Source organism: Streptomyces sp. NPDC052064, from assembly GCF_055585925.1.
Window position 1 is genome coordinate 57,672 of the sequence record NZ_JBVJJE010000010.1, and the last position, 57,671, is coordinate 115,342.

General features: G+C 71.7%; 43 protein-coding genes (2 of these 43 cut by a window edge). 23 read left to right on the forward strand and 20 right to left on the reverse strand.

Annotated elements, in window-relative coordinates; genetic code table 11:
• Window positions 1-105, forward strand: partial view of a phosphotransferase gene (locus tag ACZ6TU_RS26335; protein WP_467676003.1) — the 3' portion only. It extends 846 nt beyond the left edge of the window; only the last 105 of its 951 coding nucleotides appear in the window; its start codon lies off the left edge, out of view; it ends in the stop codon at window positions 103-105.
• Window positions 106-125: 20 nt separating this feature from the next.
• Here ACZ6TU_RS26335 and ACZ6TU_RS26340 read toward each other — a convergent pair whose 3' ends face one another.
• Window positions 126-578, reverse strand: a complete 453-nt coding sequence (locus ACZ6TU_RS26340; protein ID WP_469551477.1) for an Lrp/AsnC family transcriptional regulator — start codon at window positions 576-578, stop codon at window positions 126-128.
• A 112-nt stretch (window positions 579-690) separates the two neighbouring features.
• Here ACZ6TU_RS26340 and ACZ6TU_RS26345 point away from each other — a divergent pair, with 112 nt between their 5' ends.
• Window positions 691-1,308 carry a LysE family translocator gene (locus ACZ6TU_RS26345; protein WP_469551481.1) on the forward strand — a complete coding sequence of 206 codons (618 nt, stop codon included), beginning with the start codon at window positions 691-693 and terminating at the stop codon, window positions 1,306-1,308.
• Window positions 1,309-1,555: 247 nt separating this feature from the next.
• Complete coding sequence (locus ACZ6TU_RS26350) at window positions 1,556-3,964, forward strand: SpoIIE family protein phosphatase (protein WP_469551484.1); 2,409 nt, start codon at window positions 1,556-1,558, stop codon at window positions 3,962-3,964.
• Window positions 3,965-3,971: 7 nt separating this feature from the next.
• Here ACZ6TU_RS26350 and ACZ6TU_RS26355 read toward each other — a convergent pair whose 3' ends face one another.
• Window positions 3,972-4,877 carry an SDR family oxidoreductase gene (locus tag ACZ6TU_RS26355; RefSeq protein WP_467676009.1) on the reverse strand — a complete coding sequence of 302 codons (906 nt, stop codon included), beginning with the start codon at window positions 4,875-4,877 and terminating at the stop codon, window positions 3,972-3,974.
• A 210-nt stretch (window positions 4,878-5,087) separates the two neighbouring features.
• Here ACZ6TU_RS26355 and ACZ6TU_RS26360 point away from each other — a divergent pair, with 210 nt between their 5' ends.
• Together ACZ6TU_RS26360 and ACZ6TU_RS26365 are read left to right on the forward strand one after the other, a co-directional pair.
• Window positions 5,088-6,383 (forward strand): ATP-grasp domain-containing protein, encoded by a 1,296-nt coding sequence (locus ACZ6TU_RS26360; protein WP_467676011.1) that lies wholly within the window; start codon window positions 5,088-5,090, stop codon window positions 6,381-6,383.
• 49 nt (window positions 6,384-6,432) lie between these two features.
• Window positions 6,433-8,475, forward strand: coding sequence for a CocE/NonD family hydrolase (locus tag ACZ6TU_RS26365; RefSeq protein ID WP_469551488.1), 2,043 nt, complete (start codon window positions 6,433-6,435; stop codon window positions 8,473-8,475).
• Window positions 8,476-8,588: 113 nt separating this feature from the next.
• Here ACZ6TU_RS26365 and ACZ6TU_RS26370 read toward each other — a convergent pair whose 3' ends face one another.
• Complete coding sequence (locus tag ACZ6TU_RS26370) at window positions 8,589-9,113, reverse strand: MarR family winged helix-turn-helix transcriptional regulator (protein WP_469551490.1); 525 nt, start codon at window positions 9,111-9,113, stop codon at window positions 8,589-8,591.
• On the opposite strand from ACZ6TU_RS26370, the gene ACZ6TU_RS26375 reads away from it, so the two are divergent.
• Window positions 9,112-9,843 (forward strand): SDR family oxidoreductase, encoded by a 732-nt coding sequence (locus ACZ6TU_RS26375; RefSeq protein WP_469551493.1) that lies wholly within the window; start codon window positions 9,112-9,114, stop codon window positions 9,841-9,843. The two genes, ACZ6TU_RS26370 and ACZ6TU_RS26375, sit on opposite strands and share 2 nt — an antisense overlap.
• A gap of 245 nt (window positions 9,844-10,088) precedes the next feature.
• Window positions 10,089-10,583 carry a cold-shock protein gene (locus ACZ6TU_RS26380; protein WP_469551495.1) on the forward strand — a complete coding sequence of 165 codons (495 nt, stop codon included), beginning with the start codon at window positions 10,089-10,091 and terminating at the stop codon, window positions 10,581-10,583.
• Between the two features lie 65 nt (window positions 10,584-10,648).
• On the opposite strand, the gene ACZ6TU_RS26385 is transcribed toward ACZ6TU_RS26380, so the two are convergent.
• On the reverse strand, window positions 10,649-11,404 hold the full coding sequence (locus ACZ6TU_RS26385) for a thioesterase II family protein (protein ID WP_467676021.1): 756 nt from the start codon (window positions 11,402-11,404) through the stop codon (window positions 10,649-10,651).
• A 218-nt stretch (window positions 11,405-11,622) separates the two neighbouring features.
• Here ACZ6TU_RS26385 and ACZ6TU_RS26390 point away from each other — a divergent pair, with 218 nt between their 5' ends.
• Window positions 11,623-12,066 (forward strand): DUF779 domain-containing protein, encoded by a 444-nt coding sequence (locus ACZ6TU_RS26390; RefSeq protein ID WP_467676023.1) that lies wholly within the window; start codon window positions 11,623-11,625, stop codon window positions 12,064-12,066.
• A gap of 63 nt (window positions 12,067-12,129) precedes the next feature.
• On the opposite strand, the gene ACZ6TU_RS26395 is transcribed toward ACZ6TU_RS26390, so the two are convergent.
• From ACZ6TU_RS26395 to ACZ6TU_RS26405, 3 genes are all read right to left on the reverse strand, one after another.
• On the reverse strand, window positions 12,130-12,762 hold the full coding sequence (locus tag ACZ6TU_RS26395; protein WP_467676025.1) for a chorismate mutase: 633 nt from the start codon (window positions 12,760-12,762) through the stop codon (window positions 12,130-12,132).
• A gap of 66 nt (window positions 12,763-12,828) precedes the next feature.
• Window positions 12,829-14,211 carry a M20 family metallopeptidase gene (locus ACZ6TU_RS26400; RefSeq protein ID WP_469551500.1) on the reverse strand — a complete coding sequence of 461 codons (1,383 nt, stop codon included), beginning with the start codon at window positions 14,209-14,211 and terminating at the stop codon, window positions 12,829-12,831.
• Entirely contained in the window at window positions 14,198-15,244 is a 1,047-nt protein-coding gene (locus ACZ6TU_RS26405) for an Lrp/AsnC family transcriptional regulator (protein WP_467676029.1), read from the reverse strand. Before ACZ6TU_RS26405 ends, ACZ6TU_RS26400 begins: the two co-directional genes overlap by 14 nt.
• 111 nt (window positions 15,245-15,355) lie before the next feature.
• On the opposite strand from ACZ6TU_RS26405, the gene ACZ6TU_RS26410 reads away from it, so the two are divergent.
• From ACZ6TU_RS26410 to ACZ6TU_RS26435, 6 genes are all read left to right on the forward strand, one after another.
• A complete protein-coding gene (locus ACZ6TU_RS26410) occupies window positions 15,356-16,930 on the forward strand; it encodes an AbgT family transporter (RefSeq protein WP_469551503.1) in 1,575 nt (524 codons plus the stop codon).
• Between the two features lie 38 nt (window positions 16,931-16,968).
• Window positions 16,969-18,123 (forward strand): M20 family metallopeptidase, encoded by a 1,155-nt coding sequence (locus ACZ6TU_RS26415; protein ID WP_467676033.1) that lies wholly within the window; start codon window positions 16,969-16,971, stop codon window positions 18,121-18,123.
• A gap of 317 nt (window positions 18,124-18,440) precedes the next feature.
• Entirely contained in the window at window positions 18,441-21,362 is a 2,922-nt protein-coding gene (locus ACZ6TU_RS26420) for a glycosyl hydrolase 115 family protein (protein ID WP_469551506.1), read from the forward strand.
• A 334-nt stretch (window positions 21,363-21,696) separates the two neighbouring features.
• A complete protein-coding gene (locus tag ACZ6TU_RS26425) occupies window positions 21,697-23,181 on the forward strand; it encodes a cytochrome P450 (RefSeq protein WP_467676036.1) in 1,485 nt (494 codons plus the stop codon).
• Window positions 23,165-24,172 carry a (-)-alpha-amorphene synthase gene (locus ACZ6TU_RS26430; protein ID WP_467676038.1) on the forward strand — a complete coding sequence of 336 codons (1,008 nt, stop codon included), beginning with the start codon at window positions 23,165-23,167 and terminating at the stop codon, window positions 24,170-24,172. The genes ACZ6TU_RS26425 and ACZ6TU_RS26430 overlap by 17 nt, the downstream gene beginning before the upstream one ends.
• Before the next feature lie 207 nt (window positions 24,173-24,379).
• Complete coding sequence (locus ACZ6TU_RS26435) at window positions 24,380-27,289, forward strand: ATP-binding protein (protein ID WP_469551511.1); 2,910 nt, start codon at window positions 24,380-24,382, stop codon at window positions 27,287-27,289.
• A 71-nt stretch (window positions 27,290-27,360) separates the two neighbouring features.
• Here the strand turns inward: ACZ6TU_RS26435 and ACZ6TU_RS26440 are convergent, their stop codons facing one another.
• Window positions 27,361-30,747: an NACHT domain-containing protein gene (locus tag ACZ6TU_RS26440; RefSeq protein ID WP_469551518.1), complete on the reverse strand. Its 3,387-nt coding sequence runs from the start codon at window positions 30,745-30,747 to the stop codon at window positions 27,361-27,363.
• 302 nt (window positions 30,748-31,049) lie between these two features.
• Here ACZ6TU_RS26440 and ACZ6TU_RS26445 point away from each other — a divergent pair, with 302 nt between their 5' ends.
• A complete protein-coding gene (locus ACZ6TU_RS26445) occupies window positions 31,050-33,038 on the forward strand; it encodes a GDSL-type esterase/lipase family protein (RefSeq protein ID WP_467676044.1) in 1,989 nt (662 codons plus the stop codon).
• 18 nt (window positions 33,039-33,056) lie between these two features.
• Here ACZ6TU_RS26445 and ACZ6TU_RS26450 read toward each other — a convergent pair whose 3' ends face one another.
• Window positions 33,057-34,538: an MFS transporter gene (locus tag ACZ6TU_RS26450; RefSeq protein WP_467676674.1), complete on the reverse strand. Its 1,482-nt coding sequence runs from the start codon at window positions 34,536-34,538 to the stop codon at window positions 33,057-33,059.
• Window positions 34,539-34,868: 330 nt separating this feature from the next.
• Between ACZ6TU_RS26450 and ACZ6TU_RS26455 the strand changes: the two genes are divergently transcribed.
• Window positions 34,869-35,120: a response regulator transcription factor gene (locus ACZ6TU_RS26455; protein ID WP_469551521.1), complete on the forward strand. Its 252-nt coding sequence runs from the start codon at window positions 34,869-34,871 to the stop codon at window positions 35,118-35,120.
• Window positions 35,121-35,185: 65 nt separating this feature from the next.
• Here the strand turns inward: ACZ6TU_RS26455 and ACZ6TU_RS26460 are convergent, their stop codons facing one another.
• From ACZ6TU_RS26460 to ACZ6TU_RS26490, 7 genes are all read right to left on the reverse strand, one after another.
• Window positions 35,186-36,586 (reverse strand): cytochrome P450, encoded by a 1,401-nt coding sequence (locus ACZ6TU_RS26460; RefSeq protein WP_469551524.1) that lies wholly within the window; start codon window positions 36,584-36,586, stop codon window positions 35,186-35,188.
• A 142-nt stretch (window positions 36,587-36,728) separates the two neighbouring features.
• Window positions 36,729-37,835 (reverse strand): FAD-dependent oxidoreductase, encoded by a 1,107-nt coding sequence (locus ACZ6TU_RS26465; protein WP_467676049.1) that lies wholly within the window; start codon window positions 37,833-37,835, stop codon window positions 36,729-36,731.
• Between the two features lie 169 nt (window positions 37,836-38,004).
• Complete coding sequence (locus ACZ6TU_RS26470; protein ID WP_467676051.1) at window positions 38,005-39,168, reverse strand: substrate-binding domain-containing protein; 1,164 nt, start codon at window positions 39,166-39,168, stop codon at window positions 38,005-38,007.
• A 48-nt stretch (window positions 39,169-39,216) separates the two neighbouring features.
• On the reverse strand, window positions 39,217-40,344 hold the full coding sequence (locus ACZ6TU_RS26475; protein ID WP_467676053.1) for an ABC transporter permease: 1,128 nt from the start codon (window positions 40,342-40,344) through the stop codon (window positions 39,217-39,219).
• Window positions 40,341-41,972, reverse strand: a complete 1,632-nt coding sequence (locus ACZ6TU_RS26480; protein WP_467676055.1) for a sugar ABC transporter ATP-binding protein — start codon at window positions 41,970-41,972, stop codon at window positions 40,341-40,343. Before ACZ6TU_RS26480 ends, ACZ6TU_RS26475 begins: the two co-directional genes overlap by 4 nt.
• Before the next feature lie 67 nt (window positions 41,973-42,039).
• Complete coding sequence (locus tag ACZ6TU_RS26485) at window positions 42,040-45,027, reverse strand: SpoIIE family protein phosphatase (protein ID WP_469551530.1); 2,988 nt, start codon at window positions 45,025-45,027, stop codon at window positions 42,040-42,042.
• A 145-nt stretch (window positions 45,028-45,172) separates the two neighbouring features.
• Complete coding sequence (locus ACZ6TU_RS26490; protein WP_469551532.1) at window positions 45,173-45,595, reverse strand: secondary thiamine-phosphate synthase enzyme YjbQ; 423 nt, start codon at window positions 45,593-45,595, stop codon at window positions 45,173-45,175.
• 122 nt (window positions 45,596-45,717) lie between these two features.
• Between ACZ6TU_RS26490 and ACZ6TU_RS26495 the strand changes: the two genes are divergently transcribed.
• The 5 genes from ACZ6TU_RS26495 to ACZ6TU_RS26515 all read left to right on the forward strand — a co-directional run bounded on the left by ACZ6TU_RS26495 (window position 45,718) and on the right by ACZ6TU_RS26515 (window position 49,774).
• Window positions 45,718-45,801, forward strand: a complete 84-nt coding sequence (locus tag ACZ6TU_RS26495; RefSeq protein ID WP_349817350.1) for a putative leader peptide — start codon at window positions 45,718-45,720, stop codon at window positions 45,799-45,801.
• Window positions 45,802-45,931: 130 nt separating this feature from the next.
• Entirely contained in the window at window positions 45,932-46,801 is an 870-nt protein-coding gene (locus tag ACZ6TU_RS26500; RefSeq protein WP_469551534.1) for an ABC transporter permease, read from the forward strand.
• Window positions 46,774-47,514 carry an ABC transporter ATP-binding protein gene (locus tag ACZ6TU_RS26505; protein WP_467676063.1) on the forward strand — a complete coding sequence of 247 codons (741 nt, stop codon included), beginning with the start codon at window positions 46,774-46,776 and terminating at the stop codon, window positions 47,512-47,514. Before ACZ6TU_RS26500 ends, ACZ6TU_RS26505 begins: the two co-directional genes overlap by 28 nt.
• 60 nt (window positions 47,515-47,574) lie before the next feature.
• On the forward strand, window positions 47,575-48,600 hold the full coding sequence (locus ACZ6TU_RS26510; protein WP_467676065.1) for an ABC transporter substrate-binding protein: 1,026 nt from the start codon (window positions 47,575-47,577) through the stop codon (window positions 48,598-48,600).
• Between the two features lie 58 nt (window positions 48,601-48,658).
• Window positions 48,659-49,774: an NAD(P)-binding domain-containing protein gene (locus ACZ6TU_RS26515; RefSeq protein WP_469551537.1), complete on the forward strand. Its 1,116-nt coding sequence runs from the start codon at window positions 48,659-48,661 to the stop codon at window positions 49,772-49,774.
• Window positions 49,775-49,892: 118 nt separating this feature from the next.
• Here the strand turns inward: ACZ6TU_RS26515 and mltG are convergent, their stop codons facing one another.
• A complete protein-coding gene (mltG, locus tag ACZ6TU_RS26520; protein ID WP_469551539.1) occupies window positions 49,893-50,738 on the reverse strand; it encodes an endolytic transglycosylase MltG in 846 nt (281 codons plus the stop codon).
• 43 nt (window positions 50,739-50,781) lie between these two features.
• Window positions 50,782-52,584: an ABC transporter ATP-binding protein gene (locus tag ACZ6TU_RS26525; RefSeq protein ID WP_469551542.1), complete on the reverse strand. Its 1,803-nt coding sequence runs from the start codon at window positions 52,582-52,584 to the stop codon at window positions 50,782-50,784.
• Window positions 52,585-52,683: 99 nt separating this feature from the next.
• Here ACZ6TU_RS26525 and ACZ6TU_RS26530 point away from each other — a divergent pair, with 99 nt between their 5' ends.
• Window positions 52,684-53,133, forward strand: a complete 450-nt coding sequence (locus tag ACZ6TU_RS26530; RefSeq protein WP_467676072.1) for a MarR family winged helix-turn-helix transcriptional regulator — start codon at window positions 52,684-52,686, stop codon at window positions 53,131-53,133.
• Window positions 53,134-53,208: 75 nt separating this feature from the next.
• On the opposite strand, the gene ACZ6TU_RS26535 is transcribed toward ACZ6TU_RS26530, so the two are convergent.
• Entirely contained in the window at window positions 53,209-54,615 is a 1,407-nt protein-coding gene (locus ACZ6TU_RS26535; protein WP_469551547.1) for a cation:dicarboxylate symporter family transporter, read from the reverse strand.
• A gap of 175 nt (window positions 54,616-54,790) precedes the next feature.
• The gene (locus ACZ6TU_RS26540) at window positions 54,791-56,401 is read right to left on the reverse strand and encodes a peptide-N4-asparagine amidase (protein ID WP_469551550.1); all 1,611 of its coding nucleotides are present in this window, start codon (window positions 56,399-56,401) and stop codon (window positions 54,791-54,793) included.
• Window positions 56,402-56,599: 198 nt separating this feature from the next.
• Between ACZ6TU_RS26540 and ACZ6TU_RS26545 the strand changes: the two genes are divergently transcribed.
• A protein-coding gene (locus ACZ6TU_RS26545) for an ABC transporter ATP-binding protein (protein WP_469551553.1) crosses the window boundary here: on the forward strand, window positions 56,600-57,671 show its 5' portion. Its footprint extends 797 nt past the window's final position; only the first 1,072 of its 1,869 coding nucleotides appear in the window; it begins with the start codon at window positions 56,600-56,602; its stop codon lies off the right edge, out of view.

The window sequence follows — 57,671 nt, forward strand, 5'->3', positions numbered from 1 at the left end:
GCGTGCCTCGCACTCGCCCCGCAACTGCCCATGCTCGTGGATGCGTTGAAACCGGCCGTGGAGCAGTGGCGGACGATGCCGTTGGCCGGTGGTCTGGGCGGCTGAGCGAGAGGCGGCGGCTCTGCTCACTCGGGCAGGGGCCGGTCGTCGACGACGTGTTTCATGACGAGGGTGGAGTTCAGGCGCTGGACGCCGGGCAGCCGGGCGAGCTGCTGGTCGTAGAGCCGCTGGAAGGCGGCCAGATCGGTGGTGGCGACGCGCAGGAGGTAGTCGGGGTCGCCGAACAGGCGCTGGGCCTGGAGCACATGCGGGACCTCGGCCACACCTTTCTCGAACGCGGAGACGGTGTCGGCGTCCTCCCAACGCAGGGTGACGAAGACGAGCGCCTCGAAATTGAGCCCCACGGCGGCCGGGTCCACGACCGCCCGGTAGCCGCGGATCGCGCCCTCGCGTTCGAGGTCGCGCAGGCGGCGGTGGCAGGGCGAGACGCTCAGTTTCACGCGGGCGGCCAGCTCGGTGACCGTGAGACGGCCGTCCAGCTGTAGCTCGGTAAGAATTTTCCGGTCCAGGGCATCCATGGAGAAGATTCTGCCCCAGATGGCACGATCAAGGAGTAAAGAAGGGAACACTTTCGGGCAGATCCGACCTAGCCTTCCTCTCGCGACAAGGCACGTGAGAGGGAAACGATCGATGGACACGACGACGCTGGCGGCATTCCTGACAGTGGATCTGCTGCTGGTGTTCACCCCCGGCGCGGACTGGGCCTATGCGATCACGGCGGGCGTCAAGGGCCGCTCGGTCGTCCCCGCGGTCGCCGGGCTGGTAGCCGGATACGCCGGATACACCCTGCTCGCGGTCGCGGGCCTGGTCGTGATCGTGGCGAACTCGGCGACCCTGCTCACCGCGCTGACCCTGGCCGGGGCCGGCTACCTGGTGTGGCTCGGCTGTGGCGTGCTGAGGCAGCCTGCCGTCCTGACGGCCACCGGGGACGAGGCGGACTCCTCCCGCTTGCGGATCATGCTCAGGGGAGCCGGGATCAGCGGCCTGAACCCGAAGGCGCTGCTGCTGTACTTCTCGCTGTTCCCGCAGTTCATCGACCCCGCGGGCGGCTGGCCGGTCGCCACGCAGACCGGCCTGCTCGGCACGCTGCACATGACCGCCTGCGCCGTCGTCTACCTCGCCGTCGGAGTCCTGGCCGGCACCGTCCTGAAGACCAGGCCCTCGGCAGCCCGGGCGGTCACGCGCGTCTCCGGAGCGCTGATGATCGCCATTGGCGGGTTCCTGCTGGTGGAACGCCTGGCCGGGTGACGATGCGTGATCGGCGTCGGGCGCACGCCGGTACGCGAGGCGCTCAAGCGGCGGCGGCACGGCTCGCCCGCGCTCACGTCGAGGGCTTGGAACGGGCGATCCGCGCCGCCAGCTGAGAACACGACCACCCGGCCGGGGCCGTGACCGGAAGCCGGAAGCCGGAAGCCGGAAGCCGGAAAGGGGTACCCGACGGCCCTCCCTGAGATGATGAACGAGGAAGCGGCAGGGGGGTCGATCCGGAGGCACCGTGCAGGGACGCGTACCGGAGGACCTGGCGGTCGTCGTCGATGCCCGTGGGCTGATCACGGTGTGGAGCGACGGCGCTCGACGGCTGCTCGGATACGAACCCGACGAGATCGTGGGCCGGGCCGCCACGCGCCTGCTCGCCGCCGACCTGCCCGGTTCCACACGACGCCACGTCGCCGACGGGCGGCGCTGGGCCAGTGAGATGGCGCTACGGCACCGGGACGGCGACCGTGTCGTGGTCCGGCTGCAAGGCACGCCAATGCTGGACGCGGACCGCGGACGGCTCTGGCTCGTCACCGGCACCGCACTGGCGCACACGTCCAGGCGCGCCGGGCACGGAGCCCTGACCCTGTGGGACCTCGCGCTCGCACAGCTCCCCGTGCCGGTGGCGGTCTACGACCGTGAGGCCCGGCTGGTGGCCGCCAACGAGATCATGACGCAGATGATGGGCAGGTCCGAGGAGGAGATGAAGGGCCTGACGCTCTGGGAGATCGAGCCCAGACGGCCTTTCGACGAGTACGACCGCCTTCAGCGTGAGGTCCTGCGCACCGGCGAGATGATCTTCCACGAGGAGCACGGCCAGGCCCCGGGCGAGACCCGGCCGCGTGCCTGGTCGATGTTCATGTCGCCGCTGAAGGACGAGACCGGTGCGGTCCAGGGCATGTCCGCGACCGTGTTCGACACCACGGAGCAGTACTGGGCCCGCCGCCGGCTGGCGGTCCTCAACGACGCCGGCCTGCGGATCGGGAGCACCCTGGACGTGACCCGGACGGCCGAGGAGCTGGCCGAGGTGGCCGTGAGCGGGTTCGCGGACTTCGTCACCGTGGACCTGCTGGAGTCCGTCGCCCTGGGCGACGAGCCGGAACCGGTGCCGCCGGACGTGCCGGTCACCGTGCGGCGCACCGCGCAGCGGTCGGTGCTGGAGGGCTGCCCGGAGTCGGTGGTCGCCTCGGGCGACGCCACGTTCTACCCCGTGGACACGCTGCCGGTGCGGACGCTGGTCGCCGGCCGGGGCTCGCGGCACCGGCCGGGAGATCCGGGGCTGCGGGAGTGGATCAGGTCCTCCCCTGCCCGCGCGGAGTCGGTGGCCAGGCACATGATCCACTCGGTGATGATGGTGCCGCTGCGCGCCCGGGGCGTGACCCTGGGGCTGGTGCACTTCCTGCGGCATCGGACGCCGGAGGCGTTCAGCGAGGACGATCTGCTGCTCGCGGAGGAGATCGTGGCCAGGGCGGCGGTGAGCGTGGACAACGCCCGCCGCTACACCCGGGAACGCCGGACGGCGCTGGCACTTCAGCGCAGCCTCCTGCCCGACCGGCCGCCGGACCTGGCGGCGATGCAGGTCGCCTACCGCTATCTGCCGGCCGGTTCCGGAGCGGACATCGGGGGCGACTGGTTCGACGTGATCCCGCTGTCCGGCACCCGGGTCGCCCTGGTCGTGGGCGACGTGGTGGGACACGGCATCCAGGCCTCGGCCACGATGGGCCGGCTGCGGACCGCCGTGCGGACGCTCGCGGATGTCGATCTCGCCCCCGACGAGCTGCTCACTCAGCTGGACGACCTGGTCATCCGGATCGACCGCGAAGAGGGCCCGGAGGCGCGCGGGCGGGCGGCGGAGGCGTCGGGGCAGGTCGGCGCCACCTGCCTGTACGCCGTCTACGACCCGGTGTCCCGCCGCTGCACGATGGCCCGGGCCGGGCATCCGCCGCCCGCCCTGGTCACGCCCGACGGCGCCGTACGGTTCCTGGATCTGCCGGCCGGGCCGCCGCTGGGTGTGGGCGGCCTGCCGTTCGAAGCCGTCGAGATGCGGCTGGAGGAGAACAGCCTGCTCGCCCTCTACACGGACGGGCTGATCAACGCCGCCGATCACGACATGGAGGCCGGGCTCTCCCTTCTCCGCGAGGCGCTCGGCAACCCTGCCGGGGAGCTGGAGGAGACCTGTGAGCAGGTGCTGCGCACGGTGCTGACCGGCCGTCCCGCCGACGACATCGTGCTGATGCTGGCCAGAACCGCCGCGCTCGACGCCGGGAAGGTGCGCACCTGGCAGCTGCCGCCCGACCCCGCGGCCGTGGCCCGGGCCCGCAAGACGGCGGGCGAGCAACTGGCCGCCTGGGGACTGGCGGAAGCGGAGTTCACCACGGAACTCATCGTCAGTGAGCTGGTCACCAACGCGCTGCGGTACGGCGGCGCACCCATCGAACTGCGGCTGATCCGCGACTCGGCCCTCATCTACGAGGTGTCCGACGGCAGCAGCACCGCACCCCACCTGCGCCGGGCCCGCGTGTTCGACGAGGGCGGACGAGGACTGCTGCTCGTCGCCCAGCTCTCCGAACGCTGGGGCAGCCGCCAGACCCCCACCGGCAAGACCATCTGGGCGGAAATGCCGCTGCCCACGGAGCCATCCTTCTGACCAGCGGCTAACGCGTGTCGACGATGCCGCCGGTCACCGCGATGACCTCGCCGACGGTGTAGCTGGAGTCCGCGTCCGAGGCGAGGTAGACGTACGTCGGTGCGATCTCCTCCGGCTGGGCCGCGCGTTCGAGCGGGGCCTCGCTGCCGATGTGGGCGAGCCCGTCCGGCGGCATGTGCGGGTCGGCCTCGTTGAGCGGCGTCCAGGTCGGTCCCGGCGCGACCACGTTCGCGCGTACGCCGCGCTTGGCCAGGTGCACGGCGACGGACTTGGTCAGGGTGATCAGCGCGGCCTTGGACGCCGCGTAGTCGATCATCGTCGTGCTGCCCTTGAGGGCCTCTTCGGTCGCGGTGGCGATGACGGCGTCGCCGGGCTCCAGGTGGGGCAGCGCCGCCATGAGCAGATGGAAGTACGCGTAGACGTTCGTCTTGAACGTCAGGTCGAAGTCCTCGGCGGTCAACTGGTCGAGTTCGAGCTTGCTGTTCAGGTACGCCGCGTTGCTCACCAGGATGTTCAGCCCGCCGAGCTCCGCCGCCGTCCGCTCGACGGCCTCGCGGCAGAACTCCGGGTCGGTGAGGTCGCCGGGCAGGAGCAGGCAGCGCCGGCCCTGCTCCTCCACCTCGCGGCGCACCCGCTCCGCGTCCACCCGCTCCTCGGGCAGATGGACGATGGCGACGTCGGCGCCCTCCCGCGCGTACAGCAGCGCCACCGCCCGTCCGATACCCGAGTCGCCGCCGGTGATCAGGGCGGACTTGCCCTCCAGCTTCCCGCTGGCCCGGTAGCGGCTCGCCCGGTAGCGCGGCGAGGTGCGCATGTCGGCCTCGAGGCCGGGCCGCTGCTGCTTGTCGGAGTCGTAGGGCGGGTCGGGCTCGGACACGACCTGCGGTGCGGACCGTTCCTGCTCGGGCTGCACGGGCTTTCCTTTCGCCGGTGTCGTCCACGGCGCGGCCGTTCGCCCGGGCCACGCCGTTCCTTCCCCCGCACGGGGTGCCCACAACGGCGGCAGGCATGTTCCCCGTCGTCCCACCCGAGCGCCGCGCCGACCGGCATGGCCGCACCCGCAAGGGGTACTCAGTCGATCTTGGAAGGCCCGGCCCGAGAGCCGGCTGTCGGAAGGAGATCTGTGTCTGACGAGACGGTGAAGAACGTCTTCGTGATCGGGCTCGACGAGGCCAATCTGCCGACGATGCGGGAGGTTCCCGGAGCTGATCGGCTGCGCTTTCACCCCCTGCTGACCGTCGAGGAACTCCAGGTCGGCGAGGTGCACCTGCCCACGCTGTTCGACAAGGCCACGGGGGTGCTGGACGCCTTCGACGGGAGCATCGACGCGATCGTCGGCTACTGGGACTTCCCGGTCAGCACCCTCGTGCCGATGCTGAGCGAACGCTACGGAACGCGGAGCACGAGCCTTGAGTCGGTGGTCAAGTGCGAGCACAAGTACTGGAGCCGCCTCGAGCAGCAGAAGGCGACCGACCGGCACCCGCGCTTCGGCAAGGTCGACCTGTCGGCCGAGCCGCCTCGTCCGCCCGAGGACGTGACCTTCCCGATGTGGGTCAAGCCGGCGCTCTCGTACTCCTCCGAACTCGCCTTCGGAGTGGATGACGAGGAGGAGTTCCGCTCGGCCGTCGCCGAGATCCGCGACGGCATCTCCCGCATCGGCCGCCCCTTCGAGCACATCCTCGAACGCATCGACCTGCCGCCGGAGATGGACGGCGTCGGCGGCCGGGTCTGTCTGGCGGAGGAGGCGATGTCCGGCGTCCAGGTCGCCGTCGAGGGCTACGCTCACCAGGGCGAGGTGACGATCTACGGAGTTCTTGACTCCATCCAGTACCCGGACTCCCCCTGCTTCCTGCGCCACCAGTACCCCTCGACGCTGCCGCCGGCGGTCATCGCGGAGCTCCACGACGTCTCGGAGCGGGTGATGCGGCAGATAGGAATGGACTCGGCCACCTTCAGCATCGAGTACTTCTACGACCCGCGGACGCAGTCGATCAACCTGCTGGAGATCAACCCCCGGCACTCCCAGTCGCACGCCGAGCTGTTCCAGTATGTCGACGGCGTCCCCAACCACCACTGCATGGTCCGCCTCGCACTCGGCGAGGACCCGCGCATGCCGCACCGCGAGGGCCCGTACGCGATGGCGGCGAAGTGGTACCACCGCTGGTTCACCGACGGAGTGGTGCGCCGGGTGCCGGGGCCCGAGGAGATCGCCCGCATCGAGCGGGAAACGCCGGGCGTGCGCATCGAGGTGGTCCCCGAGGAGGGCACCCGGCTCTCGGAGCTGCCCGGACAGGACAGCTACAGCTACGAGTTGGCGCACATCTTCACCGGCGGGGCGGACGAGGCGGAGCTGCGGGAGAAGTTCGACCACTGCGTGGCGGCCCTGGGCCTCGCCTTCGACGAGCCCCCGACGGAGTGAAATACCCGCCGGAGTGAACCCCCACGAGAGTAAGGAGCACGTGGGTTCCATGCGTTACGTGACCAACCTGCCGTACGCGACGAAGGAAGAAGAGCACGTCACGATCCCGATGTCCGACGGGGTCCGGCTCTCCGCGCACATCTGGCGTCCCACCTGCTCGGACCAGGAGCCGGTGCCCGCGGTGCTGGAGTACATCCCGTACCGCAAGCGCGACCTCACGGCCGTGCGCGACTCGATCCACCACCCGTACCTCGCCGGACACGGCTACGCCTGTGTCCGCGTCGACCTGCGCGGCACCGGCGACTCGGAGGGCGTGCTGCGCGACGAGTACCTGGAACGGGAGCAGGCGGACGCGGAGGAGGTCCTGGCCTGGCTGACGGAGCAGCCCTGGTGCGACGGCGGCACGGGCATGATGGGCATCTCCTGGGGCGCGTTCGCGGCGCTCCAGGTGGCGGCCCGGCAGCCGCCGGGCCTGAAGGCCATCGCCATCGCCTCCTTCACCGACGACCGGCACGCCGACGACATGCACTACATGGGCGGCGCCCTGCTGTCGGACAACCTGGCCGAGGCGGGCACGATGTTCGCCTACGGCACCTGTCCGCCGGACCCGGCCGTGGTCGGCGACCGCTGGCGCGAGATGTGGCAGGAACGGCTGGAGCACACCGAGCCCTGGGTCCTCCAGTGGCTGCGCCACCAGCGCCGGGACGACTACTGGCGGCACGCCTCGGTGTGCGAGGACTACAGCAGCGTGCGCTGCCCGGTCCTGGCCTCCAGCGGCTGGGCGGACGGCTACTCCAACGCCGTGACCCGGCTGCTCGGCCACCTGGACGTGCCCCGCAAGGGGCTGATCGGCCCCTGGTCGCACAAGTTCCCCCACCTCGGCGAGCCCGGCCCCGCCATCGGCTACCTCCAGGAGCTCGTACGGTGGTGGGACCACTGGCTCAAGGGTGTCGACAACGGCGTGATGGACGGGCCCATGCTGCAAGCGTGGATGCAGGACAGCGTGCCGCCCTCCACCGCGTACGAGGAGCGGCCGGGACGCTGGGTCGGCGAGCCGGACTGGCCTTCCCCGCACATCCGGCAGGCCGTTCATCCGCTCACCCGGCACACGATCGGACCTCCGCGGGAGGCCACGGGCGAGGGGAACGCCCCCGACGGCGACGCGATGACCGTGCAGTCGCCACTGTCCGTGGGCCAGTTCGCGGGCAAGTGGGCCTCCTACAACGCGCCCCCGGACCTGCCGTACGACCAGCGCGAGGAGGACGGCGGCTCCCTCGTCTTCGACACCGAGCCGCTGACCGAGCAAGTGGAGATCCTCGGCTCACCGACCGTGGAACTCGACCTGTCGGTCAGCGAACCGGTCGCCATGGTGGCCGCGCGGCTGTCCGACGTGAGCCCGGACGGCGCCGCGACCCGTGTCTCGTACGGCATCCTCAACCTCACCCGCCGCGACAGCACGGAGTCCCCCGAGCCGCTGGAGCCGGGCCGCCGCTACCGCGCCACCGTCCCGCTGAACGGAGTGGGCCAGGCGTTCCCGCCCGGCCACCGCATCCGGCTCTCCCTCTCCACGTCCTACTGGCCGCTGGCCTGGCCACCGCCGAAGCCCGCCCTGCTGAGCGTCCACGAGCACTCCAGCACGCTCACCCTGCCGGTGCGGCCGGTGGAGGAACCGGACGAGGTGCCGGCGTCCCCCTTCGGCGAACCCGAGGGCACTCCCCCGCTCGCCATGAGCCAGGTGACGCCCCCCGAGGAGCGCTGGGAGGTCAAGCGGGACCTGGTCGGCTACCACTCCGAGCTGGACATCGTGAAGGACCGGGGCACGGTCCGCTTCGAGGACATCAACCTGGAGGCCGGGCGCCGCGCCCGTGAGCGCTACACGGCGGTCGCCGACGACTTCACCTCGGTCAGCGGCGAGTCCACGTGGACCATGCGGTTCCAGCGGGACGACTGGGACGTACGGGTGGTGACGCACACCCAGTTGAGGTGTGACGACACGGACTTCTTCGTGGACGCGACCCTCGACGCGTACGAAGCCGACCGCCGGGTGTTCTCCCGTACCTGGAACGAGCGGGTACCGCGCGACCTGCTGTAGCGGGACCAGGGGGGCAGCAGCCGTGTCCTCCCGGCCGAGAGCCTTCTCCGGCGGACAGCCGCACCATGTGACGAGGCACCGCGCTTCGTCGAGTGGGGCAACGGGCATCGGGACTACTTCTTCCGCTCCCGTGAGTGACCCGCCGCGAGGCGGCCGCCGAGGGCGCTCTCGGTGTGGGCGACGAAGTCGTCGAGGAGCCGGTGGAGGAACACGGCGAGCTGCCGCAGTCCCCCGGGCGACCAGGCCGACAGCGCCATCTCCATGCCCCGGCGGCGGGCCTCCTGGATGCGATGGACCGCGTCCAGGCCGGCTTCCGTGAGCTGAACGCGCTGGGCGCGCCGGTCGTCCGGGTCGGGGACGCGGGTCACGTGGCCGGTGCGCTCCAGTTGCCGTAGCTGCCGGGTGACGTGGGACGCCTCCACCGACAGCCGGGCGGCCAGCACCCCGGGGCGCAGCGGGTCGCTCTCGGCGATGTGCAGCAGGACCGTCGCGGCGGCCCGGTCCAGGGACAGTCCCGACCCGGCCATCAGGCGCTCGTGCTGCCGGGCCCGGCCGGCCAGGTACGCGATGCGGGTGAGGGCTCGCTCGATCTCGATCAGATCCGTCGAGACGGGCGCCGCCGTGGGCCGTGGGGACATGGCACGACCCCAGATGCGCTATCAGATCGTGGCGGAGCTGGGCGCGGAGGGTTACGCGGCGCAGGGCGTGCCGGCCGACGTCTCCGACCGTGCGTCGGTCGAGCGGCTCGCCCGGACCGCGGTGGAGCAGGGGCGGATCACCGCCGTGGTGCACTCCGCCGGTGTCGCCGCCGCGACGGCCTCGGTCCGCAGGATCCTCGACGTGGACCTGCTCGGCACGGTGTACGTGATCGAGGCGTTCGAGAAGGTGGCCGTCCGCAGCACCTCGCAGGTCTGTGTGGCCAGTCTGGCCGGGCACATGGCCTCGATCGACGGCGAGGACGAGGCCGCCCTGGCGACTGCTCCCGCCGAGGAGTTGCTCGGGCTGAAGGCGGTCACGGCCCTCGGCGACGACCCGACCGCCGCCTACATCCTCGCCAAACGCGCCAACCACGTACGGGTGCAGGCCGCCGCCCTCGCCTGGAACCGGCTCGGTGCCCGCGTCAACACCATCAGCCCCGGTGTCATCGCCACCGCCATGGCGAAGACGGAGGCCGACTCGGGCGCCGAGGGGCACATGCTCGGGATGCTCGACGCGTGCGGCGCGGGCCGGCCGGGCACGCCCGGCGAGATCGCCGACGCCGTGGCCTTCCTCACCGGCCCCGAGGCCCGGTACATCACCGGCAGCGACCTGCTCGTCGACGGCGGGCAGGCGGCCTGGATCCGCCGGCACACGCGGCGTCCGGGATGACGGTGGCCGGATCGTCCGCCCGGCCGGCCTGGACAGGGCACTGCGGCGGCCCTGCCGTTCGACTGTGTCACCCTCCGCCTGGTCGGCAGCGACGACCTCACCGCCGTGGCCGCGCCCTGGTCACCGTCCCGCAGTGACGCGGTACGCCTGTCGGCGTGACCGGGTCGGATACTGTTCGGCGGTGCCGCGGGTGCAAGTGCGGCGCTGTGGAAAGGTGTTGTTGTCGAGGCAGGAGGGTGAGGGACATGCCGCAGGGGGTTGTCGTCCGGTTCGACGACGTCAAGGGATACGGCTTCATCGCGCCGGACAACGGCGGGGAGGACGTGTTCGTCCACGTCAACGACCTGACCGAGCCGGGCACATCGCTGGCCGGTGGCACGCGGGTCGTGTTCGACGTCATGGACGGCGGGCGTGGCCTCAAGGCCTACGACGTGTCGCTGGCCGATCCGGCGCAGGCGACCGGTGGCCGCGGCACGAACGGCAGGGGTGCGCTGCCGCACGGCGGTGGTCCGCTGCCGAGCGGTGCGCTCGACATGTCGCGGACGACCACGGTGACCGTGGAACGCGGCGCCGAGTCCCGGCCGGAGGACACCTGCGAGGTCTTCTCGCGGGGCGAGTTCACCCAGCTCGTCACCGAGCTGCTGGTGACCCGTGGCCCGGACCTGACGGCGAAGCAGATCGTGGAGCTGCGCACGGCACTGGCGGGTTTCGCCACGGAGCACGGCTGGGTGGTCGACTGACGCCTGGCCGGGTGCGCCGTGGTGGGGGCGGCCCGGGGACGCCCCCGGGCAGTCCGACGGCTCGCTCAGCGCGGCGCGACAGCGGGCTGGGTCAGCCGCTCGCGGATGAGGCGGATCACGTCCGGCGCGTGGTCGACGAGGAAGAAGTGCCCGCCGGGGTACCGCTCCATCTCGAAGGCGCCCTGGGTGTACGCGCTCCAGGCGCGTACCTCGTCATGGCTCGCCTTGGGGTCGTCGTCTCCGGTTAGCGCGGTGACGGGGCTGCGGAGCCGGTGGTCCGTCGCGCACACGTAGGTCTCCGCCGCGCGGTAGTCGTTCCGGACGGCCGGGAGGACCATACGCATCAACTCGTCGTCCCCGAAGACCTGTTGGTCGGTGCCGCTGAGCCTGCGCAGTTCGGCGATGATCCCGGCGTCGTCGTGCTGGTGCACCTGCTCGTCGCGGTGGCACGACGGTGCGCGGCGCCCCGAGACGAAGACCCGCTCGGCGACCAGCCCCGCCTGCTCCAGCCGTACGGCGACCTCGAAGGCCAGTGTCGCGCCCATGCTGTGCCCGAACAGGGCGAAGGGGCGGTCCACCGCGCCCGTCACGGCCCGGCGCACCTGGTCCGCGAGGCCACCGATGGTGTCGATCATGGGCTCGTGGTGCCGGTCCTGGCGCCCCGGGTACTGGACGGCGAGCACCTCGACACGGGGGTTCAGCGCCTGGGCCACCGGCCGGAAGAAGGACGCCGAGCCACCCGCGTGCGGCAGGCAGACCAGTTGCACGGGGGCGTCGGGGCTCGGGAAGTAGCGCCGTATCCACGGATCGGTGGCGGTCATGAGACCTTCCTGTTCTGTCGCGCGGGACTGCGGCGACGCCAGCGGCCCGGGCGGGCGCCGCCGTCTTCTCGGTGCTGGGCCGTGCATCCGCCAGCGTATGTGCGGGCGCCCCTTGCTGGACACCCCGACAGCCCCCTACACATAGGCCGACGGACACCGGAGAACTCGGTATACGAGCCCGGTTCGGCACCGGACCGGGCACCGCCTGGAGGTACGCCATGACCGACTCACCCGCCCCCGAACCCGGGGTGCCGCCGACGACCGCCCGCACGGGACGTGTCGAACTCACGCCCGCCGCCGAGGACCTGCTGCTGCGGCTGACCGGGACACACGGGCCGGTGATGTTCCACCAGTCCGGCGGCTGCTGCGACGGCAGCGCCCCGATGTGCTACCCGCGCGGAGAGTTCCGGGTCGGTGCCGCGGACGTCCTGCTGGGGCACGTGGCCGGGGACACCCCGTTCTGGATGAGCGCGGACCAGTTCACGTACTGGTCACACACCCATCTCACCGTGGACGTGGTCCCCGGCCGTGGCAGCGGCTTCTCCCTGGAGGCCCCGGAAGGCGTCCGCTTCCTGCTCCGCTCCCGCCTCCTCACCGACGAGGAGCTGCGGCGCATCGAGTCGGAACCGCCACTGCCGACCGGGGCGGACCAGGTCGCCTAGGGGATGTCGACCCCGCATGGCCCTGGAGAGTCTGGCCCGGTTCGTCGAAACCGGCCGGGACTTTTAAGGCGCGGCGCACACGGACGGCAGCGCCCGCCCGAGCCCCTTCAGGTGCAGTTCGTCGAGCCGGTGGGTGTACGCGGACCAGCCTGCGGCGGTGGCCAGCCGCGGACCGCACGACGGCAGGGTCCGGGCCCGTTCCGTGTCGTCGAGCGCGGTCAGCAGCTGTGTGGTGATGCGGTCGAGGGCCGGGCGGACCTCCTTGGCCAGGTCCGGCCGTTCGGTGGGGCGCTCGCCGGGGTTCGCGTCCCAGCGGGCGTACAGGCCGCGCTGCACCAGCTTGTTCGCCTCGATCTGGTCCCGGAACACGGCGGCCACGGCGTCCGGGTCGAGGCCGAGGCCGGTCGCCCGGGCGCGGACGTCGTCCAGGATCCGCGCCTCGCGCTCCGGGTCGTCGATCGGCGTGTCCGTGCCGTACTTGGCGGCGGCGACCTTGTCGGCCAGCAGCAGCCGTTGCGCGAGCAGTTCCGTCACCGACGCCAGGTCGTGCGCGGCGGCAGCCGTGTGGCGTACGGGAGCGGGCCGCTCGGCGGCGGTGGCCGGGCCGACCGTACCGGCCGTACCGAGGGCCAGAGTTGCAGCAGTCGTCAGGGTGCTGAGGAGAGGGAGGGCGGACCGGAGACGTCGAGGGCGCACAGGGGTGTCCTTCCGTGGGGGCGAGGCGCCGGACCGCGGCGCTGTCCGGCAACCTATCGATCGCCGTCAGGCTCGTGGTTCGCCGAGGTCCCAGAACAGGCCCGCCATGATGCGCAGTCCTTCGCGGGCCACGGACCCCAACAGGTGTTCGTCAGGGGCGTGTTGGGAGCAGGAGGGGTGGGAGTGCGGGATCCACACGGTGGGCAGGCCGAGGACGTCCGCGAAGGCGTCGTTGGGGAGGGTGCCGCCGAGGTTCGGCAGGACGGCCGGTTCCTTGCCCGTGGTGTGCCGCAGGGAGCCCACGGCCCAGCGGACCCAGGGGTCGTCAGGGCTGAGGCGGGTCGCGGGGACGGCCTGGAGCACCTCGACGTCGACCGTGGACAGGCCGTGGGCGTCGAGGTGGTCGCGGACGATGCGTTCGAGGTCGCGCCAGGGCGTGCCGACGACGAAGCGGAGTTGGACGTCGGCGTGGGCGGTGCCGGGGATGGCGCCGACGGGCTTGGCGGGATCGCCGGCGGCCAGGGCGAGGATCTCCAGGGTGTTCCAGCCGAAGACGCGTTCGGCCGGGCTGAGGCCCGGCTCGCCCCAGTCGGTGTCCACCTCCGGGTCGCCGTCCCCGCCGCCCACGGTGAGGTCCGCCAGGGCGGCCGCGACGGGCCCGGGAATCGCCGGCGGTCGCAGTCCCTCCACCAGGATGCGGCCCCGGGAGTCGACCAGGGTCGAGAGGGCTCCGGTGAGCACCGTGGCGGGGTTACGCAGGGCGCCGCCCCAGTTGCCCGAGTGGTGGGCGCCCTCGCGCAGGGTCACGCGCAGGCGGAAGTTGGCGGCGCCCCGGGAGCCGAGGAACAGGGTGGGGCGGCCGGCCGCGAGGCGTGGGCCGTCGGAGGCGATGAGCAGGTCGGCGGCCAGGTCGTCCTTCGTCCGGCGGCAGACCTCGTGCAGGCCGGGTGAGCCCGACTCCTCCCCCGTCTCCACGAGCACCTTCAGGTTGAAGCCCAGCCGGCCTTCCCGAGCGGCCAGGACCTGTTCGAGCGCCGCCAGGTTGACGGTGTGCTGGCCCTTGTTGTCGGCGGTGCCGCGCCCGTAGAGGCGGTCGCCCTCGACGACGAGTTCCCAGGGGGACAGGCCGGTGCGCCAGCGGCCGTCCTGGCCGGGGACGACGTCGCCGTGGCCGTAGACCAGGACGGTGGGCAGGCCGTCGGCCTCGTGCCGGTGGGCGAGCAGGAAGGGGCCCGCGTCCGGCACCGGATTGTCGACGATCCGTACGGTCGCGCCCAGGCGGCGTACGGCGGGGGCGAGTTCGTCGGCCAGGTAGGCGCGCAGCGGGCCCGGGCCGTCCGGCGGCGGGCTCTGGGTGGGGAACGCGACCCGGCGCCGCAGGTCGGCGAGGAAGCCGCCGGAGTCGAAATAGGCCTCGGCCAGGCCGATGGCGGTCTCACGTGTCGTCATGCCGTCCACTCCCGGGGTCCGTCGGGCCGGGTACGGCGGCCAGGAGGCCGTCCTCCCGGTCGAGCCAGTGCCGCCGCAGTGCCTGGAGCACGACGGAGACGTCGAAGGAGATCACCCCGGGAAGCTCCGCCAGGTCCCGGGTGAGGAACGCGGCGAGACCCTCCTCGTCGCGGAAGACGCCCTGGTGGACGACGGAGAAGGTGCCCGCGTTGGTCGACACGTACCGGGCGGAGGGATGCCGGGCGAGCGTCCGGGCCCCCTCGCACACCCCGCTCGGTGACACGGTCAGGGCGACCACCGCCTCCAGGGCGTAGCCCAGCAGTGCGGGCTCGATCTCCACGCGGGGGCGGACGAGTCCGCGCTGGAGCAGCGACTGGGTGACGCGGTAGGCGGTGGACTGCCCGATGCCCAGCTCCCGGGAGACCTGCGCGGCGGTCATCCGGCCGTCGGCGGCGAGCAGGCGCAGGGTGCGCAGTTCGTCACCTGTGGGGCGGGCGGGCCGGTCCGTGCCGCCCGGGTCCGTCTCGCGTTCCTCCGCCGTGTACGTGGCGAGCAGTCGGCGCTGGTCCTCCGTCAGGCGCGGCAGCCGCCAGGCGTCGGACTTGGTGTCCGCGCGCAGGACGAGTTCGGTACGGGTGGACCGTATGCCGGGGAGGCCGGCGATGCGCCGGGTGAGCAGGTCGCGGGCCTCGGCGCGGCGCGCGGGCTGGACGACGCAGTAGACGTCCGCCTGCCCGGCGGTGATCGCGACATGGGCCGCCTCGGGCAGTTCGACGAGCCGCCGGGCGACGTCGACGGCCCGTCCCGGCGCGGCGGCGACCCACACGTGCCAGGGGGTGCCCTCGCCGGACACCGACAGGTCGACCTGGCCGATCACCCGCAGCAGCCGGTTCGACTCCAACCGGGCCAGCCGCCGTCCCACGGTGCTCGCCGACACGCCCAGCGCCTGGGCGAGCAGGCTGAGCGGGGCGCGTGGTGCGCGCTGGAGCGCGGCGACCAGGTCGAGGTCGTCGTCGTCCAGGGCGTTCTCCATGCGCCCCATTCTCCTTTGAAAGAATCCGTCAACCAGCGACTTCACACGACCGATACGACCGCAACAACCTTTTTACTTGCATGATTTCATCAAGCGGTCGTCAATAGGGGCGTGACCACCGCCACTTCGCCCCCGCCGCCCGACGTCCCCTCGAAGCAGCTCTCCCGGTTGCTTGCCGTCCTCGGGCGCATCGAGCGCCTCGGCAACAAACTCCCCCACCCCTTCTGGCTGTTCGGTGTGCTCAGCGTCGTCCTGGCGCTGGTCAGCTGGCTCCTGTCGGCCACCGGAGCCTCGGCGCTCAACCCCGCCACCGGCGAGACGGTGGGGGTGCGCAGCCTCGTCTCGGGTGAGGGGCTGCGGATGATGATCTCCGACGCGGTGACCAACTACGCCACGTTCCCGCCGCTCGGCACGATCCTCGTGGTCATGCTGGGCGTGGCCGTCGCCGACCGGTCGGGGCTGCTGCCCGCGATGCTGCGGGCGGCCGTCGCCCGGGTCCCGGCCCGGTGGCTGACGTTCACGCTCGCCTTCACGGCCATGGTCGCGCACGTCGCGTCCGACGCGGCCTACGTGGTGCTGGTGCCGCTGGGGGCGATGGCGTTCCGGGCGGTGGGGCGCAGTCCGATGCTGGGTGCCGTGGTGGCGTTCGTGTCGGTGTCCGCCGGGTACGACGCGAGCCCGCTGGTCACCCCGACGGACGCGATCCTGGCCGGGCTCACGACGGCCGCCGCGCACACGGTCGACCCTTCGTACGTGGTCAATCCGCTGTCCAACTACTTCTTCTCCGTGGCCTCGTCGGTCGTCCTGGCCATCGTGGTCACCGTCGTCACGGAGAAGGTCATCGCCCGGCGGGTGGCGGCGATGCCGGAGGAACCGGAGCCGGAGGACGCCCCCGAGACCGCCGGTACGGAAGCCGGGGGACTGACGCTGCGCCCGGAGGAGCGCAGAGGCTTGCGCAACGCGGGTCTCGCGCTGCTGGTGTACGCCGCGCTGGTCGTGGCGGCGATGATCCCGGCCTCGTCACCGTTGCGGGGCGAGGGCGGCAGCATCGTGCAGTCGCCGGTGCTCACCGGCATCGCGGTCGTCCTGGCGGTGGCGTTCCTGATCGTGGGCGCCGTGTACGGGCGCACGGTCGGGACTGTACGGACCGGCCGGGACATCCCCGACCAGATGGCGAAGGGCCTGCGCGAGATGGCGCCGATCCTGGTGCTGTTCTTCGCCATCTCCCAGTTCCTGGCGTACTTCAAGTGGACCGGCGTCGGCGAGGTCCTGGCGATCCGGGGCGCCGGCCTGCTGAAGTCGGCGGGCATCACGGGCCCGATCGCGTTCCTGGGCGTCCTGCTCGTCTGCACGGTCATCAATCTGCTCGTCACCAGCGGCTCCGCACAATGGGCCCTGGTCTCCCCGGTGTTCGTGCCGATGTTCATGCTGCTGGACATCCCGCCCGAGGTGACCCAGGCGGTGTACCGCATCGCCGACTCGTGCACCAACGCGGCGACCCCGATGAGCGCTTACTTCGTGATGACCCTGGGCGTCGTCCAGCGCTACCGGCGCTCGGCCGGCATCGGCACGCTGCTGTCGCTGACCCTGCCGCTGTGCCTGGTCATGCTGGCGGCCTGGACGCTGCTGTTCTACGCCTGGTGGGCGCTGGGCATTCCCCTGGGCCCCGGAGTGCCCGTCCGCTGACCGCCCGGCCGCTTCCGTACGTACGAGGAGGACCGCCCATGCCCCTGACCCGTGCCGAGTCGCTGGCCCGAGCCGCCCTGCCGGAGATGACCGGCGACCTGCGGATGCTGGTCGAGCTGGAGACACCCAGCGACGACAAGGAGTTGCTGACCGCCGGGCTCGCCGCCGTCGAGGCCTGGACACATCACCGGCTCGGCCCGCCGGACGAGTCGCGGCGCTACGACGGCGGTCCGCACGGCGACATGCTGGAGCTGCTGTACCGGGGCACATCGCCGACGGTGGTGCTGGTCCTGTGCCACTACGACACGGTGTGGCCGGCCGGCACCCTCGCCGAGTGGCCCTTCCGGGTGAGCGAGGACGGGCGGGCCACCGGTCCGGGCGTGTTCGACATGAAGTGCGGCCTGGTGCAGGCGGTGTGGGCGCTGCGACTGCTGCGGGAACTGGACCTGCCGCGCCCGTCGGTGCGGCTGTTCCTGAACGGCGACGAGGAGATCGGCAGCCCCGCCTCCCGGCCGCACATCGAGCGGCTGAGCGAGGACGCGACGGCCACGCTCGTGTGCGAGGCGTCGGCCGGGCCGGAGGGGGCGCTGAAGACGTCCCGTAAGGGCGTCGGCCTCTTCGAGGTGACGGTGGAGGGCGTGGAGGCACACGCGGGCCTCGATCCGTACCGGGGCGCCAGCGCCGTGCACGCCCTCGCCGAACTGGTCACCCACATCGCGGGGCTGGGTTCCCGGGAGCGGGGCACGACCGTCAACGTCGGCCTGATCGGTGGCGGCACGGGCCGCAATGTCGTCGCCCGCCGGGCGAGCTGCGGAATCGACGTACGGATCCCCGACCCCGCCGAAGCGGCCCGTATCGACGCCGCCCTGGCCTCCCTCGCGCCCTCCGACCCCCGTGTAAGGGTCTCGGTCAGCGGCGGCTGGAACCGTCCCCCGATGGTGCCGGCGCCCGCCTCACGGCTCCTGTTCAAGCAGGCGCGCGCGGCGGCGGAGGAGCTGGGGTGGTCCCTGCGGGAGACGGCCGTCGGCGGGGCGAGCGACGGCAACTTCGTCTCCGCGCTCGGCCGTCCCGTCCTCGACGGCCTGGGCGCGGTGGGCGACGGCGCCCACGCACGGCACGAGCACGTCCTGCTGGAGCATGTCCCGCCGCGCACGGCGCTGTTGGCGGGGCTGCTCATGGCCGGGGCGATGTAGCCGCGGAACGGCCGGGGCGGTGGAGCCGCGGAACGGCCGGGGCCGGTGGAGCCGCGGAACGGCCGGGGCCGGTGGAGCCGCGGACGCCTTCCCGACCTCTGGACGCCCTCACGCGGGCTCGCCTAGGGTGCGACGGCAAGCGCTTTCTAGCCTGCCCATGCCAATCCCACGTGCGCGCAGCCCCGCCGACGGCCCGGACGAGGAACCGACGCGGGTCTGACGCGGAAAGGCAGTCCCCTGTGTCGCACAGATCTTCGTCTCCGCCGCCGCAGAGATCCTCGTCTCCGTCGGTGACCCGCAAGTCGTTCTTACGGGGAATGACAGCCGTCGGCGCCGCGCCCCTGCTCCCCGCCGCCGTACTCCCGGCCGGCACCGCCGAAGCCGCCCCCTCCGCCCGACCGGACTTCCCGCTGCTCCGGAACGGCACCCCTGCGAACGTGTTCGTGGACGCGGCGGACGACCCGGCCGTGATCCGCGCGGCCGGTGACCTCGTGGCGGACGTGGAGCGGGTCGGGGGCGTCAGACCACGGCTGCTGCACACCGCGCCCCAGCGGGCCGAACTCCTGGTCGTGGTGGGGACCATCGGCGCGAGCCCGGTGATCGACCGGCTCGTCCGGCACGGACGCCTGGACGTCTCCCGGGTGCAGGGGCGCTGGGAGGCGTCCGTCACCCAGGTCGTGGACCGTCCGCTGCCCGGCGTGGACCGCGCCCTGGTCATCGCGGGCAGCGACCGGCGCGGCACGGTCTACGGCGTCTACGACACCTCGGAGCGCATCGGCGTCTCGCCCTGGTACTGGTGGGCCGACGTCCCGGTGGTCCGCCGCGACACGGTGACGGTCCCTGCAGGCCCCTTCGTACGCCACGAGCCCGCCGTCCGCTACCGCGGCATCTTCATCAACGACGAGCAGAACCTCACCACCTGGTCCCACCGCACCCAGGAGCCGGACAAGAACATCGGCCCCCGGACCTACGAGCGGGTCTTCGAGCTGCTGCTCCGCCTCAAGGCCAACTACCTCTGGCCCGCGATGCACCCGTACTCCGACTTCTTCAACAAGCACCGCGAGAACCCCGAACTGGCCGAGCGCTACGGCATCGTGGTCGGCTCCAGCCACCCCGAGGCCATGCTCCGCAACGGCGTCCACGAGTGGGAGCCGTGGGCCGAGGAACACCGGAACCCCGACGGCACCCTGCCGCTCTACGACTACACGGTGAACCCCACGGTCATCTCCGACTACTGGCGGGCGCGGGCCCGGCAGAACGCCGGCTACGAGAGCAGCTGGACGATCGGCATGCGCGGTCTGCACGACTCCGCTCTGGAGACGAAGTACGCCACCACGATCCCGGAGAAGGTCGCGGTGATGAACGACATCATCGCCGACCAGCGCCGCATCCTGGCCGAGGAGGTGGGCGAGGCGGCCCAGCCGCAGATCTTCATCCCGTACAAGGAGGTCCTGGAGCTGTACAACGCGGGCGTCCAGGTCCCCGACGACGTCACGCTGATCTGGCCGGACGACAACCACGGCAACATGCGCCAGCTCCCGAACGAGGCGGAGCGGCGGCGCGCCGGCGGCAACGGCATCTACTACCACCTCTCCTACTGGGGCCGCCCCAGGAGCTATCTGTGGCTGGACACCACGCAGTTGAGCAAGGTGTGGCAGGAGCTGCGCCGGGTCCACGACCACCAGGCCGACCGGATGTGGATCTTCAACGTCGGTGACATCAAGTCGATCGAGACGGGCCTGTCCTTCTGCCTGGACATGGCATGGGACGTGGACCGCTGGGGCGCGGGGAACGTCGAGGACTTCCTGGTGGAATGGGCCGGGCGCCAGTTCGGCCGGCGTCATGGCTCGGAGATCGCCGCCATCCGCACGGAGTACTACCGCCTGGCGGCGGAGCGGCGCCCGGAGTTCATCGACAAGGCGATCTTCTCGACGGTGCACCACGGAGACGAGGCGGGCCGCCGGCTGGCCGCATACGAGCAATTGCTGGACCGGGTGCGGAAGCTGGGCGCGAAGCTGCCCGAGCCCTACCGCGACGCCTTCTACGAGCTGGTCGCATACCCGGTGCACGGCGCCTACTTGATGAACCTGAAGTACTACTGGGCGGACCGGAACGCGCTCGCCGTCCGACAGGGGCGCGGCGCGGGCACCAACCGCTTCGCGGACCTGGCCGAGGCCGCCCACGCCGAGGAGCAGGTGATCACCCGCCGCTACAACTCGGAGATCGCGGGCGGCAAGTGGGACGGCATCGTCAACCCCTACCCCTCCCAGATCCCGAAGGCGCCAGGTCGTCCGGCCGTCACGCGGGTACCCCGCCAGGAGACCTCGGGCCTGGGGCTGGCCGCGGAGGGCAACGAAACGGGAGCGAGCCGCCCGCTGTCCTTCTCCTCCTACACCCGCGACCGCCGCTTCGTGGAGGTCTTCAACACGGGTTTCCTCCCGCTGGAGTGGCAGGCCGAGCCGAGTCACCCGTGGATCCGGCTGAGCGCGGCGGGCGGCGAACTCACCGACCAGACACGGGTGTGGGTGGAGATCGACTGGACGCGGGCACCGGAGGGCACACACCTCCCCACCCTGACCTTCACGGGCGCCGGCACGACCGCCGAGGTGACCCTGCGGGTGGTCAACGACGGCGAACGGGCCCGGCAGCGCGCCCGCGGTTTCGTCGAGGCCCACGGCTACGTGTCGATCGACGCCGCGCACTTCGACCGCCAGGTGGCACGCGGCGGCGCCCGGTGGCGGGTGGTACGCGGCCTGGGACGCCGCACGGCCGCCGTCGAGGCGGTCCCGACGACCGCACCGCCGATCACCGAGGACCTGCCCACCCGGTCACCGGAGCTGCGCTACCGGGTGCGCTTCACCAGCACCGGCACCTTCCCGGTGACCGTCTTCCGGCTGCCCTCCCTCGACGAGCGGGGCAAGCGCCGGCTGGCGGTCGCCCTCGACGACCAGCCGCCGACGGTCCTCTCCGGCCAGGCGATCGCCACCGGCAACCGGGGGGATGCCTGGGCCCGCAACGTCGAGGAGGGCATCGAGAAGCTGACCGCCACCGTGATCGTGACGGAGCCGGGTGAGCACGTCCTGCGGCTGTTCATGGCCGACCCCGCGATCGCCGTGGACCAGCTGGTCATCGACACGAGTGGCCTGCCCGCGAGTTATCTCGCGCCACCGGAGAGCTACCACCGCCACTTCAATCCCGACCCCACCGACGCACCGGGCGTGGAGGCACCGGACCAATAGGCCGGTCACCGGACCGATCGGCCAGTCACCGGCAGCCGCCTGGCTGTTCCCCGGGCGTGACCTCCATGTCCATGCCAGGCGCCTGCCGCGACTCCCGTGTTCTTCGGGAGCACTGACGGGCGCACAGGTTTCTGCGTGCACAGAAGAGCAATAAAAAGCTGAGTGCATGCAGCAACCGTGATTCACTCGACGCCCCTACGTGCATCCGTGCGCCCCTACGGAGAAAGGATTCGGCGAGCCGTAGGCAGATTCCACTGGGCAGGACATGAGGCGAGCATCAAGTCGGTGCGACCGCACCAATATCCCGTGTGCCAACTGAGGCAGGTGGTATTCGATGAGCGGCTCCGTTCCCGGACCGGCCCGAGATTGGACAGTGGGCACTGCTCCAGGCATATTCCCATTCATCGGCCACGGTATCGATTTGGTCCGTCGACCGCTGGCTTTTTTGAATTCTTTACCCGGTCACGGGGATCTGGTCGAGATACGACTGGGCCCGCAGCGTGCCTGGATGGCGTGTCACCCGGACTTGGTCAACCAGGTGCTCAGGGATCCGCGCACGTTCGACAAGGGCGGCCCGCTCTACGACAGGTTGCGGATGCTGCTGGGGGACGGTGTCGGCACCTGCCGCCATCAGGATCACCGGCGCCAGCGCAGGATGCTCCAGCCCGAGTTCCGCAAGGCCCGCGTCGCCGACCACGTGCGCATGATGGGCGAGGAAGTGGAGTCGGTGTGCCGCGCATGGCAGGCCGGGCAAGTGGTCGACGTCAGCGCGGCCATGCTGGACCTGTCCACACGCGTGGTCAGCCGCGCCCTCTTCTCCGACTCGCTCGGCACCGCGACGGCCGCCGAGATGCGCACGTGCCTGGCCACCGTGGTCCGCGGCATGTTCGTCCGGACGGTGATGCCGGTCGACGCCCTGTTCCGTGTTCCCACGCCGGCGAACCGGCGTTACCGGCGCGCTTCCGACCGTCTGCGCGCGATCGTCGACGCGGCCATCGCCCAACGTCGGCGAAGCGCTCCCCATGACGACCGCGACGACCTGCTCGGGACCCTGCTGGCGGCCACGCGGGCCGACGGCGGGGAGACGGCGATCACCGATCAGGAAGTCCACGGCCAGGTGATGACGCTGATGTTCGCCGGCGCCGAGAGCACCGCCCTGTGCCTCTCCTCCGCCTTGGAGCTCCTGGGGCGGCATCCCGAGGAGGAACGCCGCCTGCACTCCGAAGTCGACGCCGTGCTCGCTTCAGGGCAGCCGCCCGGCCCCGACGAGCTGCCGCGCCTCGTCCACACCCGGTGCATTCTCACCGAGACCCTTCGCCACCGCCCGCCCGGCTGGCTCTTCACCCGCGTCACCACGCGGGAGACGGAGCTCGCCGGGCACCGTCTCCCGCAGGGCGCCACCGTCATGTTCAGCCCGTACCTCCTGCACCACGACCCCGCCCTGTTCTCCGACCCCGATCGTTTCCTCCCCGACCGCTGGCTGTCCGGGCAGGCCGTCGCGGCCCCGCCCGGAGCGATGATTCCGTTCGGTGCGGGCAGCCGGAAATGCATCGGAGAGACACTCGCGCTGGCGGAGGCCACGGTGACCGTCGCGTTCATCGCCCGGCACTGGAGGCTGCGTCACCTGCCCGGCTACACCGAACGGCTGCGCCCCGCGGCGTCGTTGGGGCCGAGGGGACTGGTGATGGTCAGCGAACCCCGAGCGAGGCGGCCGGTGGGCACACCGCCTCGGGCGGATTCCCGCACACCCGGGACAACTGTCGTGCCCGTCATCACAACTCCCGAGCGGCAGGTGGCCAATGATGTCCGCGACGCATGAGGAAATCACGCTTGCCGCGCAGGACGGAGTTCCGGTCGTCGATCTGAGGGACCTGATCGACGCGAACCTCTACATGCCCTTCCCTTTCCAGCGCAATCCCCACGCGTCCCAAGCTGCGGCAGGCGTCGAGGAATGGCTGAGCACCTGGGGGCTGACCGATGACCCGGCGGTGGCGGCCATGATCTCCTGTACACGCCCCGCCGAACTCGCGGCCTACAACAGTCCGACCATGGATTCCGGGCTCCTCCAGATCATGGCCAACCAGATCGCCTACCAGTTCATCTTCGACGACCGTGCGGAGGATGTCGGCCGGCACACGCCGGGCCGGCTGCTTCCCATGCTGTGCGAGAGCCTCGCGATCCTGCGGGACGGCCAGCCGCCCACCACCCGGCTCGGGGCGGCCCTGGCCGACCTCCAGCGACAGGTACGGGAACGGTGCACACCCGCTCAGGCCGCACGATGGGCCTGGAACAGCCGTGAGTACGTGCACGGCCTGCTGTACGAAGCGGTGGCCCAGACCCAGCCCGCCTCGGTGGGAAGCGGGCTGTGCCGGTCCATTCGCTCCCTCATCGCGGGCGTCGAGCCGTTCTACCCGCTGTGCGAGGCCGCGCAACCGTGCGAACTGACGCCGGAGGAGATCCATCACCCCGACATGCGACGCCTGAGCCGGCTGTCGGCCGACGCGGCGGTGTGGATTCCCGACCTCTTCTCCGCGGTGAAGGAACAGCGGGCGGGCGGCGTGATCAACCTGGCCCTCGCCTACCAGCGGACGCACCGGTGCTCCCTGCCGGTGGCCGTCACGCTGGCCACATGGCACATCAACAGCACGATCCGCGAGTTCGAGGAACTCTACGGTGAGCTCAGGCCGGAGTTGACCCCGTCCGGAGTCGGCTACGTGGAGGGCATGGCCGGCTGGATCCGCGGTTGCTACTTCTGGTCCCGCACCGTGCCGCGGTACGCGGACACGATGGCGGCACCCGCGGTGCTCTGATCCGGTGCCCGACCGGTCGTTTCCACCACAGGGGTCCCGAGAGGGGTGGAAACGCAGCAGACTACCCGAAAGGCTAAGACCCGAACCGCTCCTGCGGGAAATTCACCCTCTCTGTCGACCTGCTGTTCCTACCCGGCCAAGGGGCGTGCACGAGGGCGTACGCTCGCCCCGTCCGGCGGGGAGCAACGACAGGAAGCGGTAGACCACATGGCCCATGGGCTGCGGCAACCGATCAACGATCACCGGCCGCTACTCGAACGCGACGAGGAACTCCGGGCCACCGAGCACGCGTTGGCGGAGCTCCGTGACACCGTCGACGGCGTGCCCCAGGTACCGCGCGGCGGGATTCTCGCCTTCACCGGCGAGGCCGGGCTGGGCAAGACGACACTCATCGCGGCGGTGCGCGCCCGCGCCGCCGCCCTCGGGTGCACGGTGTTCTCCGGCAAGGGTGGCGAGAACGAGCGGGGGATGGCGTTCCGCGTCGTCCGCCAGGCCATGCAGCCCATCCTGGCCAGGATGAGCGAGACGGAGCGTCGGGATTTCCTGGGCAGCTGGTACGACATCGTCGGCGCCGCGCTCGGTCTCGAGGCGACGGACCCTGCTCGGATGCCGGACCCGACCGGAGTACGCGACGGCCTCGACTGGGTCATGACGCGCCTGACGATGTTGAACTCGCCTGTCGTTCTGCTCCTGGACGACCTGCACTGGGCCGACGCCGAATCCCTGGACTGGCTCGCCTCCTTCGCGCCCCGGGTCGCGGACATCCCACTGCTGATCGTCGTCGGCTACCGGCCCGACGAACTTCCCTCCGAGGCGACCTCTTTCCGTACGCTCGTCGAACGCCACGAGCAGCGCCCGCACGTGCTGTCTCCGCTCGGCGAGGCCGGTGTGGCGCGGATCATCAGGGACGAAGTGGGTGAGGAAGCCGAGGACGAGTTCTGCGGCGAGTGCTGGACGGTCACCGGCGGAAGCCCCTTCGAGGCCGTCGAACTGGCCATCAGGCTCCGCGAGCGGAAGGTGAGGGGCACCCAGGACGAAGTGCCCGTGATGCGGGACCTCGCCGCGGCGGTCAAGGGCCCCGGCCTGATCGAGCGCCTCAAACGGCTCGGTCCGGGCACCGTCCGCTTCGCGTGGGCCGGCTCTGTCCTGGGTGGGCCCTTCTCACCGGAGGTTGCCGCCGACCTCGCGGTGGTCGGCAGCGAGGAGGCCGCCGAGGCGGCCGAGAAGCTGCGCGCCCGCCGCATCCTCAAGGACGCCGACGAGCCCGCGGGCGGCCTGGAGTTCGTCCATCCGCAGATCGCCACGACGATCTACCGCGACATCCCTCCGAGCCTGCGGGTCGGCATGCACAACGCGGCCGCCCATGCCGCCCAGGTGGTCGGGGCCGACCCCACCGTTGCCGCCCGGCACCTGCTGGAGGTTCCCTGCGACGGCCGGCCCGAGGCGGTCGCGTGCCTGCGCGCCGCCGCGCGTGAGTACCTCCGCGCCGGGGCCCCGGAGGCCGCCCGGCGCGTGCTGACCCGAGCGCTGCGGGAACCGCCCCCTGCCGAGGACCGCGCCGCCCTTCTCCACGAGCTGGCCTGCTCCACTTTCCTGATCGAGCCCACGGCCACGGTCAGCCATCTCCGGGAGGCGCTGACGGAGCCGGGAATCGACCCCGACCTGCGCGCCTCCATCGTCTACCGGCTGACCCAGGCGCTGGCCCACACCGACCGGCTGACCGAGGCCGCGACCGTGGCCGCCGACGAGGCGCGGCGCGCCACCAATGCGCGCGTCAAACTGCGCATGCAGGCCGATCACTTCGTATGGAGCGCGTTCCGTGCCGACGAGCCCGACTCGTCCGCCCGCTCGCGCCGGCTGGCGCGGCTGGCGGACAAGCTGACCGGCCGAGGCCTGGAGGAGCGCCACATCCTCGGTCTGCGGGCGTGGGACGCCCTCGTGCGCGGCGAGCCGCGGCGGACCGCCCTCGGTCATGCCGAGGATGCCCTCCGCGGAGGGATGAGCTGGACCGACGAGAACCGCGGCTTCGAAGTGCCCGTCGCGGTCGCCCTGCTGTTCATGTACTGCGACCAGCCACGGCGGGCCGAAGAACTCTTCGCCGAGGGTATGGCCGAGTGCGAGCACATGGGGTGGCACGGCTCCCATCTGGCGCAGGGCCGGACGCTCCTGGGCTATATCCGCTACCGCCGTGGCTGCCTGCCCGAGGCGGAAGAACTCGTCCGGGCCGGGCTGCACACCGCCGAGCGCGTCGAAGGAGCGGTGCCCGCCCAGTGGTTCGCCATCGGCATTCTCATCCAGACCCTGCTGGCCCGTGGGCGGACCGGTGACGCGCGCCGACTCGCCGACAGCTACCACTACGGCGACGTGGTCCCCAACGCCGTCATCTTCCCCGATCCCCGCACGGTGTACGCCGACCTGCTCCTGGCGGAGGGGCGTCTCACTGAGGCGGCGTGGCTGTTGTCCAAGGTCGGGAACTGGCTGGAGGCGCGGGACTGGCGCAACCCCGCGTGGTGCCCCTGGCAGCTGGGACTGGCCTCGGCACTCGCCCGCACCGCGCCCGACGAGGCGGTTCGCCATGCCCAGGACGCCGTCAGGCGGGCCCGCGACTTCGGTGCGGCGTCCGCGATCGGCCAGGCGCTGCATGTCCAGGCGGAGGTGACGGGCGGGCAGGCGGCGCTCGATCTGCACACACAGGCCGTCGACCATCTGGAGCAGTCACCCGCCGCGTACGAATTGGCCCGTGCCCTGGTGGGCCACGGTGCCGCGCTGGCCCGCAACGGCCGTCTGCACGACGCCGCCGACCGGCTCTACCAGGGTTTGGAGGGCGCGGTGCACTGCGGTGCCGAGGGTCTGGCCGCCCGGGCCAGGCGGGAACTCTCCGCCGCGGGACTGCGCCCGCTGCCCCTGCGCTACCCACAGACGGACATGCTGACGGCCCAGGAGCGAAAGGCCGCCGAGATGACGGCACTGGGCCACCCGGCACCGGTGGTCGCGAAGGACCTGCGGCTCACCGAGCAGGGCGTACGGCAACTGCTGTCCGCCGTGTACCGAAAACTCGGCACGGACGCATCCGGCCTCCCCGACGCCCTGTCGAACCGCTCCCGACACGAGCGGTAGCGGTCGGGAGCCCGGCCACTCACCCCGGCTGTCCACCGGCGCCCGACCACACGTCCCGACCGCCGGTTCGCTCACCGCACCTTCGAATTGTGCTGCGCCCGATGCCCCATCGACTCCCAGAACCTCCGCAGCTCCGTGAGATTCGTGCGGCGTTGCCAGGGGGCCTTGGGCCGCCGGAACGGGGAGCGGGACAGGAGGGTGGACTGGGCGCGGCAGAAGGCCTCGCCGAGTTCCACTCGGTGGCCGTCGAGGTCCTTGGACGGGTACGGGCACAGTTCGAAGGCGCAGTCGTCGCGGCAGTTGGAGCCCGCCTGGGAGGACGCCGTGCGCGGCGCGGTGGTGCGGACCGGGTCGAGTGGCGAGCGGTCCAGGGTGAGGCAGGGCGGCAGGTCGGGCCGGGCGGTGTGCTGGAGTCGCCGGATGCGGTCGGTGGGCCAGTCTCCCCGTTCGGCAATGTTCAGGAGCAGCAGCACGTCGGCGAGGAGTTGCTGCGCGCTCGGGTGCAGGGCGCTCCAGCCCGTGGACGGCGGGATCCAGAGGTTGTGCTTGCGTTGCTCGCCCCGGGCCGTCTGGGAGCCGACGTGGGCGGCGACGCCCGACTCGTCGATCCACAGGAACCGTTCCGGCTGCCCGGTCTCCAGGGCCCAGACGCACAGTTTCCCGGCCGCCGTGACGAACGGGTGCTCCGGCTCTCCGTCCGGGCGGGCCAGCCACTGACGGACCTGCTGGGCGGGATCGGACCCGTGACCGCGGAAGGGATGCCCGGCCGCAGCGCCGTCGGGCAGGTCCCACAGGGTCAGCGCGTGCAGCAGCGTGAGGCGGGTGAACCAGAACCGGGCGCGCTTGAGCATGTCCCAGGCCTGCTCGCTCAGGTACTCGCGGGCTTCGGGCCGGGCGTGCGGATGCCGGTGCCTGCGGTTCGCCGCGAACTTGAAACCCTGGGCCAGTGCCACCTCCACGTTGAGGTCGAGCGCTTGGGACGCGTCGGCGCTGTCCTCCGGGACGCCCACGCGTCGTACCCAGCTCTCCAGGAACGCGTACGGGGTGTCCTGGTGCCGGTGGGTGGTGACCGACCCGACGAGCAGCGGGATCAGCCAGGCGCACAGGGTGTTGTCCCGCCACTGCCGTTCCTCGGCCTCGCGGTCCTCTCGCTCACGTCGGCGCTCCTGGCGTCGCTGCTGCTCACGCTCCTTCAGTTCCCTCTTCATGCGGGCGACCTGGCCTTCGCCCTGCCGGCGGAGCCTGGTCTCCTGCTCCCCCACCTCCTCCGGCTGCTGCCCGTCCCAGAGTTTCTCCCGCCAGTCGGGCTCCCGCTCCATCCGCAGGCCCTGGACGATCTGCGGTCCGCGCAGCCTCGGCTGGAGCGCGGTGAAGGCGAGGTCCCCGCCGGCGCCGATCTCCTGGGCGATGGCCAGACGGACGGCGTAGGAGGGTTCCAGGCGGGCGATCTCGAACAGTTCCAGATACGCGGGGCGGAGGGTCTGCCGCTGTGCGACCCCGCGCATGGCTTCGCCGAACCGGGTCACGAGCAGGGCCTTCGCGGTGCGCAGGGTGTGCGGGTCGCGGGCCCGCAGGTCCGGCCAGGACGTGCACAGTCGCATGGCGATCAGGTGCTGGTCCGGCTGGGCGTCGACGCTGTCGATCTCCAGGGCGGCCGCGTACAGCTCCAGGGCCTTGCTGTGCAGGGTGCGGCCGAAGAGGGGGCGTACCTGGTGCTTGTCGTCGTTGTCGTGCCCGGTGTTCCTGACCGTCTGCGCCTGGCAGGCGGCCTCCATCAGCAGGTCCCGCGCGGCGCTCACCGGGCACCACGGTGTCCCGTCGGAGCCCGCCGCGCCCGGCTCCTCGTGGACGCACGCGCCGTCGGGCAGCCGGGAGTGCAGCACCATGGCGATCAGCAGCTCCCGGCCCGGTCTTTGCAGGGCCGCCGGGAAGTACGAGCCCTCCGTCGGCTGTGCCGGGACGTCCGGGTGGATCACCGCGTTCAGGAAGCGGGCCCCCAACTGGGCCTGGATCACGCTGTGCTGGAAGCGGACGCGGTCACCGCCGAGCTCGACCAGTTCCATCCGGGCACCCCAGTGGGCGGCGAGCCTGAGGTCGATGCCGCTGTCACCGACCCTGCGGGCCAGCTCCCGGACGATCTCGGGGAAGCGGGAGCGGGCCGGATCGCGCTCGTCGACGACGTCGGCGAACCGGACCTCGGAGGTGTCGAGGGCGAGTCCCACGCACGCCAGCGCGGAGAGGTAGTGCACGGTCGACCGGCGCTCCTCCGGGGAGAGCGGCAGATGCGGCCCGAAGCGGCCGCTGATGAGGGCGCTGAGCCAGGTCTCGAACAGGTGGAACCTCAGCGATGCCCGGTCGCCGCCCCGCGTCTCGACGGCCTCCTCCTCCGCGGGGCCGGCGAGGGCGCGCTCCAGCAGTCCCTGCTCGTGCAGTTCGGCGGCGATCTCCAGGTAGGTCGGGGCCTCAGCGATGCCGGCCCGTTCGACGATCCAGTCCAGCCGCTGCCGGTCCTCACCGGCGCTCCCGGACGAGATGTAGGTGAGGGCGGCCTCCTCGCTGAGCGGTTCCAGCTCGGTGAGGGACGCCTCCATGCCGCGCAGCGAGTCGTGCGGCCGGGAGGTGATGATCAGCGGCAGCCCCTCCTCGTTGGCGCGGCGGATGGCCAGCCGGATGATGGTGTCGCGTTCCTCGGTCAGGTCCTCGGCGGTCAGCGCCTCGTCCAGGCCGTCCGCGAGCACCACGATCCGTCCCTGCTGGCACAGCCGCCGCCACACCTTCTCCGCCTCGGCACCGGAGCGGATGTTCGCCTGCACCTCCCGGCAGAAGCGTTCGAAGGCCAGTTCGCGGAAGTCGAGGCTCGTGTCGGCGGCGCGCAGCCGCAGCGGCACGGGCACCGCCCCGCGCTCCGCGAGCCGCTGCGTCAGCAGCACCACCAGCGCCGTCTTACCGGTGCCGATACCGCCGACGACGACGTGCGTACGACGGAAGCGGCAGTCCCGCAGATCCTCCATGAGGACGGAGCAGAGCTGGTCCCGGCCCACGACCCGCCCGAAGATGCCGCCTGCGGTCTCCACGAGTGCGTGGGGCTCCTGGCGTGCCTTCCGCAGGTAGGCCCGGCGCACATGGCTGAACCGGAAGAACAGGTAGGTGACGGTGGCCAGGGCGAGGGTGAGGAAGGGCATGAAGAGGGACTGGAGGACGGCGCAGCTGAAACCATCCTTTTCGCACTGTTTGTCCACCCATGCGGTGGGTGACCCGAAACTCTCTTCCTGCGACAGCGTGATGATGGCCGTGACAACCAGGAGCAGCAGGAGCATCGCCCCGAGGAAGGTCAGCACCAGCAGCGTCACGTACCCGCCGCTCTTGCGGACACGCCAGGTCCTGGTCCGGCCGTAGCCCTGCCGCATCAGCCGGCGCCGGTGCAGCGCGCGGCGCGCACCGAGCCCGTCGCGGAACATACGCCCGAGCGGTCGCGACAGCCCTCCTCCTTCGCGTCGCGGGGCAGCAGGACCCTGGGGAGCACGCGTACCACCGTTCACCCTGTGAGGGTTCCGCGCCGACGGGTTCCCGGGCGCCCGCGGGCGGCAGATTCACCCGACGGGAACCTTCGGGGCCCCGCCACCCGGCCGTATGCCGTCACACCGGCACGCGCGCAACTTTCGCCGGTGCAGGACCACTTGACGCTGAACCGTTTCACTGGTTCCCTCGAAAGGCTGCCTATGGGAGCGCTCCCATCCACCCCCCACGTGAAAGGGACCCCGTGCAGACCTCCCCCCATCCCTCCCCCAGACGCGCCCTGCCCGCTCTCCTCACCACCGTGCTGCTCGCCTGCCTGCTGTCCCTGGCGGGTGGCTCTCCCGCGCAGGCCGCGGCGGGAGACGGCTCGGTGTCCGATCCCAACATCGCGTACGTCGGGCGCTGGGACACCTCCTCCGGCACCGCGGCCGTACCCAACTGGACCGGCGCCTACCTCCAGACCGGCTTCACCGGTACCACGGTGAAGGTCAAGGCCAGGAACGCGGTCAATTTCTACGCCAGCATCGACGGTGGCCCCGACGTCTTCCACGCCGGTGTGCGCGGCACGGTGAACCTCACTCCCCGGCCGCTCTCCCCCGGCACCCACACCCTGCGCCTGTCCTACCGCTCCGGTGACACCGTCTTCCAGGGTCTGGTCTTGGACTCCGGTGCGCGGACCGTCGCCGCCGGCGCCCCGTCCGGGCTGGTCGAGTTCGTCGGCGACTCCATCACGGCGGGAGCCCTCACCGACCGGCTGGCGCTGGACTCGTACGCCTGGAAGACCGGGGAGCGGCTGGGGATGCGGCACACGCAGATCGCCCGGTCCGGGTACTGCCTGGTCGCGCAGTCGGGGTGCACCGGTCTGAGCGGGCAGTTCTTCAGGACGGCCAGCACCGGCGGCGTGGCCTGGGACTTCTCCCGGTACCGGGCCGACGCGGTCGTCATCAACCTCGGAACCAACGACATCGGGCACGGCGTGTCCGGCGCCGCCTTCCGGTCGGCGTACACCACGTTCCTGCGAGACGTGCGCGCCAAGTACCCCACGGCGCACCTCTTCGCGGTGCAGACGCTGAAGAAGCGCTACGTCACCGAGACCAGGGCCGCCGTCAGCGCCCGCAACGGCGCCGGTGACGCCCGGGTGCACTACGTCGACACCACGGGCTGGCTCACCGACGGCGCCCACTACGAGGACGGCAACGGGCATCCGAACGAGGCGGGTCACACCAAGTTCGCCGAGCGCCTGGCCCCGGTCATCGCCGCCCGGCTCGGCAGCGGCGCCACGGTGAAGGCGGCGGCTCCGGGGCAGCCCGGCGACCCGAACATCAAGTTCGTCGGCCGCTGGGACACCACCAGTTCCGCCACCGCCTACACCCCGTACTGGGCGGGCGCCTACTACCGGGTCGGCTTCACCGGCAGGACCGTCAAGCTGAAGCAGCGGGGCACGATCGACCTGTGGGCGCGGATCGACAACGGGCCGGTGAAGTTCTACGACGACGTCAAGGGGACGGTGAACCTGACTCCGACGGCCCTCGCCGCCGGCAATCACACGCTCCAGGTCAACTACCAGGTGGTCGCCGGTTCCTACCGGGGCGACGCGGTGTTCCAGGGGCTGGTCCTCGACAGTGGTGCGACGACCTTCGCACCGCCGGCCCCGGCCAAGCTGGTCGAGTTCGTCGGCGACTCGATCACCGTGGGCACGACGTCCTCGCAGAACGCCCGTACCGCGTACGGCTGGCTGATCGGGGAGCGGCTGGGTGTCGAGCACACGCAGATCGCGCAGGGCGGGGCGTGCCTGGTGGCCGCGGCGGACGGCTGCGTGGGTCTTGAGCGGCAGTTCACCAAGCTCAACCCGAACGCCGCGACGCCCGACTGGAACTTCTCCCGCTACCGGGCCGACGCGGTCGTCATCAACCTCGGAACCAACGACGTCGGGCACGGGGTGAGTTCCGCGCAGTTCCAGTCGGCTTACAGCAGTCTGCTGCGCAAGGTCCGTGCGGCGTATCCGCAGGCGTGGATCTTCGCGCTGGAGACGTTCCGCGGGCGCTACGTCCCGCAGACCGAGGCCGCCGTGAAGGCCGCCGTCGACGGCGGTGACGCGCGGGTCTCCTTCGTCGACACGACCGGCTGGCTGGGCTCGGGCGACCTGACGGACGCGGTGCATCCCAACGACCGGGGGCACCGGGTCATCGCCGACCGGCTGGCGCCGGTCATCGCCGCGAGGATCGGGGCGTAGCGGCCCCGGGGGCGGGCCTCACATCGAGCCGGGGCCCGCCCCTCCCTTGAGGCGTTCCAGGTCGGAGGGGCGGACCTGGATGACGATCAGGGCGATCAGCGCGGCGACGGCGGTGAAGATCGCCGCCATGATGAAGGAGGCCGAGACGCCGGCGGTGAGGATCTCGTCGGACCAGGGTTTCGGCAGTTGCCCGGTGCGTTCGAAGCGCAGACGCTCGGCGGGGGTCGCCTGCTGGAGGAAGAGCGGGATCTGCTTCTCCGCCTCGTTGGTGCTGGCCGTTCCGTACATGGTGACCAGGATGGACAGGCCGAGGGAGCCGCCGACCTGCTGGGTGGCGTTGAGCAGCCCGGAGGCCGCGCCGGTCTCCGGCGTGGGCACGTTGGACAGCGCCATGAGGGTCAGCGACACGAACTCCATGCCCATGCCGAGGCTGAAGACGAGCATCGGGCCGAGGACGCTGCCCGCGTAGGTGGAGTGCACGTCGGTCAGGGTGAGCCAGGCCAGCCCGGCCGCGGCCAGGATCGCGCCGATCACCATGAACGGCTTGGGGCCGTAGACGGGCAGGAACCGCGAGGCCAGTCCGGCGCCGATGGCGATGACCGCGCTGACCGGCAGGAAGGCCAGTCCGGCTTCGAGAGGGCTGAACTCCAGCACGTTCTGCACGAAGAGCGTGAGGAAGAAGAACATGCCGAAGATCGCGGCGGCCAGGCACAGCATGATGCCGTAAGTGCCCGCGCGGTTACGGTCGGCGAACATGTGCAGGGGCGTGATGGGCTGTCTGGAGCGCCGCTCGATCAGGATGAAGCCCACCAGGACGACGACCGCCGCGGCGAACGAGGCGAGGGTGAGTGCGTCGCGCCAGCCGTCCTGCGCGGCCCTGATGAAGCCGTAGACGAGCAGCACCATGCCCACGGTGGAGGTGAGCGCGCCGGTGATGTCGAAGCGCCCGGGGTGGCGTTCGGACTCCTTGATCCAGCGCGGGGTGGCGAGCACGATGAGCAGGCCGATGGGCACGTTGACGAACAGCACCCACCGCCAGTTCAGCCACTCCACCAGCATTCCGCCCGCGAGCAGACCGATCGCACCGCCGCCCGCCGAGACCGCGGCGAAGACCCCGAAGGCGCGGTTGCGTGCCGGTCCTTCGCGGAAGGTGGTGCTGATCAGGGCGAGGGACGTCGGGGAGGCGATGGCGCCGCCGACGCCCTGGAGGGCGCGTGCGCCGAGGAGTTGACCGGAGTTCTGGGCGAACCCGCCGAGCAGGGAGGCGAGTACGAAGAGCAGCACACCGAAGATGAAGACGCGCCGCCGTCCCAGGATGTCGCCCGCTCTGCCGCCGAGCAGCAGCAGGCCGCCGAAGGTGAGGGTGTAGGCGTTGACCACCCAGGACAGGCTCGTGGTGGAGAAGTCGAGCGAGCTCTGGATGTGCGGCAGCGCTATGTTGACGATGGTGATGTCGAGAACCACCATCAGCTGGCACGAGGCGATGACGAACAGCGCCATCGCGTTCCCGCCACCACCGGATTCCCTGGTGGTGGTCGCCTGTGGTGAAGCCGGCTGCGGGCTGCTGCCTGCGGTGTCCACCGTTCGACGGTACGCCCGCGTCCTGGGCCTCACCACTCGGCTGAGCGCGGCCCTCGCGGCCGTCCCCGACCCGGCCCGCGGCCCGAACCGGAAATCCCGGAGTATGCGGTGATGATGATCCGTTCACGGCGGTCCGGCGGGCCGCGACGGCCGAGTGAGAGCGACAGTGATCCGCGTTCACGTGGCGTGCCGTAGGGCGAGGAGGTCGCCGTCCGGGGCGAGCTGCGGGTGCGGCTGCCGGAGTGCCGGATGCCGCTGATGACGTTCGCCGATCCCGAGTTCGCGCCGGCCTCGCTGGGCGCCGGAGCGCACCCGCCGCTCCCGCGCGAGGTGGAGGTGCTGCTGCTGACCGCCGACGGCACTCCCACCCGGGAGATCGCCGAGCGGCTGTGCGTGTCCGTGGCGGCGGTCCGCAACCACCTGTCGGCGATCACCAGGAAGACGGGCGGAGGCAATCGGATCGATGCGATCCGGATCGCCGCGGAGTCGGGCTGGGTGTGAACCGGGCAGGTCATCGAGGTGAACCTGCCCGGCCCCCGCGGGCCCTCGCGCCCTCGGCCTCCCGGTCAGCGGCCGCCGCGGATCAGGCCCGTCAGATAGCGCCACAGCGAGGAGCGCTGCCGGGCGGACGGGTCCGGAAGGACCTCATCGGCCACCTGCGCCCCGGGACCGTCCGCCGACGGCGGCGCGGGCGCAGCGGAGAGTTCGTACCGCACGGGCAGCGAGCGCAGGCCGCGCATGAACGGGGAGGAACGCCAGGGCAGTTGGTCGGCGGGCAGAGCGAGGTCGAGGTGGTCGAAACGCTCGAACAGCCGCCCCACACCGGCCGCCGCGACCGTCGAGGCGAGCTCCCGCGCCGGGCACTGGCGCGGTCCGGCTCCCCAGGACAGGTGCGCCCGGGTGCTGATGGTGGTGCCGGAGGCGACGTGGTCGGCGAAGAGCGGGTCGGCGTGCGCGGCGGCCGAGGAGACCCACACCGGGTCGCCGGCCCGGATCGTGTAGTTGCCGAGCGGGGTGTCCTCGGCCGCGAAGCGTGGGACGAAGTTCACCAGGGGCGGCTTGCGCATGACCACCCGGTTCATGCTCTCCCTGACCATCCCGGCGGACAGGCTGGCGCGCACGCTGCCCTCACCCGAGATGACCTCCACGACGGTGTTGGAGATGAGGATGCCGACGTGGTCGGAGGTCATGCCCAGCAGCATGAACAGCTCGCGGGCCAGCTGGTCGAGCGACAGGTCCGGGTGCGCGGCCAGCAGGTAGGAGGGGAAGTCGTCGCCCGGCTTCTCCAGCTTCGTCGCGGCCAGTTCCGCCAGCGTCGCGAGCAGGCGCTCCAGTGCGGCTTCCGCGTCCGGGCCCGCGTCGAGCACGCGCCACATGTCCATCAGCGCGTCGTCGCCCTGCGAGCCGGGGAAGCCGAGCAGATGGCTGGCCACCATCAGCGGCAGCGGCCGGGAGAACTGCGCGGACAGGTCCGCCACGCCCGTCTTTCCGCCCTGTCCGACCAGGGTGATCAGCTCGTCGGCGTAGGCGGTGACGGCGGCCTTGAGGCGCTTCGCCTGGGGGTGGCGCGGGTCCTGGAACGGCTTGAGGGCGACGTCCCACGCCGTCCGCAGTGGCCGGTAGCCGGGGCCGCCCTGGATCAGGATGTGGTTGACCTCCAGGGACGGGCCGAGCGGCCAGTCGGCCGGCACCCGGCCCTCGGAGCGGGCCCGCCAGTTCTCCAGCCCCTTCGGGAAGCCGTCGTTGTCCTGGAGGACCTGGAGCGCCTCGCGGTAGCCCAGGACCAGCCAGGCGGGTACGCCGAGCAGATCGACCGGTGCGACCGGGCCGTGCTGCTGCCTCAGCCGCTCGTACACGAGCGCGGGGCGCGTCTCGTAGTCCCGGGTCAGCAGCGGTTGGGGACTCAGCGTCTCCAACCGCGTGTCGTCCAGGTCCACGGATCCGCCGTCACCCCACTGGGATTCCATCGTCTTGCCACCCTCCGACACGCCCCGTACCGGCACACCACCAGCCGGTAACCGGAAACGGTGGGGACCCTACCCCAGACGCGACCGGCGGGTAACGACCGGGGGGGTGGATCAAACGGGGTGGCCCTGCCCGTGTCGTGGATCAGGCCGCGGTGTAACCGAGTTGGCGCCGCATGTAGGGCGTCATGAGGGTCTTCGCCTTGGCCAGGGTGGTGGTGCGGCTGCCGAGGACCGCCGACTCGCCGCCCGGTACGGGCAGCACGGTCAGTCCGTCGGCCGGACCGAACGGCACGATGAGCGGGGTGCGCTGGATCGGCCGGTAGAAGCGCGGCTCCTTGCGATGCTTGCCCGAACTCTGCAGGTAGGCGCGGATGTTGTGGGCGGCGATGTCCGCCTGGGCGAGGGCGGCGGGTGTGATCTTGAGTTCGCTGACGTCGTTGACGTCGCCGACGGCGAACACGTCCAGCCTGCCCTCGACCCGGAGCGTCCGGTCGACCTTTACGTGTCCGTCCCTGTTCAGCCAGTCGCCGTGTCCGGCCAGGCGGAGCCAGAGCGTGTTGGGTGTGGTGCCCGTGGCCCAGAAGGACAGGTCGGCCTCGACGATGTTGCCGCGGCCGTCGCGGTAGGTGCCGAAGTCGTTGCCGGGCGACATGAACGAGTCGAGCCGTACCTCGATGTCATGGGATTCCAGCCACGCGAGGGCCTTGCGTCCCGGCCGCGTGCTGCCCGTGGAGTCGAGCAGCGCCGGTCCGGAGTGGGCGAGCGTGACCCGGGCGTCCGGCCGGGCGAGGCGGACCTCCGCGCTGAGTTCGACGCCCCCGGGGCCGCCGCCGACGACGAGGACGTGCTCGGCCGTGGCGACGTTGCGCTGGTGTTCGGCGAACGACTTGGCCGCCTCCTCGACGGTGGTGCCCACGAAGCGGGCCGGCTCGGGATAGTCGGCGCCGGTGGCGATCACGACCACGTCGTAGGGCAGCCGCTCGCCCGTGGCGAGGACGACCTGCCGCTCCGCGGTGTCGATCCGGACGGCCTTGCCCGCGACCACGCGGCCGTGGTGCAGCAGCCGGTCGAACGGAATGAAGGGCGTGTGCGTCCACTCGGGGCGCACCCCCGCGCGCAGGGAGGCGACGCGGTGGAAGAAGACCTCCTTGCGGTCCACCAGCGTGACCCGGGCCGTCCCGTCCAGCCGCTTCGCCAGCCGGACACCGCCATAACCGCCGCCGATCACGACTACATCGCCGTCGTACACACCGAGTCTCCTGTGCCTGGTGGGGGGTGCGAGTGCCGCCGCGGAACGGGCCCCGCTCGGATCGACCCCCGGCGGCCACTCGACTGACGGTGAGATTAGCGCTTGAAAATTAAAGGAATCCCGAGGTTCCGTGCATGTTCCGTGAAGAGATCGGCACCCTGACCGGACGTCACTTCCCCCAGATCTTCCGATACGCCTCCCGGTAGCCCGACGGATCCCACGCCGTGGCGCCTTCGCTGTTACCGGCCGTCGCGATGTGGACGGGGGCCGTGTACCCGCTGGCCGGGCGGCCGGAGAAGGCGCGGTTGAACTCGTCGACGATCTGCCAGCCCTGGAGGGACAGCGGTTCGGGCACGGTGGCGGCCTGGTACTGCCTGCTGTTGATGCGCTGGAAGGCCGACGGGTCGCCGTCGCCCGCGCCGATGTTGTAGGGCGGCCCCGAGCCCTTCTCGCCGGCCGCGCGGAAGGCGGGGGCGGCGTCGGCGAAGTACAGGTCGTTGATGGCGACGGAGTGGGTCCACCGGTCCCGGAACCGGGAGAGCAGCGAGGAGATCTCCCGCGGGGTGCGGCTGCTCGCGTCCGGGATCGGGATGTTCTCGACGGAGAGCAGCCGCACTCCGCGGCAGCCGGCGAGTTCCTTCCTGATCAGGTCGGACTTGTTCCTGGCGAAGGGGATCGACGCGTCGGTGATGAGCACGACCCCGGCGCGGCCGTCCGAATCGGAGATGATCCACTGCGCGCTGATGCGGGCCACGTCCTGGACGCGGGTGGTGACGTTGGTGAAGAGGTCGGGCTGCCGGCTGGGGCCGGGCTCGGGGACCGCGTGCCAGCCGATGAGCGGGATGCGCTGCGCGTTGGCCCTGGCGACATGCTGTGCCGTCGAGTCGGGGTCGAAGCCGCCGATGACGATGCCCGAGGGCCTGAGGGCCACGGCCTCGCTCATGGCCGCCTGGATGCCGGCCGGGGTGCCTCCGCCGTCGATCACCCGGACGTTCCACCCGATGACCCGCGCGGCTTCCCGCACCCCGTTCGCGGCGCCCGCGACGCCGGGGTTGGTCATGGTCTGGGCGACGTAGACGATGGTCTTGCCGGACACCGCCTCCGGGCCGCTGGTGGGTCCGCCCCAGGGAGTGTCGGTCCGCTCCGCCCGGGCGACGGCGGCCTGGGCCCTGGCGTGGACGTCGGGGCAGCCGCTCGGGCCCGTCGTGGTCTCGTCCGCGCCGTCCGACGAACCGCGTTCGCAGCCGACGAGGGCGGTCGCCGCCGCCAGCAGGGCGCAGCAGGCGAGCCGCGCGGTGCGGGCTCCGGGGGCGGCCTTGCGGTTGTGGTGCACGGGGGACGCTCCTGTGAGGGGATCGGCGCGACGGGACGTGCCGAGGGGTCAGCGGGGTGTGCCTGCCGTGCCGCCCTCCGGTGGCGGGGAGGACGGTGGCGGAGGTGGCGCGGCGGGTGTGTCGCGGGCCGCGGCGCCGCCGCGCAACCGGCGGCGGGCGGCGTATCCGGCCAGGCCCACGGCGATGAGCAGGGTGCCGCCATGGAACAGCGGCACCGTCCAGAAGTCGGCGCCCAGCTGGGCGATGCCGGTGAGGCCGACAGCCAGGACGGCGACGGCGACGAGGGTGCCGAGGGCGTTGGGCCGGCCGGGTTTGACCGCCGTGGAGCCGAGCAGGGCGCCGACGAAGGCGGGCAGCAGGTAGTCCAGGCCGACGCTCGGGTTGCCGATCTGCTGCTGGGCCGCGAGCAGCACACCCGCGAAACCGACGATCAGCCCCGAGGCGGCGAACGCGTAGACGGTGTAGGTGCGGGTCGGGATGCCGACGAGGTCGGCCGCGCGCGGATTCGATCCGACGACGTACAGGTACCGGCCGAGCGGCAGTCGCTCCAGCACCAGCCAGAGGACGCCCGCGAGGGCGAGCACGTAGAAGGCGGGGACCGGCAGGCCGAGGAACGCGGAGTCGTAGAGGTCGGTGAACGCGGGCGGGAGGCCCTGCGGACCGGGGACGATCCGGCTGCCGTCGGTGATCCAGCCGGTCACGGCATACATCATGCTGCCGGTACCGAGGGTGGCGATGAAGGAGTCGATCCGGCCGAACACGACGATGACGCCGTTGAGGACGCCGACGGCCAGCCCTCCGGCGAGCACGGTGAGACAGGCCAGCGGCCAGGGCCAGCCCCCGTCGACGACGAGCTGCATCACCATGACGTGGGCCAGCCCGAGGCCGTAGCCGATGGAGAGGTCGAACGCGCCGGTGACGATGGGCACCATGGCGGCCAGCGCGAGGACGGCCGGGATCGACTGGGTGGACAGGATCGAGTCGACGGTGTCCAGGGTGGGGAAGGTGTCCGGCAGGGCGAGGGAGAAGACCAGGTAGAGCAGGGCGGTGAGGGCGAGCAGGCCGTAGGCGCCGATGTGGTGTCCGCCGGGGGCGCGCAGACGCCCGGGGCGGGCCGGTCCGCCCGGTCGGCGCCGTCGTGGTGGGGGCGAGGAGGGGGAGGGCGGTTCGGTCATGGGTTCGTCGCGGCCGTGGGCGGGGGCACGGCCGAGGCCGCCCGGGTGAGTCCGGTTACGGTGAGGGCGCCGCCGCTCAGCTCGGCCGTCACGGACCCGCGGACGAAGACCAGGGTGCGCCCGCACACGCTCGCGACCTCCTCGAAGTCGGTGGACAGGAGCAGGACCGCGAGGCCCGCCGACAGCCCCTCGTCGAGCAGGCGGTGGATCGCGGCCTTGGCGCCGATGTCCACGCTCGCGGTCGGCTCCTCGAGGATCAGCAGCCGCAGCTCCGTCCGCAGCCAGCGGCCGATCATGACTTTCTGCTGGTTCCCGCCGGAGAGGGTGGCGATGGGGGCCTCGCTGTCGCGGGGGCGCACCGAGAACCGGTCGATCAGGGCGGCGGCCTGGGCACGTTCGCGGCGGGGACCGAGCCAGCGCGGCGCCGGCCGGCCTCCCGCGCGGGGATTGGCCAGGAGGTTCTCCCGCACGGTCAGCTCGGCGAGACAGCCCTCCCGCAGCCGGTCACCCGGCACGAAGCCGACGCCGAGAGCGACGGCCTCCGCGACCGTGCGGGGGTGATAGGGCTGCCCGTGGAGTACGGCCCGCCCGCCGAGAAGGGGCCGGGCCCCGGCGAGGGCACGTCCCAGGTCCGTGTGACCGGCATCCGAGAGGCCGACCAGGCCGAGGACCTCTCCGGCAGCCAGTTCCAGGCTGACCGGTCCGGCCAGGGGGGTGTGCACGGAGTCGAGGGTCAGGACGGGTGGTGTGGCTGCCGGGGTTGTGGCCGGGCGGGCGGCGGCCGGAGTGGCGGCGTGATCGGTGGCCGGAGTGCCGGCGGAGGGGGCGGCAGGTGAGGTCCGGGTGGGGCGGGTGGCAGGCCGTTCGTCCTCCTCGCCGACGATGTCGTGGACCAGGCGGGCGGGGCTGTGGCCCGCGAGCCGGCCGTCGCTGACGAGGCGGCCGTCGCGCAGTACGGCGAAGGTGTCGGCGACCTGGTAGACCTCGTCCAGGCGGTGGCTGACGTAGAGGATGGCGTGGCCGCGGTCGCGCAGGTCGTGCAGGACGCCGAAGAGCCGGGCGCTGTCCGCGGCGGGCAGGCGGGCGGTCGGCTCGTCGAGGACGATGAGCTTCGCGCGGGCCGCCAGGGCCCTGGCGATCGCGACGAGCGAGCGCTCGGCCGGTGCGAGCCGGGAGACCGGCGCGTCGGGGTCGAGGTGCCCGGCGACGATCCGCAGCGCGCCGACGCAGCGCTCGCGGGTGCGCCGCCAGGAGATCAGCCCGGCCCGGCGGGCGTATCCGGTGGTCAGGGCGATGTTCTCGGCGACCGTCATCCACTCCACGAGACCGAGGTCCTGGTGGATGAACGACATGCTCCGCGACGCGGCAGGGCTGCCGAGGGGCTCGCCGTCCACGGTGATCTGTCCGGCGTCGGCGGGGTGGACGCCAGCGAGGACCTTGATGAGCGTGGACTTGCCGGCGCCGTTGGGCCCGAGGAGGGCGAGCACGCTGCCGGCGTGGACGTCGAGGTCGACCCCGGCCAGCGCGACGGTCCCGCCGAACCGCTTGCCGAGCCCGCGGATACGGAGCAAGGGCTCCGGCCCGAAGGGTGAAGCCGCCTTCACCGGCGTCTCAGGAGCGTCGCACACCCGATCAAATTACATCATTTCGGGCACCTTTCGGCCGCTGTGGCTCCCACGCGGGTCGGCGGACGCGTCACGCGGCGTCGAGCCCGCATTCGGCCCAGATGACCTTGCCCTCAGGGAGGTAGCGCGTGCCCCAGCTCTGCGAGAGCTGCGCGACGAGGAACAGGCCGCGTCCGCCCTCGTCGGTGCTGGCCGCCCGGCGCAGATGGGGGGCGGTGTTGCTGGCGTCGGAGACCTCGCAGATCAGGGTGCGTCCGTACAGCAGCCGGACCCGGATGGGCCCGGTGCCGTGCCGGACGGCGTTGGTGATCAGCTCGCTGAGGATCAGCTCCGCGGCGAACGCGGTCTCGTCGAGCCCCCAGTCGGACAGGCGGCGCGTGGCGGAGGCCCGGACCTCGGCGACGAGCGCCGGGTCGGCAGGCAGCTCCCAGCCGGCGATCCGGTCGGGGTCCAGGGCGTGGACGCGGGCCACGAGCAGGGCGATGTCGTCGTGCGGGTGCGCGGGCGCCACGGTGTCCAGGACCGCCTGGCAGGTCTCCTCCGGTGCACGATCCGGATGGGCCAGGGCCACGCGCAACTGCTCCAGGACCACGTCCACGTCGCGGTGCCGGTCCTCGATGAGTCCGTCGGTGTAGAGCACCAGCTGACTGCCCTCGGGGACGTCGATCTCGACGGTGTCGAAGGGCAGGCCCCCGAGACCAAGCGGGGGCCCGGCCGGGAGGTCCGGATAGGACACGCTGCCGTCGGGGCGGACGAGTGCGGGCGGCGGGTGGCCGGCGCGCGCCATGAGGCACCGCTGCACGGTCGGGTCGTAGACGGCGTACAGACAGGTCGCGCCGATGACCCCGGCGCCCTTGCCGTCGGGGTCCTCCCGGTCCAGACGGCCCACGAGGTTGTCCAGGTGGGTGAGGACCTCGTCCGGGGAGAAGTCGAGCTCGGCGAAGCTGCGTGCGGCCGTGCGCAGCCGGCCCATGGTGGCCGCGGAGAGCATGCCGTGCCCGACGACGTCGCCGACGAGGAGCCCGACGCGGGCGCCGGAGAGCGGGATGACGTCGTACCAGTCCCCGCCCACGTCGGACTCGGCGGGCAGATAGCGGTGGGCGACCTCGACGGCGTCCTGGTCGGCCAGCCCGTGCGGGAGGAGCCTGCGCTGGAGGGCCAGGACCATGGTGCGTTCGTGGGTGTAGCGGCGGGCGTTGTCGATGGACAGGGCCGCGCGGCTGGCGAGTTCCTGGGCCAGCGAACGGTCGTCGTCCCCGAAGGAGCTCCCCGCGCGGTAGAAGCTGGCGATGCCCAGGACGACACCGCGCGCGAGCAGGGGCACCGCGATGAGGGAGTGGACGTGGGCGAGCAGGCGTGCGGTGTGCTGGGGGTCCTGGGCGAGCCAGCCCGCGGCGGCCTTCAGGTCCGGTTCCAGCACCGCCTCGCCCCTGGTCAGGCAGCGCAGCTGGGGCGCGGTCGGGCCAAAGTCGATGCGCTTGCCGGGCGGCGTGAAGGGCAGACCCTCGCGGACGCCGTGCAGCACCGTGCGGCGCAGGTCTGCGAGGGGGTCGGCGGACTCCTCGCCGCGCAGGACGGCATCCGGCAGGTCGATGGTGACGAAGTCGGCCAGGCGCGGGACCGCCGTCTCGGCCAGCTCCTCGGCGGTGCGGCGCACGTCCAGGGTGGTGCCGATGCGGGCGCTGGCCTCGGACAGCAGCTCCAGGCGCCGGCGCGCGGCCAGGGCGTAGGCCCCGACGTGCGGCTCCCCCACCATCACGAGCCCCCGGGCCGGGAACGGGGAGCCGAGGCGGTCCTCCACTGCGCCCCTGCCGCCGTCGGCCGGACCCCTGCCGCCGTCCGCAGCACCGCTGTCGCCGTCGGCCGTGGCGGCGACACCGGACTCCACGGCCCCCCGCTCACCGCCGGCAGAGTCCCCTCCGCCGCCCGCAGCGCCCCTGCCACCGTCGGCCGCGACGGTGACACCGGACTCCACGGCCCCCCGCTCACCGCCGGGCGCGACGGCCGGAACAGCCGCGGCAGCGAGGTGCCCGGGCGGCAGGATGATCGACGGTCGTGCGGGCCGTGGGGCGGTCGAGAGGGCGGCGAGGTCCGGCAGCTCGTTGGCCTGGTGCGGGAGGACGAGGGACTCCCCCGCCGAGGCACCGGACAGCACGGCCTCGATGGCGAAGCCCCGCACCCCGGAGGCGCTGGTCATCGGGCGGCTCACAAGCGTCACCCGCCGGCCGCCGGGCAGGGTCACGTCGACGGCGGCCTGTTGCCCGCGGGAGATCAGCTCGGCGGCCCTCTCCCTCAGGATCGCCTGGTCACGGGGGTGGAGATCGTCGGCCAGTGCGTCCAGGGCGACGCCGTGGTGCAGGCTGGCCTCGCCCGCGGTGGCCCAGTACGTCCGCAGCAGGGCGCGCTCGTGCGCGGAGCTCTGCCCCAGCAGCCGCCGTTCGATGTTCTCGGCCGCCCGGCGGATCGCCGCGCTCAGCGCGGGCTGCTCGAAACCGCGCGGATAGCCGAAGCACAGGACGCCCTCGATGCGTCCGCTGAGCGGGTCACGGACGGGCATCGCGACGCAGGCGCTGCCCTGGGAGCGTTCCGCGAAGTGCTCGGCACCGTAGACGCGGATGAGCTGCCGCTCCGCCAGGGCGAGGCCGATGCCGTTGGTGCCGGCGACCTGCTCGGCGAAGACGAATCCCGGGACCCGCTGGATCGCCGGGAGCCTCCTGGCCATCGCCGGGTCCCCGAAGCGGCGCAGCAGGACCGTCCCGTTCGCGTCGGCGACCGAGATGTTGACCTGGCTGCCGGAGAACGCGTCCTGGAGCCGGTCGAGCACGGGCACGGCCGCGCGGACGATACGGCCCCCCGGGTCGAAGTCCTCCCGGTAGGGGAGGTCGGTCTGGTCCGGCGACAGACCCAGGGACCGGGAGCGCTGCCACGAGTTCAGGATGGACGTCCGTACACCCGCGTCGATCGGCTCGCCCTGGAGAAACCGCTCGCGAATCCGGGCGGGTCCCGTGCGGTCAGTCGCACGCCCCGCCTGCTTGGGTTCCTCGCCGGACCGAACCACGCTTCGCCTCGCTTGCGCCCGCGATCATCCGCTGCTCGGAAGAGAATCTGGCATTGTTGAGGATACGGGCATTAGGGGCAGGCGTCACGGTGCGCCAGATCCGTTCGGGCACCGCACGGGACGGCTCCGGCCCGGCGGACCACGCTCACCCCAGGAAACTCAACCGCACCTTGCGCTCGGGATTGTCCCTGTTCGTGTCCACGAGGCACACCGACTGCCACGTCCCGAGCTCCAGCCGGCCGCCCAGCACCGGCAGGGTCGCGTGCGGTGGGACGAGGGCCGGCAGGACGTGGTCGCGACCGTGGCCGGGACTGCCGTGCCGGTGCTGCCAGCGGTCGTCGGCGGGCAGCAGGGTGTGCAGTGCGGCAAGGAGGTCGTCGTCACTGCCGGCGCCGGTCTCGAGAACGGCGATTCCGGCCGTCGCATGCGGGACGAAGACGTTGAGGAGGCCGTCACGCCCGGCCGCCGCCTCCCGCAGGAAGGACTCGCAGTCGCCGGTGATGTCGACGACCCTCTCCGTGGAACCGGTGCTGACGTTCAGAACTCGGGTGGTGAAGACATCTGACATGCCCCCATCCTGACGCACTCACCGGGTTGCACCCGGCCACCCCCGCCCGGGTGGCGGTACAGGCGTCCACTGGACGAGACGCCCGTTGACCGTGCGCATGCCACCTGGCTAGATTCAGCCGCATGTTGCGTTCAGCCCTGCTCACCACGCGCGGTCACATCGACCTGCTGCGGGTGGCCTCCGCCGCGTGTCGCCGCGGCTGCTGACGCCCTCCCTCTCCTCACTTTCCGGTTCCCTCGCCCTGGTTCCGCCTGCCCGCTGAGCACCCCCGCTCTCGCGGGTGCGGCGGCGGCGAGGCGCGCCTCTTCCCGCCCTCGCTCTCCCCGTGGAGCCTTCATGAGCATCAGCCATGCCCCGCCCACGTCATCAGAACCCGATATTTCGCCTATATCGGCTCACGACCTCGATCTCCAGCCCCTCGTCCCCACCTCCTCCCGCCGCACCCGCGTCCCCCGCTGGCTGCGCCGTACCACCGGCCCCGTCCTGCTGCTGGCGTTGTGGCAACTCCTCAGCGGCACGGGCGCGTTGCAGCCGGATGTGCTCGCCTCGCCCGGCCGTATCACCCAGGTCGCCGGGGACATGGTGGCCGACGGTTCGCTGCCCGCGGCCATGGGCACCTCGCTCCAGCGGGTCGCGGCCGGGCTGCTGCTCGGCCTGGTCATCGGCACCGGACTCGCCCTGCTCTCGGGCCTGTTCCGGATCGGCGAGGACCTGGTGGACGCGCCCGTGCAGATGCTGCGGACCGTGCCGTTCGTCGGTCTCATCCCGCTGTTCATCATCTGGTTCGGCATCGGCGAGGCCCCCAAGGTCGCCATCATCACGCTCGGCGTGACCTTCCCGCTCTACCTCAACGTCTACGCCGGCATCCGGGGCGTGGACGCCCAGTTGATCGAGGCCGGGGAGTCCCTCGGGCTGTCGCGCTGGGGACTCGTCCGGCACGTCGTCCTTCCGGGCGCGCTGCCCAACGCCATGACCGGTCTGCGCTACTCGCTCGGCATCGCCTGGCTCGCGCTGGTCTTCGCCGAGCAGGTCAACGCGGACTCCGGCATCGGATTCCTCATGGTGCAGGCGCGGGACTTCCTGCGGACCGACGTGATCGTGGTCTGCCTGGTCGTCTACGCCTTCCTCGGTCTGCTCGCCGACTTCATCGTCCGCTCTCTCGAAAAGGCACTGCTGCAATGGCGACCGACGTTCACCGGCCGGTGATCCCCCAGGCGGTCCACGTCGAGGGACTCACCCGTTCCTTCGACGGCCGCGCCGTCATCGACGACCTGCGACTGGACGTCCGGCCGGGCGAGTTCGTGGCCCTTCTCGGCCGCAGCGGCTGCGGCAAGTCGACGCTGCTGCGCATCCTCGCCGGGCTCGACCGCGACATCGAGGGCACCGTGCTGGTGCCGCGCCGCAAGGCCGTCGCCTTCCAGGCGCCCCGGCTGATGCCGTGGAAGAAGGTGTGGCGCAACGTCCTGCTCGGCCTGCCCGGCAAGCCCGAACGCGCCGTCGCCGAGCAGGCCCTCGACGAGGTCGGCCTCGGCCACCGCTCGCACGCCTGGCCCAAGACCCTCTCCGGCGGCGAGGCCCAACGCGCCTCGCTCGCACGGGCGTTGGTGCGCGAGCCGGATCTGCTGCTGCTCGACGAGCCGTTCGGCGCGCTGGACGCCCTCACCCGCATCAAGGCCCAGCGGCTCGTGGGCGAGTTGTGGCAGCGCCGGGGCTGCGCGGTGCTCCTCGTCACCCACGACGTGGAGGAGGCCGTGCTCCTCGCCGACCGCGTCCTGGTGATGGACGGCGGCGTCATCGCCCACGAGCAGCGCATCGACCTCGACCGTCCCCGCGACATCACCGACCCGCGCTTCGCCGCACTGCGCGCCGGCCTCCTCGAACGCCTCGGTGTCGAGGCGACGGCCGCCGAAGCCGCCTGACCCTTCCGCATACGCGCCAGACGTACGACCACACGCACGACCCACACGAACGGAACCGCCATGCGACGACGCCTCGCCCCCGCCGCCCTGCTCCTCCCCCTCGCCCTGCTGCTCACCGCCTGCGGCGGGAACTCGGCCGCCAGCACGCCGGACGGCGGCACCGACGGCCATGGCTCCGTCACGATCGACGTCGGTGACCAGAAGGGCGGTTCGGAGGCCATCCTGCGGGCCGCCGGGGAACTGAAGAACCTCGACTACAAGATCAAGTGGTCCACGTTCACCTCCGGGCCACCCCTGCTGGAGGCCGTCAACGCGGGGGCCGTCGACATCGGCGGCGTCGGCAACACCCCGCCGGTCTTCGCGGCCGGAGCGGGCTCGAAGATCAAGGTCGTGGCCGCCTGGCACGGCACGTCCAAGGGTGACACCATCCTCGTCCCGAACGGCTCGTCCCTGAAGAGTCCCGAGCAGCTCAAGGGCCGGTCGGTGGCCGTCGCGCAGGGTTCGTCGGCGCACTACCAGCTGGTCGCGTCCCTGAAGAAGGCCGGGCTGAAACTGAGCGACATCAAGGTCAAGTACCTCCAGCCGGCCGACGCGCTCGCCGCGTTCACCGCCGGCAAGGTCGACGCCTGGGCGGTGTGGGACCCGTACACCTCGCAGGTGCTGAAGGCCAGGCAGGGCCGGGTCCTGACCGACGGCGACGGCGTGACCAACGGGCTCACCTTCCAGGTCGCGGCACCGGACGCGCTGAAGGACAAGAAGAAGGCCGCCGCCGTCAAGGACTACCTGGAGCGGCTGCGGCGCGCCTACAGGTGGGTGTACGACCACGAGGAGGAGTGGGCGAAGGTCTGGGCGAAGGAGACCGGGCTCCCCGAGGACGTGGCGCTGGCGGCGGTGAAGCGCACCTACACGACCCGGATCGCGGTCGCCGTCGACAAGCCGCTGATCGCCTCCGAGCAGGAGATCGCCGACACGTTCACGGCGTTGAAGCTGATCCCGCGCAAGGTCGACTTCGCCGGCTTCACCGACACCCGGTTCAACGGCGACCTGCCGCCGTCGACGACCGCGGTCCGGCCCTCGGAAGGCTAGAACCCGCCACCTCCGTCAGTCCGGGAAGATCCACGATCCCGGCACGGTTGGCAGAAGCGTGAACAACACACGCGAGGTCGCAGCAGTCGTCATAGGCGCCGGTCAGGCCGGTCTGGCCGGCGCCTATCACCTGCGGCGATCCGGTTTCGAGCCGGACCGCGACTTCGTCGTGCTGGACCACTCCCCCGGTCCTGGCGGCGCCTGGCAGTTCCGGTGGCCGTCGCTGACGTACGGCAAGGTGCACGGGATGCACGCGCTGCCGGGGATGGAGCTCGAGGACGCGGATCCGGCCCGGCCGTCCGCCGAGGTGATCAGCGACTACTTCGACCGGTACGAGCGGACCTTCGACCTGCGGGTGCGCCGCCCCGTCGACGTGCGGGCCGTGCGCGAGGGGCCCGGCGGGCGGCTGTCGGTGGAGACCTCGGAGGGCGTGTGGTCGACGCGGGCGCTGATCAACGCGACCGGCACCTGGGACCGGCCGTTCTGGCCGCGCTATCCGGGCCAGGAGACCTTCCGGGGGCGGCAGTTGCACACCGCGCAGTACCCCGGGCCGGAGGAGTTCGCCGGGCAGCGGATCGTCGTGGTGGGCGGTGGCGCCTCGGGCACGCAGCATCTGCTGGAGATCGCCTCGTACGCGGCCGCCACCACGTGGGTGACCCGGCGTCCGCCCGTCTTCCGTGCGGGCCCCTTCGACGAGGAAGCGGGCCGGGCGGCCGTCGCGCTCGTCGAGGAACGGGTACGGCAGGGGCTGCCGCCCAGGAGTGTCGTCTCGGTCACCGGGCTGCCGCTCAACGACGCGATCCGGCAGGGCATCGAGGACGGGGTGCTCGACCGGCAGCCGATGTTCGACCGCATCACGCCCACGGGGGTGGAGTGGAAAAGGGGGTCCCCCCTGCTCGAGCGAAGCCGAGAGCTCGGGGGTGGCCGGCACGCCGACGCCGACGTCATCCTCTGGGCCACCGGCTTCCGCCCCGCCATCGACCATCTCGCCCCGCTACGGCTGCGCGCCCCGGGCGGTGGCATCCGCATGGAGGGCACGCACGCGGCCGCCGACCCCCGCGTCCATCTCGTCGGCTACGGCCCGTCGGCCAGCACCATCGGCGCCAACCGCGCCGGCCGCGCGGCCGTACGGGACATCAGGCGGCTGCTGGCGCGGGAGCCGGTCGCCGCGTGACACAGGGCCGGGCCCCCGGCCGTCGAGGCGCCACCGGCCGGGCCGCCCGGCCCTGCGCGCCACCCGCTGGAACACCCGCCCCCGCACGGGTCACCGTCACCTCAAGTCGCCGACCGAGTCACCCGGCCGCCCGCGCGGCGCTGCTCTTCCGGCGGGCGTTGAACGCGGCGAGGTTGCGCTGGTGTTCGCTGTAGTCGGCGGTGAAGCGGGTGTCGCCCGGCCTGACCGTGACGAAGTACAGCCAATCGCCCGGGGGCGGGTTGATGGCGGCGCGCATGGCCCCCTCGCCGGGGTTGTCGATCGGCGTGGGTGGCAGCCCCATGCGCTGGTACGAGTTGTAGGGGCTGTCGATCCGCGTGTCACTCGCCGTCGTCCGCCGGGGGGAGCGGCCCAGTGCGTAGTTGATGGTGGAGTCCATCTGGAGCGGCATGCCGCGTTCGAGGCGGTTGAACACCACCCGGGCGACCTTGCCCATGTCGGCCCTGGTGGCTGACTCCGCCTGGACGATGCTCGCGATGGTGACGGCCTGGTAGACGTTCATGGCGTTGCGCTGCGCCCCCGCGGCGATGGGAGCACCGTTGAACTTCTCGTTCGCGGTGTCGACCATCAGTGCCAGGAGCTTCTCCGGAGTCGTCTTCTCCTGGAGCGGATAGGTCGCCGGGAAGAGGTAGCCCTCCGGGTTGCCCTCGGCGTCGTTCGGCAGTTTGAGGGCGGCCTTCGCCACGGACTTCTTCGTGCTGCCCGCGGGCAGGGCGAGGGCCTTGTCGACGGCGGCGTAGACCTGGCTCGCGCGCCGGCCCTCCGGGATCACCAGGGTCGTGGGCCGGCTGTCCTCCTCGGGCGCCAGGGTCAGCAGCGGCACCGCCACGGCGGTGCCCACCACGACGGCTCCGGTCGCGACGAGGGCGATACGGCCCCGGTACGTCAGTCGAATCGTGCTCCGTGGCGGAGTGTTCTTCTGCATGCGGGCACGGTAACCCGCATATCGTCATAAACCCGGCATATTTTCATCTTGTCGGTTCCAGTTGGGCGTCCCGGCGTACGAGCGCCGCGTACCGGCCGTGCCGCTCCAGCAGTTCCTCGTGCGTGCCGAGTTCGACCGCGCGCCCCGAGTCGAGGACCACGATCTGGTCGGCGCCCCGGACGGTGGACAGCCGGTGGGCGATGGTGAGCGTGGTGCGGTCGGCCGACAGCGCGTCGATGGCGTCCTGCACGGCGGCCTCCGTCCGGGTGTCCAGGGCGCTGGTGGCCTCGTCGAGGATGAGGACCGGCGGGTCGCGCAGGATCGTGCGGGCGATGGCCAGGCGCTGCTTCTCGCCGCCGGAGAAGCGGTGGCCGCGCTCGCCGACGACGGTGTCGTAGCCGTCGGGCAGGGACGCGATGTGGTCGTGGATCTGTGCCGCCTTCGCCGCCTGGTACAGCTCCTCGTCGGTGGCGTCGGGCTTGGCGAAGCGCAGGTTGTCGGCGACCGAGGCGTGGAAGAGGTACGTCTCCTGCGAGACGACGCCGACCGCGCGCGCCAGGGTGCCGAAGTCGAGGTCGCGGACGTCGACCCCGTCGAGGGTGACGCGGCCGCCCGTCACGTCGTAGAGGCGGGGCACCAGGTAGCCGAGCGTGGACTTGCCGGCGCCGGTGGGTCCGACGATCGCGAGGCTCCCGCCGGCCGGGACGGTGAGTTCGATGCCGTCGAGGACCGGGCCGCCCTTGTCGTCGTAACCGAAGGAGACGTCCTCGAAGCGGACCTCGCCCTTGACCCGGTCGAGGCGGACCGGGTCCGCGCGCTCGGTGATGTCGATCGGCAGGTCGAGGTATTCGAAGATGCGCTGGAAGAGGGCGAGCGAGGTCTGGATCTGCACTCCGGTCGACAGCAGGCTCACGGCCGGGCGGAACAGGCCCTGCTGGAGCGAGACGAAGGCGACGATCGTGCCGATGGAGACCTCGGGGCCGCCCAGCTGGAGGGCCATGCCGGCGGTCCAGTAGATGACGGCGGGCAGGGCGGCCATGACGATCGTGATGACGGCCATGCGCCAGCGGCCGGCCATGTTCGACCGCACTTCGAGGTCGACGAGTTCCTCGGACTCCGCGGAGAAGGACTTCGTCAGCGAGTCGGAGCGGCCCATCGTACGGCCGAGCAGGATGCCGCTGACGGAGAGCGACTCGGTGACCGTGGCGGCCATGGCGGCCATCTGCTTCTGGCGCTGGGTGGTGATCTTCCGGCGTTCATTGCCGACACGACGGCTGATCCACACGAACACCGGAAGCAACAGCATCGAGACGACGGTCAGGCGCCAGTCGAGGGCGATCATCGCGACGATCGTGGCGATGACGCTGGTGAGGTTGGAGACCAGGGACGTGGCGGTGGAGGTGACGGTGGCCTGCATGCCGCCGATGTCGTTGGCGATGCGGGACTGCACCTCGCCCGTGCGCGTGCGCGTGAAGAACGCGAGGGACATGCGCTGGAGCCGGCCGTAGACGGCGGTGCGCAGGTCGTGCATGACGCGCTGGCCGACCGTCGTGGAGATCAGCGTCTGGAGGACGCCGAAGACGCTGGTGAGGACGGCGCTGAGGATCATGCCCAGGGCGAGCAGGCTGAGGAGGCCCGTGCGCCCCTCGGGGATCGCGACGTCGAGGATCTCTTTGAGCAGGAAGGGCGTGGCGACCGAGACCAGCGACGCGGCGCCGACCAGCAGGCCGACGATCGCGAGGCGGCCCCGGTAGGGGCGGAAGAGCCTGAGGATGCGGCGTACCTGCCGGGGCTGTTCCTTCGCGTCGGCGGGTGCGCTCCAGGAGGCTTCATGGTCGGGATGCATGGGCTCCTTCGAGAGGGCGATACGGGCGGGGCGAGGGATCGGATCGTAGCTCATTGTTACCTATACTCACAATGAACGTCATCCTGATATTGTTCCCGTATGACCTCCCCCGACTCCGACGGCCTGCTCGCCGAGCAGTTGCTGCGGCTCACCCGCCGGGTGCACCGCATCCAGAAGCGCCATCTGGAGCACAGCGACCTCGGCATCACACCGGCCCAGTCCCGGCTGCTGCGCACCCTCGCGCACTGGGGTTCACCACCACGCATGGCCGACCTGGCCGAGCGCCTGGAGGTGGTGCCGCGGGCCGTGACCACGCTGGTCGACGGCCTGGAGGCAAGCGGCAAGGTGCGGCGGGTCCCGGATCCGGCGAACCGGCGGGTGATCCGCATCGAGCTCACGGACGACGGCCAGGGGGCACTGCGCGAGCTGCGGGCGGCGCGCAGGTCGGCCGCGGAGGAGATCCTCGCGCCGCTGACGGAGGACCAGCGCGAGGCGCTCGGGGGGTTGCTGAACACACTGATCGACGGGGCGCCGGTTCGGCCTTGCTGAGGGCCTGGAACGCCTAACGGGCCGCGGCCGCCGCTCGTCCTGCTGGAGCGGTGGCCGCGGCCCGTTCGCTTCGGGTCAACTGGCGTCGGGGGCGGGTTCCTTGGGCTTCTGAGTGGGGATGCCCGGGGCCAGGGGTTCGGCACCGACGCTCGTGCCGCCGTCGCCCTCGACACCGTCGTCCGGTGCGGACGTGTCCTCCCCGTCGAGCGTCCTCTTGGCCCGATCGATGTCCAGCGCACCCTCCCAGCGGGACACCGCGAACACGGCGACGCAGTTGCCGAGCAGGTTGGTGACGACGCGCATCGAGTCCATGATGCGGTCCACGCCGAGCAGCAGGGCGACGGCTCCGGCCGGGATGGCGCCGAGGGACGAGGCGGTCGCGGACAGGGCGAGGAACGCCGAGCCGGGGATGCCCGCCATGCCCTTGCTGGTCAGCATCAGCACCAGGACCACGGTGATCTGCTGACTCAGGCTCAGATCCACGCCCACGGCCTGGGCGATGAACAGCGTGCCGATGGACAGGTAGAGCGAGGCGCCGTCGAGGTTGAAGGAGTAGCCCGTGGGCAGCACCAGACCCACGGCGTCGTCGCGGGCACCGGCCCGGCGCAGCTTCTGCATCACACGCGGCATGACCGACTCGGTGGACGCGGTGCCGAGCGCGAGCAGCATCTCCTCGCGGATGTAGCGGAGGAACTTCCAGAGGCTGAGCCCGGTCACCACCCGCAGGGCGACGGCGAGCAGCACGACGAACAGCGCGGCCGCCACGTAGCAGAGCACGATGAGCTTGGCGTACGTCTCCATCACGCCCAGCCCGTAGTTGCCGACCAGGTGGGCCATCGCGCCGAACACCGCGAGCGGGGCGAGTCGCATGATGAACCCGACGACCGTGAAGATCACGTCCTGGGCCTGGTCAATGGCGGGCAGGATCTTCGGCACCTTGGTGTGCCCGAGATGCAGCAGGGCGGCGCCCACCAGGCAGGCCAGGATGAGGACTTGGAGCAGTTCGTTCTCGGCGAAGGCGCCGACGAAGCTCTCGGGCAGCGCGTTGAGGACGAACTCGGTCGTCGAGGGCAGCTGACCACCGCCCGTCGACTGGTCCACCGCGGCGGCGTTCAGCGAGGACGGGTCGACGTTCATGCCCTTGCCGGGCCCGACGACGTTGGCGGCGACGAGACCGATGACCAGGGCGGCGGTGGAGGCGACCTCGAACCAGATGAGGGCCTTGACCCCGATCCGGCCGAACGCCTTGAGGTCACCGGCCTTGGCGATGCCGACGACGACCACGCAGAACACCAGGGGCGAGATGACCGTCTTGATGAGCCGGGTGAATCCGTCGCCGAGCGGCTGGAAAGCTGTGGCCGTATCCGGCCACAGCTTCCCGACGACGATTCCGAGGACGAGCGCGCAGAGTACCTGCGCGAAGAGTGAGGTACGCAGGGTGCGTGCGACGCGCCGCGGTAGGGACGGTACGGACGGTGGCACGGGGCCTCCTAGGGGAACGGGACACACAGAGGCCGGAGGGGACTTCTGCGATACGGAAAGCGGCTTCCGTAGCCGTACACTCTGGAGGTTGTCTTGATCGCGCACAAGACCGCAACGTTTCAGCCAAGTAAAAGCGTCCTAAGTGACACAGGTCACATGCGTCACGCAGACCCCCTCAGCAACGACGGCGGTCCCCCGTGAGCATCCCCTGCACGGTGGTCAGCGTGCGGTCGTGGCAGCCGTGCGAGCCGTACAGCCGGTAGCGCTCACTCGTCACGCCGACCGCGTGCCGCTGGTCGCGGGGCACGTTCGCCGTGTACGTGGCGTCGCCCGTGTAGGAGTCGTCGAGCCGTGACCACGCCGTACGTCGGCCACCGCGCGTCTCGACGACCGAGGCGCGGTCGCCGAGGGTCAGCACGGTGCGCAGCCGGTCGCCCGCGCCGAGGGTGGTCGTGCCGTCCATCGTGTAAGTGCGGTGGGTGCGGGTGGTGTGGTCCGGCCCGCGTCCGTCGACGGTCACCGACTCGTCGTCGGACCAGGCGGCCGTGAGGGCGTCGGTCGTCTCGCCGTCCGTCCAGCGGTGCTCGGAGGTGTGGGCGAGCGAACGGCCGACGGTGGTCGTGACGCGGCCGTGCGAGGTGTCGACGTATCCGGCGACGGTCAGCCGGTGGGCACCCTCGGTGTCGACCCGGTGCTCCGAACCGGGCGTGTACACCGAGGAGTCGGCGCGGTCGCCCACCTTGTGCACGGTCAGCTTTCCGGGAACGTGGGCACGCAGCTCGTCCTGCCAGACGAGGACGTTCACGGGCGTGCTCCAGCCGGTCTGCCCCTCGGGCACGCCGACGACCGAGACCTCGACCCGGTGCGGTCGGCCGTCGTTGAGGAGCCCGGCGAAGGGGGTGAGGTCGTAGGTGATCGGCTTGATGTCGAAGGCGCGCGGGCCCGGGATCACGTACCAGAGGAACGGGTTGGACCAGCCGCCGGTCCACACGGTGGGGAACGGTGCGGCGGTGCCCGCGAGCCGGCCGTCCACGCTGATCCGCACCTCGCGGTAGGGGCCTTGGCCCGCCTTGCAGGAGTACGGCGCCGGGTCGGGCACCGTCAGGTACCAGTACTCCTCACAGCCGCCGCCGGAGCCGGTGGCGTACACCTCGGCGATGACGCGTTCGCTGTTGCGCGGGGTCGTGAGGGTGGTCGCGCCGTCGGTGCCCCGGCCGAGGGTGAGGACCCGGTCGGGGGTGCTCTTGCCCTCGACGCGGCCTTGGTAGAACGTCAGCGTGACCTTGACGTCGAGGACACCCGTGTAGGTGTCGTCGACGACGTTCCCGATGAGCATCTCGACGTCCTGGCGGCTGCGGAAGGTGTCGCTGTAGCGGGTGACGTCCTTCTCCACCGACCACTCGATGCCGTCGGGCGAGGGCTGCGGTGTCGACGTACGGAAGATCTCGACCCCGCCGACATGCAGGTAGCCGAGCCGGTCGTACTGGCGCCCTTTGACCTTGCCGTCGAGCCGCAGCACCACCTGGCTCCAGCGACCGCCGCAGTCGCCGGGCGGCGTGTACGAGCCCCGGTACGGGGTGAAGTCGCGGAACTGCGCCTGGGCGACGGTGACTTCACAGGACTTTCCGCCGGGCTTCGTGACGGCCGGGGCGGCCGTGACCGGGTCGTGCCAGTCGGTGCCGAACTCGGCGGGGACATCGGCCGCACGGGCGGGACCGGTCCCGAGGAGGGTGCTCGCAAGGAGGGTCGCTCCGGCAAGCATGGACATGGCGATCCGTCTCTTCATGGGCGGTGTTCTACGGGCAGTCCGTCACCTCCGCAATGAGCACCGGCCCGCCGAGCCGCCCTGTTCCCACCCCTGTCGGCCGGTTCCGTTCGGTGCGTCGAAAACCGGTTGCCTCCGACCACGTGGCGAGGCGAACCTGTCACGGTTTGTTGCCGTCGGCCGAACCCCATCCCCCCTGACACGAGCCACTGGGACGTCATGCAGATTCAAGACCTTCCGTACCCCGACCCGGGCGTGCCTGACGCGCGTTCGGGTCCCCGATTCCTGTGGTGGCTCTTCCGGAATCAGCTGGGCGGGCAGCTCAAGTCGCTGGCCTGGGGGCTGCTGCACTTCGCCTCCGTCGCCGCGCTGCCGTTCTGCGTCGGTGTCGCCGTACAGGCCGTCGTCGACCGCAACGGCGGGCACCTCGCCCTGGCGGGCGGCCTGCTGGCGCTGGCCTGCGTCGGCAACGCGGTCGGCGACACCTTCCTGCACCGCACCGCCGTCACCAACTGGATCACGGCGGCCGCCCGCGTCCAGCAACTGCTCGCCCGCAAGGCCGCCCGGTTGGGCCCGGCGCTGACCCGGCGCGTCGCGGCCGGTGAAGTCGTGGCGGTCTCCACGGGTGACGTCGAGAAGATCGGCTGGTTCGTGGAGGCCTGGTCGCGGTTCACCGCCGCTCTGGTCACCATCGTGCTGGTCTGCGCCGCCCTGCTCGTCTACCAGCCCGCGCTCGGCGTGGTCGTCGCCGTGGGCCTTCCCGTGCTGGCACTCGCCGTGCTGCCCCTGCTGCCCCGCGCCACCCGGCGCGCCGACGTGCAGCGCGAGAAGGCCGGACGCGCCACCGAACTCGCCTCGGACACCGTCGCCGGTCTGCGCGTGCTGCGCGGCATCGGCGGTGAGGAACTGTTCCTCGACCGCTACCGCCGCGCCTCCCAGGAGGTCCGGCACGCGGCGGTGCGCAGCGCCCGGATGTGGTCCCTGATCTCCGCGATCCAGGTCCTGCTGCCGGGGCTGCTCCTCATCACCGTCGTCTGGTACGGCGTGCACCTGGCGCGCCAGGGCCGGATCACCGTCGGCGAACTGGTCACCGTCTACAGCTCGGTGATGGTCCTCACCTATCCGCTGCGGCACTTCGAGGAAATCGCCATGGCGTACTCCTTCTCCCGGCCGTCCGCCAAACGGGCCGCGGGCGTGCTGGCGCTGGAGCGGGCCACGGACACCGCCGGGTCGCGCGGGGCCGAGCTCCCGTCCGGAGACCTGTACGACCCGGACACCGGGCTGCTCGCGG

Bases quoted from the DNA above. Each gene is read 5' to 3' on its own strand.
- ACZ6TU_RS26340 (WP_469551477.1), bottom strand. From the start codon at position 578: ATGGATGCCCTGGACCGGAAAATTCTTACCGAGCTACAGCTGGACGGC.
- ACZ6TU_RS26345 (WP_469551481.1), top strand. From the start codon at position 691: ATGGACACGACGACGCTGGCGGCATTCCTGACAGTGGATCTGCTGCTG.
- ACZ6TU_RS26365 (WP_469551488.1), top strand. From the start codon at position 6,433: ATGCGTTACGTGACCAACCTGCCGTACGCGACGAAGGAAGAAGAGCAC.
- ACZ6TU_RS26375 (WP_469551493.1), top strand. From the start codon at position 9,112: ATGGCACGACCCCAGATGCGCTATCAGATCGTGGCGGAGCTGGGCGCG.
- ACZ6TU_RS26370 (WP_469551490.1), bottom strand. From the start codon at position 9,113: ATGTCCCCACGGCCCACGGCGGCGCCCGTCTCGACGGATCTGATCGAG.
- ACZ6TU_RS26380 (WP_469551495.1), top strand. From the start codon at position 10,089: ATGCCGCAGGGGGTTGTCGTCCGGTTCGACGACGTCAAGGGATACGGC.
- ACZ6TU_RS26385 (WP_467676021.1), bottom strand. From the start codon at position 11,404: ATGACCGCCACCGATCCGTGGATACGGCGCTACTTCCCGAGCCCCGAC.
- ACZ6TU_RS26390 (WP_467676023.1), top strand. From the start codon at position 11,623: ATGACCGACTCACCCGCCCCCGAACCCGGGGTGCCGCCGACGACCGCC.
- ACZ6TU_RS26400 (WP_469551500.1), bottom strand. From the start codon at position 14,211: ATGACGACACGTGAGACCGCCATCGGCCTGGCCGAGGCCTATTTCGAC.
- ACZ6TU_RS26405 (WP_467676029.1), bottom strand. From the start codon at position 15,244: ATGGAGAACGCCCTGGACGACGACGACCTCGACCTGGTCGCCGCGCTC.
- ACZ6TU_RS26415 (WP_467676033.1), top strand. From the start codon at position 16,969: ATGCCCCTGACCCGTGCCGAGTCGCTGGCCCGAGCCGCCCTGCCGGAG.
- ACZ6TU_RS26420 (WP_469551506.1), top strand. From the start codon at position 18,441: ATGACAGCCGTCGGCGCCGCGCCCCTGCTCCCCGCCGCCGTACTCCCG.
- ACZ6TU_RS26425 (WP_467676036.1), top strand. From the start codon at position 21,697: ATGAGCGGCTCCGTTCCCGGACCGGCCCGAGATTGGACAGTGGGCACT.
- ACZ6TU_RS26430 (WP_467676038.1), top strand. From the start codon at position 23,165: ATGTCCGCGACGCATGAGGAAATCACGCTTGCCGCGCAGGACGGAGTT.
- ACZ6TU_RS26435 (WP_469551511.1), top strand. From the start codon at position 24,380: ATGGCCCATGGGCTGCGGCAACCGATCAACGATCACCGGCCGCTACTC.
- ACZ6TU_RS26440 (WP_469551518.1), bottom strand. From the start codon at position 30,747: ATGTTCCGCGACGGGCTCGGTGCGCGCCGCGCGCTGCACCGGCGCCGG.
- ACZ6TU_RS26450 (WP_467676674.1), bottom strand. From the start codon at position 34,538: ATGGCGCTGTTCGTCATCGCCTCGTGCCAGCTGATGGTGGTTCTCGAC.
- ACZ6TU_RS26455 (WP_469551521.1), top strand. From the start codon at position 34,869: ATGCCGCTGATGACGTTCGCCGATCCCGAGTTCGCGCCGGCCTCGCTG.
- ACZ6TU_RS26460 (WP_469551524.1), bottom strand. From the start codon at position 36,586: ATGGAATCCCAGTGGGGTGACGGCGGATCCGTGGACCTGGACGACACG.
- ACZ6TU_RS26475 (WP_467676053.1), bottom strand. From the start codon at position 40,344: ATGACCGAACCGCCCTCCCCCTCCTCGCCCCCACCACGACGGCGCCGA.
- ACZ6TU_RS26490 (WP_469551532.1), bottom strand. From the start codon at position 45,595: ATGTCAGATGTCTTCACCACCCGAGTTCTGAACGTCAGCACCGGTTCC.
- ACZ6TU_RS26495 (WP_349817350.1), top strand. From the start codon at position 45,718: ATGTTGCGTTCAGCCCTGCTCACCACGCGCGGTCACATCGACCTGCTG.
- ACZ6TU_RS26500 (WP_469551534.1), top strand. From the start codon at position 45,932: ATGAGCATCAGCCATGCCCCGCCCACGTCATCAGAACCCGATATTTCG.
- ACZ6TU_RS26505 (WP_467676063.1), top strand. From the start codon at position 46,774: ATGGCGACCGACGTTCACCGGCCGGTGATCCCCCAGGCGGTCCACGTC.
- ACZ6TU_RS26510 (WP_467676065.1), top strand. From the start codon at position 47,575: ATGCGACGACGCCTCGCCCCCGCCGCCCTGCTCCTCCCCCTCGCCCTG.
- mltG (WP_469551539.1), bottom strand. From the start codon at position 50,738: ATGCAGAAGAACACTCCGCCACGGAGCACGATTCGACTGACGTACCGG.
- ACZ6TU_RS26525 (WP_469551542.1), bottom strand. From the start codon at position 52,584: ATGCATCCCGACCATGAAGCCTCCTGGAGCGCACCCGCCGACGCGAAG.
- ACZ6TU_RS26530 (WP_467676072.1), top strand. From the start codon at position 52,684: ATGACCTCCCCCGACTCCGACGGCCTGCTCGCCGAGCAGTTGCTGCGG.
- ACZ6TU_RS26540 (WP_469551550.1), bottom strand. From the start codon at position 56,401: ATGAAGAGACGGATCGCCATGTCCATGCTTGCCGGAGCGACCCTCCTT.